Annotated in this window: 51 protein-coding genes, 1 tRNA gene and 1 pseudogene (1 of these 53 running past the window's edge); 27 read left to right on the top strand and 26 right to left on the bottom strand. The window is 43.9% G+C overall.

The window, feature by feature from the left end; all coding sequences use genetic code 11:
* On the bottom strand, positions 1–965 hold the 5' portion of the coding sequence (locus ACYVI9_RS08540) for a mandelate racemase/muconate lactonizing enzyme family protein (RefSeq protein ID WP_460763340.1). 115 nt of this gene lie to the left of the window's left edge; only the first 965 of its 1,080 coding nucleotides appear in the window; it begins with the start codon at positions 963–965; its stop codon lies off the left edge, out of view.
* A gap of 237 nt (positions 966–1,202) precedes the next feature.
* Here ACYVI9_RS08540 and ACYVI9_RS08535 point away from each other — a divergent pair, with 237 nt between their 5' ends.
* The 5 genes from ACYVI9_RS08535 (at position 1,203) to ACYVI9_RS08515 (ending at position 12,771) form a co-directional block, all read left to right on the top strand.
* A complete protein-coding gene (locus tag ACYVI9_RS08535; RefSeq protein WP_460763337.1) occupies positions 1,203–1,640 on the top strand; it encodes an SET domain-containing protein in 438 nt (145 codons plus the stop codon).
* Positions 1,641–1,733: 93 nt separating this feature from the next.
* A complete protein-coding gene (gene obgE / locus ACYVI9_RS08530) occupies positions 1,734–2,750 on the top strand; it encodes a GTPase ObgE (protein WP_460763335.1) in 1,017 nt (338 codons plus the stop codon).
* Between the two features lie 192 nt (positions 2,751–2,942).
* Entirely contained in the window at positions 2,943–5,639 is a 2,697-nt protein-coding gene (locus ACYVI9_RS08525; protein ID WP_460763332.1) for a family 78 glycoside hydrolase catalytic domain, read from the top strand.
* A gap of 150 nt (positions 5,640–5,789) precedes the next feature.
* Positions 5,790–11,552: an alpha-2-macroglobulin family protein gene (locus tag ACYVI9_RS08520; protein ID WP_460763329.1), complete on the top strand. Its 5,763-nt coding sequence runs from the start codon at positions 5,790–5,792 to the stop codon at positions 11,550–11,552.
* A gap of 43 nt (positions 11,553–11,595) precedes the next feature.
* Entirely contained in the window at positions 11,596–12,771 is a 1,176-nt protein-coding gene (locus tag ACYVI9_RS08515; protein WP_460763328.1) for an aldose epimerase family protein, read from the top strand.
* A 79-nt stretch (positions 12,772–12,850) separates the two neighbouring features.
* Here ACYVI9_RS08515 and ACYVI9_RS08510 read toward each other — a convergent pair whose 3' ends face one another.
* Entirely contained in the window at positions 12,851–13,117 is a 267-nt protein-coding gene (locus ACYVI9_RS08510) for a hypothetical protein (protein WP_460763325.1), read from the bottom strand.
* A gap of 535 nt (positions 13,118–13,652) precedes the next feature.
* Here ACYVI9_RS08510 and rhuM point away from each other — a divergent pair.
* The 4 genes from rhuM (at position 13,653) to ACYVI9_RS08490 (ending at position 16,476) form a co-directional block, all read left to right on the top strand.
* The gene (gene rhuM / locus ACYVI9_RS08505; protein WP_460763323.1) at positions 13,653–14,645 is read left to right on the top strand and encodes a RhuM family protein; all 993 of its coding nucleotides are present in this window, start codon (positions 13,653–13,655) and stop codon (positions 14,643–14,645) included.
* A 324-nt stretch (positions 14,646–14,969) separates the two neighbouring features.
* Positions 14,970–15,533: an AlbA family DNA-binding domain-containing protein gene (locus ACYVI9_RS08500; RefSeq protein WP_460764920.1), complete on the top strand. Its 564-nt coding sequence runs from the start codon at positions 14,970–14,972 to the stop codon at positions 15,531–15,533.
* Positions 15,472–16,170 carry an ATP-binding protein gene (locus ACYVI9_RS08495; protein ID WP_460763319.1) on the top strand — a complete coding sequence of 233 codons (699 nt, stop codon included), beginning with the start codon at positions 15,472–15,474 and terminating at the stop codon, positions 16,168–16,170. The genes ACYVI9_RS08500 and ACYVI9_RS08495 overlap by 62 nt, the downstream gene beginning before the upstream one ends.
* Positions 16,171–16,254: 84 nt before the next feature.
* The gene (locus ACYVI9_RS08490; RefSeq protein WP_460763316.1) at positions 16,255–16,476 is read left to right on the top strand and encodes a Fic family protein; all 222 of its coding nucleotides are present in this window, start codon (positions 16,255–16,257) and stop codon (positions 16,474–16,476) included.
* Between the two features lie 210 nt (positions 16,477–16,686).
* On the opposite strand, the gene ACYVI9_RS08485 is transcribed toward ACYVI9_RS08490, so the two are convergent.
* On the bottom strand, positions 16,687–18,012 hold the full coding sequence (locus ACYVI9_RS08485) for a Gfo/Idh/MocA family protein (RefSeq protein WP_460763314.1): 1,326 nt from the start codon (positions 18,010–18,012) through the stop codon (positions 16,687–16,689).
* Between the two features lie 191 nt (positions 18,013–18,203).
* The gene (locus ACYVI9_RS08480) at positions 18,204–18,776 is read right to left on the bottom strand and encodes a plasmid pRiA4b ORF-3 family protein (protein ID WP_460763311.1); all 573 of its coding nucleotides are present in this window, start codon (positions 18,774–18,776) and stop codon (positions 18,204–18,206) included.
* Between the two features lie 438 nt (positions 18,777–19,214).
* Between ACYVI9_RS08480 and ACYVI9_RS08475 the strand changes: the two genes are divergently transcribed.
* Complete coding sequence (locus tag ACYVI9_RS08475) at positions 19,215–21,635, top strand: TonB-dependent siderophore receptor (RefSeq protein ID WP_460763309.1); 2,421 nt, start codon at positions 19,215–19,217, stop codon at positions 21,633–21,635.
* Positions 21,636–21,703: 68 nt separating this feature from the next.
* Positions 21,704–22,849, top strand: coding sequence for a PepSY-associated TM helix domain-containing protein (locus ACYVI9_RS08470; RefSeq protein ID WP_460763306.1), 1,146 nt, complete (start codon positions 21,704–21,706; stop codon positions 22,847–22,849).
* Between the two features lie 512 nt (positions 22,850–23,361).
* Here ACYVI9_RS08470 and ACYVI9_RS08465 read toward each other — a convergent pair.
* The gene (locus tag ACYVI9_RS08465; RefSeq protein WP_460763304.1) at positions 23,362–25,557 is read right to left on the bottom strand and encodes a PspC domain-containing protein; all 2,196 of its coding nucleotides are present in this window, start codon (positions 25,555–25,557) and stop codon (positions 23,362–23,364) included.
* Between the two features lie 26 nt (positions 25,558–25,583).
* Positions 25,584–25,964 carry a PadR family transcriptional regulator gene (locus ACYVI9_RS08460; RefSeq protein WP_460763302.1) on the bottom strand — a complete coding sequence of 127 codons (381 nt, stop codon included), beginning with the start codon at positions 25,962–25,964 and terminating at the stop codon, positions 25,584–25,586.
* Positions 25,965–26,105: 141 nt separating this feature from the next.
* Between ACYVI9_RS08460 and ACYVI9_RS08455 the strand changes: the two genes are divergently transcribed.
* The 3 genes from ACYVI9_RS08455 to ACYVI9_RS08445 all read left to right on the top strand — a co-directional run bounded on the left by ACYVI9_RS08455 (position 26,106) and on the right by ACYVI9_RS08445 (position 28,361).
* A complete protein-coding gene (locus ACYVI9_RS08455; RefSeq protein ID WP_460763299.1) occupies positions 26,106–27,095 on the top strand; it encodes a 2-hydroxyacid dehydrogenase in 990 nt (329 codons plus the stop codon).
* Positions 27,095–27,574, top strand: coding sequence for an SRPBCC family protein (locus ACYVI9_RS08450; protein ID WP_460763297.1), 480 nt, complete (start codon positions 27,095–27,097; stop codon positions 27,572–27,574). The genes ACYVI9_RS08455 and ACYVI9_RS08450 overlap by 1 nt, the downstream gene beginning before the upstream one ends.
* A 118-nt stretch (positions 27,575–27,692) precedes the next feature.
* Complete coding sequence (locus ACYVI9_RS08445) at positions 27,693–28,361, top strand: YceH family protein (RefSeq protein ID WP_460763294.1); 669 nt, start codon at positions 27,693–27,695, stop codon at positions 28,359–28,361.
* Between the two features lie 575 nt (positions 28,362–28,936).
* Here ACYVI9_RS08445 and ACYVI9_RS08440 read toward each other — a convergent pair.
* From ACYVI9_RS08440 to ACYVI9_RS08430, 3 genes are read right to left on the bottom strand one after another with little or no spacing between them, the layout of a single operon-like run.
* Positions 28,937–30,160 (bottom strand): glycoside hydrolase family 10 protein, encoded by a 1,224-nt coding sequence (locus ACYVI9_RS08440; protein ID WP_460763292.1) that lies wholly within the window; start codon positions 30,158–30,160, stop codon positions 28,937–28,939.
* Between the two features lie 34 nt (positions 30,161–30,194).
* A complete protein-coding gene (locus ACYVI9_RS08435) occupies positions 30,195–30,647 on the bottom strand; it encodes a MarR family winged helix-turn-helix transcriptional regulator (protein WP_460763289.1) in 453 nt (150 codons plus the stop codon).
* Positions 30,648–30,657: 10 nt separating this feature from the next.
* Entirely contained in the window at positions 30,658–31,110 is a 453-nt protein-coding gene (locus ACYVI9_RS08430; RefSeq protein ID WP_460763286.1) for a MarR family winged helix-turn-helix transcriptional regulator, read from the bottom strand.
* Positions 31,111–31,316: 206 nt separating this feature from the next.
* On the opposite strand from ACYVI9_RS08430, the pseudogene ACYVI9_RS08425 reads away from it, so the two are divergent.
* A pseudogene (locus ACYVI9_RS08425) lies at positions 31,317–32,114 on the top strand (aldo/keto reductase); the annotation flags it as partial.
* Positions 32,115–32,302: 188 nt separating this feature from the next.
* A tRNA-Asn gene (locus ACYVI9_RS08420) sits at positions 32,303–32,376 on the top strand.
* A 138-nt stretch (positions 32,377–32,514) separates the two neighbouring features.
* On the opposite strand, the gene ACYVI9_RS08415 is transcribed toward ACYVI9_RS08420, so the two are convergent.
* From ACYVI9_RS08415 to ACYVI9_RS08405, 3 genes are all read right to left on the bottom strand, one after another.
* On the bottom strand, positions 32,515–33,117 hold the full coding sequence (locus tag ACYVI9_RS08415; protein WP_460763283.1) for a hypothetical protein: 603 nt from the start codon (positions 33,115–33,117) through the stop codon (positions 32,515–32,517).
* 79 nt (positions 33,118–33,196) lie between these two features.
* The gene (locus ACYVI9_RS08410; protein WP_460763280.1) at positions 33,197–33,709 is read right to left on the bottom strand and encodes a hypothetical protein; all 513 of its coding nucleotides are present in this window, start codon (positions 33,707–33,709) and stop codon (positions 33,197–33,199) included.
* Between the two features lies 1 nt (position 33,710).
* Entirely contained in the window at positions 33,711–34,004 is a 294-nt protein-coding gene (locus ACYVI9_RS08405; RefSeq protein WP_460763278.1) for a hypothetical protein, read from the bottom strand.
* A 379-nt stretch (positions 34,005–34,383) separates the two neighbouring features.
* Between ACYVI9_RS08405 and ACYVI9_RS08400 the strand changes: the two genes are divergently transcribed.
* The 9 genes from ACYVI9_RS08400 to istB all read left to right on the top strand — a co-directional run bounded on the left by ACYVI9_RS08400 (position 34,384) and on the right by istB (position 42,126).
* Entirely contained in the window at positions 34,384–35,031 is a 648-nt protein-coding gene (locus ACYVI9_RS08400) for a hypothetical protein (protein ID WP_460763275.1), read from the top strand.
* 88 nt (positions 35,032–35,119) lie between these two features.
* On the top strand, positions 35,120–35,479 hold the full coding sequence (locus tag ACYVI9_RS08395) for a helix-turn-helix domain-containing protein (protein ID WP_460763272.1): 360 nt from the start codon (positions 35,120–35,122) through the stop codon (positions 35,477–35,479).
* Between the two features lie 31 nt (positions 35,480–35,510).
* Positions 35,511–36,728: a primase-helicase family protein gene (locus ACYVI9_RS08390; RefSeq protein WP_460763270.1), complete on the top strand. Its 1,218-nt coding sequence runs from the start codon at positions 35,511–35,513 to the stop codon at positions 36,726–36,728.
* Positions 36,729–36,892: 164 nt separating this feature from the next.
* Complete coding sequence (locus ACYVI9_RS08385; protein WP_460763267.1) at positions 36,893–37,825, top strand: toprim domain-containing protein; 933 nt, start codon at positions 36,893–36,895, stop codon at positions 37,823–37,825.
* A gap of 128 nt (positions 37,826–37,953) precedes the next feature.
* A complete protein-coding gene (locus ACYVI9_RS08380) occupies positions 37,954–38,328 on the top strand; it encodes a plasmid mobilization protein (protein WP_460763265.1) in 375 nt (124 codons plus the stop codon).
* Positions 38,325–39,134, top strand: a complete 810-nt coding sequence (locus tag ACYVI9_RS08375; RefSeq protein WP_460763262.1) for a relaxase/mobilization nuclease domain-containing protein — start codon at positions 38,325–38,327, stop codon at positions 39,132–39,134. The genes ACYVI9_RS08380 and ACYVI9_RS08375 overlap by 4 nt, the downstream gene beginning before the upstream one ends.
* Positions 39,131–39,352, top strand: coding sequence for a hypothetical protein (locus ACYVI9_RS08370; protein WP_460763259.1), 222 nt, complete (start codon positions 39,131–39,133; stop codon positions 39,350–39,352). Before ACYVI9_RS08375 ends, ACYVI9_RS08370 begins: the two co-directional genes overlap by 4 nt.
* 355 nt (positions 39,353–39,707) lie before the next feature.
* Positions 39,708–41,279, top strand: coding sequence for an IS21 family transposase (istA, locus tag ACYVI9_RS08365; RefSeq protein WP_460763257.1), 1,572 nt, complete (start codon positions 39,708–39,710; stop codon positions 41,277–41,279).
* Positions 41,280–41,400: 121 nt separating this feature from the next.
* Positions 41,401–42,126 carry an IS21-like element helper ATPase IstB gene (gene istB, locus ACYVI9_RS08360; RefSeq protein ID WP_460763254.1) on the top strand — a complete coding sequence of 242 codons (726 nt, stop codon included), beginning with the start codon at positions 41,401–41,403 and terminating at the stop codon, positions 42,124–42,126.
* Between the two features lie 385 nt (positions 42,127–42,511).
* Here istB and ACYVI9_RS08355 read toward each other — a convergent pair whose 3' ends face one another.
* From ACYVI9_RS08355 to ACYVI9_RS08325, 7 genes are all read right to left on the bottom strand, one after another.
* Positions 42,512–43,492 carry an HNH endonuclease signature motif containing protein gene (locus tag ACYVI9_RS08355; protein ID WP_460763251.1) on the bottom strand — a complete coding sequence of 327 codons (981 nt, stop codon included), beginning with the start codon at positions 43,490–43,492 and terminating at the stop codon, positions 42,512–42,514.
* A 5-nt stretch (positions 43,493–43,497) separates the two neighbouring features.
* Positions 43,498–43,992 carry a helix-turn-helix domain-containing protein gene (locus tag ACYVI9_RS08350; protein ID WP_460763249.1) on the bottom strand — a complete coding sequence of 165 codons (495 nt, stop codon included), beginning with the start codon at positions 43,990–43,992 and terminating at the stop codon, positions 43,498–43,500.
* 335 nt (positions 43,993–44,327) lie between these two features.
* A complete protein-coding gene (locus ACYVI9_RS08345) occupies positions 44,328–45,068 on the bottom strand; it encodes a hypothetical protein (RefSeq protein WP_460763246.1) in 741 nt (246 codons plus the stop codon).
* Between the two features lie 255 nt (positions 45,069–45,323).
* The gene (locus ACYVI9_RS08340; RefSeq protein ID WP_460763244.1) at positions 45,324–46,898 is read right to left on the bottom strand and encodes an SEC-C domain-containing protein; all 1,575 of its coding nucleotides are present in this window, start codon (positions 46,896–46,898) and stop codon (positions 45,324–45,326) included.
* 249 nt (positions 46,899–47,147) lie between these two features.
* The gene (locus ACYVI9_RS08335; protein ID WP_460763242.1) at positions 47,148–47,747 is read right to left on the bottom strand and encodes a hypothetical protein; all 600 of its coding nucleotides are present in this window, start codon (positions 47,745–47,747) and stop codon (positions 47,148–47,150) included.
* 13 nt (positions 47,748–47,760) lie between these two features.
* Positions 47,761–48,633: a HEPN domain-containing protein gene (locus ACYVI9_RS08330; protein ID WP_460763239.1), complete on the bottom strand. Its 873-nt coding sequence runs from the start codon at positions 48,631–48,633 to the stop codon at positions 47,761–47,763.
* Positions 48,630–49,088, bottom strand: coding sequence for a hypothetical protein (locus ACYVI9_RS08325; protein WP_460763237.1), 459 nt, complete (start codon positions 49,086–49,088; stop codon positions 48,630–48,632). The genes ACYVI9_RS08330 and ACYVI9_RS08325 overlap by 4 nt, the downstream gene beginning before the upstream one ends.
* 138 nt (positions 49,089–49,226) lie before the next feature.
* On the opposite strand from ACYVI9_RS08325, the gene ACYVI9_RS08320 reads away from it, so the two are divergent.
* Entirely contained in the window at positions 49,227–49,649 is a 423-nt protein-coding gene (locus ACYVI9_RS08320; protein ID WP_460763234.1) for a helix-turn-helix domain-containing protein, read from the top strand.
* A gap of 36 nt (positions 49,650–49,685) precedes the next feature.
* Positions 49,686–50,903, top strand: coding sequence for a Shedu immune nuclease family protein (locus ACYVI9_RS08315; protein ID WP_460763232.1), 1,218 nt, complete (start codon positions 49,686–49,688; stop codon positions 50,901–50,903).
* 116 nt (positions 50,904–51,019) lie between these two features.
* Here the strand turns inward: ACYVI9_RS08315 and ACYVI9_RS08310 are convergent, their stop codons facing one another.
* The 7 genes from ACYVI9_RS08310 to ACYVI9_RS08280 form a co-directional block, all read right to left on the bottom strand.
* Complete coding sequence (locus ACYVI9_RS08310) at positions 51,020–53,539, bottom strand: COR domain-containing protein (RefSeq protein ID WP_460763230.1); 2,520 nt, start codon at positions 53,537–53,539, stop codon at positions 51,020–51,022.
* Positions 53,540–53,758: 219 nt separating this feature from the next.
* A complete protein-coding gene (locus ACYVI9_RS08305) occupies positions 53,759–53,974 on the bottom strand; it encodes a hypothetical protein (protein WP_460763228.1) in 216 nt (71 codons plus the stop codon).
* A gap of 3 nt (positions 53,975–53,977) precedes the next feature.
* Positions 53,978–54,622 (bottom strand): hypothetical protein, encoded by a 645-nt coding sequence (locus tag ACYVI9_RS08300; RefSeq protein WP_460763225.1) that lies wholly within the window; start codon positions 54,620–54,622, stop codon positions 53,978–53,980.
* A gap of 60 nt (positions 54,623–54,682) precedes the next feature.
* A complete protein-coding gene (locus ACYVI9_RS08295) occupies positions 54,683–55,363 on the bottom strand; it encodes a hypothetical protein (protein ID WP_460763222.1) in 681 nt (226 codons plus the stop codon).
* Between the two features lie 358 nt (positions 55,364–55,721).
* Positions 55,722–56,234, bottom strand: a complete 513-nt coding sequence (locus ACYVI9_RS08290; protein WP_460763219.1) for a hypothetical protein — start codon at positions 56,232–56,234, stop codon at positions 55,722–55,724.
* Positions 56,231–56,728 carry a helix-turn-helix domain-containing protein gene (locus ACYVI9_RS08285; protein ID WP_460763217.1) on the bottom strand — a complete coding sequence of 166 codons (498 nt, stop codon included), beginning with the start codon at positions 56,726–56,728 and terminating at the stop codon, positions 56,231–56,233. Before ACYVI9_RS08285 ends, ACYVI9_RS08290 begins: the two co-directional genes overlap by 4 nt.
* 11 nt (positions 56,729–56,739) lie before the next feature.
* A complete protein-coding gene (locus ACYVI9_RS08280) occupies positions 56,740–57,228 on the bottom strand; it encodes a hypothetical protein (protein ID WP_460763214.1) in 489 nt (162 codons plus the stop codon).
* Positions 57,229–57,671: the final 443 nt, after the last annotated feature.

Raw genomic sequence — 57,671 nt, 5'->3', positions numbered from 1 at the left:
TCGAAATCAAAATACTTTACGGCAGTGCTGCAATGGGCCAGGTGGGTAAAAGCCGTCATTCCCAAACGGGATTCCAGAAAGGCGCCCAGCTGCACCGGAAGCTGATGCGCTTCTGCCAGCCGCAGCATCTTCAGGGCTTTGTGGAGGCCTCCGCATTTACCCAGTTTAATATTGATTTTATCACAGGCCTTCAGCAGGATCAGCCGTTCGAGATCATGCAGATCACAACAGCTTTCGTCCGACATAATGGGTATCGGCGAGGCGGCCCTAATGGCGGGCAGGTTCATAAAATCCCAGCGGGCAATCGGCTCTTCGGCATGTTCTATATGAAAGGGCGCCAGCGCCTGTAGGGTATCAATCGCCTCCTGGGGCTGCCAACCCTGATTGGCGTCGATACGCAGGGGAAGGGCACTACCGATCGCCTCCCGGATGGCCCGAATTCTTTCCACATCGGCAGGGCCATGCTTACCCAGTTTCACCTTGATTACCGTAAAACCCGCTGCCTTAATTTCTGCTGCCTGTATAGCCATGGCTTCCGGCGTAGAAAGACTTACGGTATAATCGGTGTAAACAGGTTTTTCGATCCGGCCACCCAAAAACTGATACAATGGTTGTTCCCGGTATTGCGCCGCCAGATCATGGAGTGCCATATCAAAAGCACTTTTTATGCTGTTGTTACCATAGATAACCGCGTCCATCAATTCAATCAGTGTTTCAATTTCCAGCGCGTTTTTTCCGGTTAATATGCCGGCGAAAACTTTGCCCACGGCGAGACCGGTTTCCGTACTTTCTCCGTTGATTGTCATAAAAGGACTGCATTCACCCCAACCGGTGAGTCCTTCATGGGTGTGGATTCTGACAATGACCGACTGCGCTTCGTGCAGCGCGCCCAATGAAATAACAAAGGGATGCCGGAGCGGAATTTGCAGCTTGAATAAATCCACCGAACGAATAATGGCTTTCATATTTCTTACTTTTATTGCTGAAAAAAATCGGGCCGCCCTGATGCAGCATCCAGGTAGGCCGTTGCCGATTCAACCGTCAAAATAACGAAGAAAAAGAGTATAACCGCATAAGATCCGTAACGATCACATGTAAACAGTGGCCCGCCCCCGGACAAGAACAAATCAAATTTGAAAATCTCTCAACATCGGTTCGTACAATCCTTAATTGCAATATCTTCGCAGCGCAAAAAACCGAAGATGATTTTACCCGATAGTTTTTTAAAAGTAAAAACCTCCACCCTGCCCAAGGCCGGTAAGGGATTGTTTGTCACGAAAGATGTCCCCAAAGGCAGCCTGATTACCGAATACCTGGGACATCGAACCAACTGGGCGGCAGTGGAAGACGATGTGGACAACGGGTATATATATCATATTGACGATGATCATGTGATCGACGCCTCCGAAGATTTGAACAGTTTCGGCCGGTATGCCAATGACGCTGCGGGCTTCAGCCGGGTACCCGGACTGCGTAATAATGCTATATATGAAGAACAGGGAACCCGCGTTTTTATCAAAGCAACCCGACGCATTGCTGCGGGCAGTGAAGTCTTCGTGGCCTACGGGCGAGGCTATTGGAAACAGGCCCGTCAGAACTATAAAATAGACCAGAAAGCCGGGAAGCATCTGAGCCGCTAAGCAGCCCTGCCTGCGTCAGTTCTTCCACTTCAACCTGTAGGAGCTGCATCCGTTTTGCAACACGTATCTTTGCGGCGGAACAATTTTATTATTTTGGAGAAGAGCAATTTTGTCGATCAGATCCGTATTTTCTGCCGCAGCGGTCATGGGGGCGCTGGTATCAAGCATTTTTTAAGGGATAAGTTTACCGCCAAGGGCGGACCAGATGGCGGCGATGGTGGCCGGGGCGGTCATATTATTCTGAAAGGTAATCGGAACGTCTGGACATTACTGCATTTACGCTACCACAAGAATGTACTCGCCGAGAACGGCGAGAATGGCGGCCATAATAATTGTACGGGCCGGAGCGGCAAAGATATCATACTGGATGTACCCCTGGGTACGATTGCGCTGGACGAGGCTACCGGGGCCAAGGAAGCCGAAATTCTGGAAGATGGCCAGGAAGTTGTCTGGATGCCCGGTGGCCGGGGCGGACTGGGCAATGCCAATTTTGCCACGGCAACCAATCAGGCTCCTGAATATGCCCAACCCGGAATACCCGGCCTTGAAGGCCTTAAAATACTTGAACTGAAGGTTCTGGCTGATGTAGGGCTGGTCGGTTTTCCCAATGCCGGCAAGTCCACCCTGCTTTCCGTCATCACCGCAGCCAAGCCCAAAATTGCCTCCTATGCTTTTACAACGATTACACCCAATCTGGGTATCGTAGCCTACAGGGATGGCCGAAGCTTTTGTATGGCGGATCTGCCGGGCATTATCGAAGGTGCCGCAGAAGGCCGGGGCCTGGGTCATCGCTTTCTCCGCCATATCGAAAGAAATCCCGTATTGCTGTTTTTAATTCCCGCCGACAGTGCGGATCATAAAAAGGAATTTGAAATCCTGCGCCATGAACTGGAGCAATACAATCCGGAGTTGATGCATAAGCAAATGCTGATTGCCGTCAGTAAATCCGATATGCTGGACGCTGAGCTGAAGGCCGCCATCAGTCAGGAATTACCCGATGACCTGCCGCATCTTTTTATCTCCTCGGTCGCCCAGCAGGGCCTGACCGAGCTCAAGGACCGTCTCTGGCAGGCCCTTCAGGAACAACCGGAAAAAAAGGAAGGCGCTTAGCGGCCCACCGGCGAAATCTGCGGATCCTCCCCGGAGGAGTCCGCTGTACCATAGCATGCTTTCCTGATTGCGGGACAGTGCAGGATAGTTAAATAACTGATCCGCTTATCTTTAAATCGAAATTTGCCAGCTTGATTGCCTTGCCGCCCCCTGGTTGTTGCGAAATTCATTCACCTATTAACTCTAATTCTAATGAAAGGAAAGATCGGCCTTTTCTCATTGTTGCTATTAAGTGCGGGCCTTAACGCCCAGGTACGTGTACATCATCTGTTGACCGAACAAAAACAGGAGCCGCTGGGCCTCGAAACGCCGCAGCCCAGATTCAGCTGGCAGCTGGAGGGTAAAGGACGGGGCATTCGCCAGACGGCTTATGAAATAAAACTAAGCGAAGACGGAAAAGCGCATTGGACTTCGGGAAAAACCGCTTCAGATGCATCGGTACATGTCCGTTATCAGGGGACACCGCTGGAGGCGAATCATAAGTACCGTTGGAAAGTCCGGGTATGGGATCAGAACGGTAAAGCTTCAGCCTGGAGCGCGGATGCGACTTTCCAGATGGGATTGCTCAACATTGCTGACTGGCAGGCCCGGTGGATCGTCTCCGATATTCAGGAAGACAGCGCCCACCGCCCGGCACCCCTGTTCCGGAAAACATTTCAGGTCTCAAAAAAAATTGTTTCTGCGACAGCCTATATTACTGCCCATGGTTTATATGAAGCCTATCTGAACGGACAACGGATCGGCGACAGCTGGTTAACCCCCGGCTGGACTTCTTATAATAAAAGACTTCAGTATCAGGCCTATGATGTTACCAGCCTGCTCAATTCGGGCGATAATGTAGTGGGTGCGATGGTTGGCAATGGCTGGTACCGGAGTGTGCTCGGCTGGAAAAATAATCGGGATATTTACGGAAAGAAACTGGGGCTGCTGCTGCAGATCAATATCCGTTACAGCGATGGCTCTTCGGCCGTTGTCGCCACTGACGAAAGTTGGAAATCGACTGAAAGTGAAGTGGTCTATTCCGAGATATACAATGGTGAAACTATCGACGCCCGTTTAAGAAAGGAAGGCTGGAAAAAGACCGGCTATTCTGATGCCGGCTGGGCTGGAGTGAAAACCGTGAACGAATCATTGGAGCTGCTGACAGCCACCGTGAACGAACCGGTAAAAAAACATGAAACTTTTAAACCGGTCAAATTGATTACCACACCCCTGGGAGAACAGGTCCTGGATTTTGGACAGAACCTGGTGGGCTGGGTACAGGTAAAAATCAAGGGAAAAGCCGGCGACCAGATCCGGATTTCACATGCGGAAGTACTCGACAAAAAAGGCAATTTTTATACCGAGAACCTCCGGGCTGCCAAGGCGCAGGCTACGTATATCCTCAAGGGCGGCAGCGAAGAAACTTTTCATCCCTTTTTTACCTGGATGGGGTTCAGGTACATCAAAGTGGAAGGATATCCGGGCAAGCTGGATCCCGATAATTTCGAAGCCGTTGCCATTTATTCTGATATGGAACCTACCGGCAGCTTTACGACTTCCAATGAATTGATTAACCAGCTGCAGCATAATATTGTCTGGGGCCAGAAAGGCAATTTTCTGGATGTGCCCACAGATTGTCCTCAAAGGGACGAGCGTCTGGGCTGGACCGGCGATGCACAGGCTTTTTGCAGAACGGCATCATTCAATATGAATGTGAATAATTTCTTTGCCAAATGGCTGCAGGATCTCGAGGCGGATCAGATCGACGGACTGGTGCCCAGTGTCATTCCCAATGTCCTGGGCAAGAGCGGCAACAGTGCCGGCTGGGCAGATGCCGCCACCATTGTGCCCTGGAATATGTATCTCGCTTATGGAGATAAGCAGATACTGGAAGACCAGTACAACAGCATGAAAGCCTACCTGGAAAGCGTGCGACGCACAACAAGGGATGATTTATGGAATACAACCTGGCATTATGGCGACTGGCTGTTTTACCGTCCGGCAGATGATAATGACGGCAGAAGCGCCGTGACAGATAAACACCTGATCGCCCAGTGTTTTTACGCACATTCCACCGAACTGCTCATCAAGACCGCCCGGTTACTGGGCAAAACGGCCGATGTACAGGAATATACCGCTTTGCTGGAACGGATCAAAGCCGCTTTTAATAAGGAGTATGTTACCGGCAGCGGCCGGCTGGTATCGGGCACCCAGACCGCCTATGTGCTGGCCCTGCATTTTGATATGCTGCCGGAAGCCGCCAGAAAACAGGCGGCAGCAAGGCTGGTGGAAAATATCGAAAGCTACGGCAACCACCTGACCACCGGTTTTCTGGGTACGCCTTATCTCTGTCATGTGTTAACCCGTTTTGGATACACCGATATCGCCTATAAATTATTATTACAGGAAACCTATCCTTCCTGGTTGTATCCGGTCAAAATGGGCGCTACAACGATCTGGGAACGTTGGGATGGTATGAAACCCGACAGTACCTTTCAAAATAAGGGTATGAACTCTTTCAACCATTATGCTTATGGTGCCATCGGAGACTGGATGTACCGCAAGATGGTAGGCATCGACACCTATGAAGACGGGGTTGGCTACAAACATATCCGGATTCAACCTCATATCGGCGGTGGATTTAAAAACGCTTCGGCAGCACTGAAAACCTATTACGGGACCGTCAGCAATAGCTGGTTGATCGATAACAATGTTTTACAGATGGAAGTGGAGATCCCCGCCAATACACGGGCGACAATTTATATTCCCGCTGCTGAAGCCAGCAGGATTAAGGAAAATGGCAAGGCGCTCAAAGACGTAGGCGATCTGAAAGTCCAGGGAACTGAGGGCGGCTATGTTCTGGTGGAGGCCGGTTCCGGCAATTATCGTTTCGAAGTGCAGCAGTAATTTTTTTTCTTTCTTAACAGGTCCGCTGCCGGCTATAAAATACCGGTTGCGGACCTGTTCCTTTCCATAGGTAACGACTTCCCGCCAGGGAATCCTTGCCAGCGCCCTGGGGTCCTTATGCAATTTTCTAATTGCAAGCATCCTGTTGTTATGAGAAAAATCGGACGCTTGCTTTTTTACCTGCTATTGCTGTCAGCTAACCTTACGGAAGGCCTTGGCCAACGGCCTTTATCTGAAAGCCCCGACCGGGAAGGGATGGTTCGGGTCTACCAGCTTACGGATCATCAAACGGAACAGTTCATGAAATATCCGGATCGGATCAAAGATGATTTTTTTCAGCATCTGGTAGCGCAGTACTCCGAAAACAACAGACCCATCCTGCCTTTTGGTAATTATCTGCGGGTATGGGTAGTAAAAAACAAAGTGAATTATATTCTAGAAGCCTGTAATAATGTAAACCTGAACTTTGTCAATAATCAAAGGGATTTTCAGTTTTTAGTGACCGATCTGGAAGGGAAACGACTGCCGAATCTAAGAATCATGAATGCCTCGGGAAAGCGGGTAAGCTTTGATGAATTGGCTCAACTTTACCGGTCCGCTTATCCCCGAAAAGACAGCTATCTTAAAGTCGTTTACCAGGGCGTCAGCAACTACTTTACCTATGAAGTGGAAGACAGGGCGTACCGCCGCCGCGAGAAACGGTATGGACGGAGAAGCTCCGGCGGATTTCCCTTACGTCAAATTCGCTCAGCCTTTCGGCCCCTGATTCCGGGTCCTTCCGATCGTAGTTTTATGGTTTTCAGCAAGCCGCAGTACAAACCGGGTGATACGGTGAAGTTTAAAGCCTGGCTCCTGCATAAGGATGGTCGCAGGATCCGTTCCCGTCGGGCTTCACTGGTGGTCCGGACGGGCAGTGGACATAAAACACTGCGTACACTTACTGCTTACCGGCCCGGTTTTTATGAAGGGCAGTTTGTAATTACCGACAGCCTGGGACTTCGGCTGGATGCTGATTACCATCTGTTACTGGTGGATTCCGGTTACCGGAGGGGTCGTCCGATGGTGTCAGGCCGGTTTCGTTTTGAGGCTTATACCCTGGAGGGGCTCCGGCTTAGTTTGCACACGGATAAGATCCGGCACGGTCCGGGAGATACCGTCAGGGTCTTTATGAAAGCGACAGATGAGAACGACCTGACCCTGACCGATGGCCGCGTAGCGATCCTGATTCGAAGTCTGGGCGTTTCGAAATTTTATGCAGATTCCGTTTTTGTAAAAGACAGTCTCTGGTTCCGGGAGCAACCACTGGATCCGGAAGGTACGACTCAACTGTGCTTACCTGACAGCATTTTCCCGGCAGTCCGGATGGATTACCGACTTCAGGTCCGGCTGCTGAGTTCCAGCAATGAAACCATTAGTGAAGAAAGGACGCTTACTTATGATGCAGCACAAGGGCCGGGTCTGCTGGAGGCCCGGTTTATTAAAGACAGTCTGTTATTGCACTACCGGCAGGGAGATCGTGAAAGGCGGATGAATGTACAGGTCGTTCGCGAATTTGGAGAAACCGATCGATCAGACACGGTAACGGTGCAATTACCCGCCCGTCTGGTTGCAGACTATAGCACGCCCTATTATAAAGTTTTGTTTGAGGACGGTTCCGACACAACGGTCTGTCTCTATGATTTTGAACCCGAATTACGTCAGGCGGCCCGGCAGGAAGCCGCGCAATTACATTTGATGGTGCAGAATACGCATAAAATACCGTTCTGGTATACGATATTCTCTGCTAATAAAGTGCTTGCCCGGGGTTACACAACCACGCTGGACACTTTAATACGCCATCGGGAAGGCCGCGTGGCTTATTTCAGGATCAATTATTTCTGGGATGAAGAAGAGCGGACCGCAGAAATCACCAGTTCTTATAGTGACAGAAGACTGGAATTGCAGCTGTTGGCCCCCGACCAGATTTACCCGGGCCAGGCCTTAAAGATGAAACTGCGGGTAAAGGACAGCAGGGGGCGACCGGTTCCGGGTGTTGATATTACTGCCTATGCCCAGACGGATAAACTGAAGGCTTCGCCCGTTCCCGTACCCTTGTTTGGCAGGATGGTCCATCGTACCAAATCCCGGCCTTTTCATTTCGAATCCGAAACCCTTTACGAAAACAGTCAGCAACGCCTCGACTGGCAACGATGGGGTCGGCAGCTGGGCCTGGATACCATCGAATATTATAGGTTCACGCATCCCGAGTCATTGTATACAATTACTGAAACTGCTACAGACAGCCTCACCCAATTCGCGGTTTTTGTGATGAAAGAAGGAGATTTTGAACCCGTGAACCTGCTTTACCTGGACGAATTGCCAGTGTTTTATTATGCGGCCAGTCAGTTACAGCGCTATGTATTTCCGGTAACCCCCGGCAAACACAGCCTGCGCATCAGAACCCCGGACCATGAAATCACCCTTTCGGACCTGGAATTCCGACCGCATGTAAAAACCATCCTCAGTATTGCAGCGGATACCAGCAACCGGCGGGCCAAAGTGGTCCGCCAAAAGGCCGTCCTGCGCCCGGAAGAATCGCAGAGACTGGCCAGGTATATGATTCAAATCAGGGATAATTTCGGACAGCGTCCGGCATTTATAAAAGATGATACTACACGCCTATGGCTCAATCCGTCTGTTGTAAGTTTGCGACAGGGCCGTGATTTACTGATCGGACCCCTGCGATCAACGGGACTTCAGTTTCGAACTGTGGGGATACAGACAAATTTTGTCAAAGAGCCGGGTTATCGTTACCTTTTTACACCCGGTCTTCTGAAACAACAATCAGTGCGCCGCAATTATGTTTTTGATACAGTATTGAGTCGCTCTTCACCTTATGCAGAAAGGTATAAAGACCAGCTATTGAAAGACTTCGACTATGACAGTATCTTTAATGAATTTTTAAATATCAGGAGCAGGACCACAAATTTATTTTGGCCCTATACTGTCTCGAAACAGTCATTCGGCCAGCTTCGGTTTGCAATTGATACCGCTTTTACCCGCCGGTTGCCTTATATAAAGAATATTATCATCAGTGACCAGGACGCGCCCCATCGACTGCTGATATTAAAAGGCAATGAAACAGCGCCGCAGTCGCTTCCGGCAGGTCGGTACACCCTGCTTTTTTTGTTAAGGGATAACCGTTATTTCCGGGCTAGAAATATTGAGGTATTCAATCATGGGCTCAACTATTACCATTGGCGGGATTTTGAAATTTATCCGCCGGATAGCTTTAGCCGGCAGTTGGATGCAGGCATCAAGACAGGCAGGATTTCGGAAAACAATCAGCCACCGCCACCCCGGGAACTCGTCCGCCAGTTTAACCAGGCAAATCTGGATACAACGGCTTTCCATACTGAGCTTCGGGGTCGGCTTATCGATGCTGAAAATGGAGCGCCTGTAGCCGGCGGCACGGTCAGTATCGAGGGCACAAACGGAGCTGCTGTAACGGATTCATCTGGCTATTTCCGTTTACGGGCCCCGGCAAGAGGACGTCTGGTTTTTTCAGCCATAGGTTATCAGGGAAAAATCGTTCCGGTTGAAGGCTTTTCTGAGATTATTGAACTAGACAGGCTTACAAACGGATTGCTGGAAGAGGTAGTGGTTACGGGCCTGGGTATAAGTCGCAGGGCCAGTTTAACCGCTGCTTCCGTCCAGATATCTGATCAAAACTTTGCGGGGATGTTGCAGGGAAAAGTAGCGGGTCTGATCATTCGGGGCGCCTCGGTTCGGCAGGCTCCTGAAAAGCCGCTGATTATGGTAGACGGCATTCCCTTTGACGGAGATGTAGACCAACTGGATATGGATGCGATAACAGAGACAAGGATATTCGGAGCAGCGGATGCCACCGCTATTTATGGCGCTGCTGGTGCCAACGGTGTGATTATTATCAAAACCAAAAATGGCAACTCGAAACGCGGCGAAAGCGGCGCTTTGGAAGCCGGCGCAGCTACACTGCGTTCCCGGTTTTCAGATGAAGGCTTCTGGATGCCGGCCCTGACCACCGATGAAAACGGCGAGGTTTCCTTTACGGCAAGATTTCCGGACGATATTACCAGCTGGCGCACCCGTGTCATTGCCGTCAGCAACCGTAAAAAGACGGGCATGCTGCAAACCCATATCCGGTCATTCAGGACACTGAGTGCACAACTGGCCACACCGCAATTTGCGATCGAAGGTGATCGGATTTCGGTCATCGGAAAGCTGATGAATTATACACCCTTCCCGGAAATGCTTCGCCGGCGCCTCAGTTGCAACCAGGAACTGCTTCTTCTGGACAGTTTACCAATCAGCCACAGTCATATTGATACCAGCTTTATACAGGTAAAGGGTACGGACAGTTTGCAGCTGGAATACAGCCTGGAGCAGGACAATGGCTATTTTGATGGGGAACGCAGACAGGTGCCGGTCTATGCGGCCGGTGTGCAGGAGACCCGGGGAAGGTTTATGTATATGGGCGCAGACACTGATTCCGTATTCAGCTATCGGTTTGATTCCAGCCTGGGTCCGGGTACCCTTCGGGCAGCGGCCTCGGTCTTTCCGGTCTTGTTGGACGAAATCCTGCGGCTGCGGGACTATGCGTATGACTGTAACGAACAACTGGCCTCAAAACTAAAAGCCCTGTTACTGGAAGAAAAGTTGCGGGCTTTCTTAAAAGAACCCTTTCACGAACGTCGGCGGATTCCGGCATTGATCAAAAAACTGGAAACCCGTAAGTCGATCAACGGACTCTGGGGCTGGTGGCAGGGGGCGTCTTCGGATCCCTGGATCAGTCTGCACGTGATAGAAGCGCTGTTAAAGGCGGAAGCTGCCGGATACCCTGGTTTTCTGGACCGCCGGATATTGGAAGTTTATCTGCGGGAACAAACGATAGAAAAAGGGGTTGACGCGGACGAGCGAATGATCCGGTTGCGTGCACTACTGGAAGGTCCGGGTTTCTTAAAGGACTGGGTCCGGATGAAAGAAGCCTCCCTGCCGGACCAACCGGAACCTGCTACACTATTTCAATGGCTGCAGTTGCAGGAGCTCCGTCAGTTGGCAGGCTTGCCGGTGAACACAGACACGATCCTTACATTAAAAAAGCAGACGGCTTTTGGTGCAAATTACTGGGGACAGGAAAGTTATCGGTTTTGGGATAACAGTATACAAAACACATTGCTGGTGTATCGGATTTTACAAAAAGCCGGGGGCCAGGAGCGTGTTTTGTCCGGGATCCGTCGCTATTTTCTGGAACAACGCCGGGAGGGACAATGGCGCAATACCTATGAATCATCGTTGATACTGGAAACCATTTTACCGGATATGATACGAAATGGCAACAAACCCCGGCCGGCTGAATTACTGGTCAATGGTACCCCTGTTACGCAGTTCCCGCTTGTACAAACCTGGCCGGCCGGAGACACCATTACCATAACGCGAAGCGGAGATATGCCTGTCTATCTTACAGCCTATCAGCAGTTCCATAATCCCGCACCACAGGAAAGCAGCAAAAGTTTTGCCCTGAAAACTAATTTTGTGCGGAACGGCGGCATTGTCCGGGAATTAGCGGTCGGAAAACCTGTTACGCTTCAGGTAACGCTGGAAGTGAAAGCAGATGCCGACTATGTAATGATAGAAGTGCCGATTCCGGCAGGTTGCACTTATGCCAATAAATCGCAGACCGTTGCATCCGTAGAAACGCATCGGGAATACTTTTATCATAAAACTGCTATTTTCTGCCGATCGCTCCGTCAGGGCAGTTACAAATTCGATATACAGCTGTTTACGCGGTATCAGGGCGATTATCAGCTCAATCCAGCCAAAGCGGAGCTGATGTATTTTCCTGTGTTTTCCGGTCGTACGGGCCTTCGCCGGATTAGTATAGGTGCAGAATAACTGTCAACGCCTTCTTGTGAAGCGGAAGACGTATCTTACGGCAATGAGTACAGCTAATTTCATACGCCACTACAGGCATTGTCATCCCCGTTCCTGGTGGATCCTGTTGTTTTGTCTTATCGGCGGGCAGGCTGTCCGGGCCCAGCCAAAAACGGTGACTGCCAGCGAATTTGAGAAAAACTGGCAGGGAAAACAGATTAGCCTGAAAACGCTCAGGAACCGTCAGGGGATGTCCGTTGCCGTCACCAATTACGGCGCCCGGCTGGTGCAGGTCCTGGTGGCCGATAAGCAGGGTCGGCCGGTAGACATCGTCATTGGTTTCCCAACCATTGATGATTATATCCGGGCCAACGGCCGCAATTACGGAGCGATTGTTGGCCGTTACGCCAACCGGATGGCGGGGGCCAGTTTTAGATTAAATGGCCGGCGCTATCAGTTACCTAAAAATAATAATGGCAACAATATACACGGGGGTCCGGATGGATTTAATGACCGGGTCTGGGACTGGGGTATTCAGACCGACACGAGCCTGCAGCTCAGCTATCTTTCCCGGGACGGAGAAAATGGATTTCCGGGCAATCTTAAAGTAGTATTGACCTACTGTCTAAACGAAGCCAATGAGTTGCGGCTGGATTTTCAGGCAACTACGGATCGTCCAACGGTACTCAACCTGACCAATCACAGTTATTTCAATCTGGAAGGTGGCGGATCGATACAGGACTATTGGTTCTCAGTAAATGCAGATGCCTTTACGCCGGTAGATCAATGGATGATCCCTACCGGGAAAATTCAACCGGTGGCGAATCGTCCCTTTGACCTGAGAAGACCGGTGCGGATCGCTTCGGTCTGGGACCAGCCAGATCCGCAGCTCAAGTTGGCCCAGGGCTTCGATCATAATTTTGTATTGAAGAAGCGAAAGGGCGTAAAAGGGCCACAACCAGCAGCCACTGCCTATAGCCCGGCTTCAGGTATTCTGATGGAAGTGGCCACTACAGAGCCGGGATTGCAGTTTTTTACCGCCAATACGCTAAAAGGCAACGACACTGCCCGAAACGGCCATGCGATCGGCGCCAGAGAAGCCTTTTGTCTGGAGACCCAGCATTTTCCGGACAGCCCGAACCAGCCAGGTTTCCCTTCAACAGAACTGAAACCCGGGGAAAAATATCATTCAGTCACGATTTACCGCATCCGTGCCGCAGAACTATCCGATGCCCATTAAACAGGTCAATCTACTATAGGACAGACGGGCGATAACCATTGGCGGAAGTCGCCATCAGGTACCCGCGGGTCATAGGCTTCTATGTAAACGCTACGGAATCGGGCTCCCGCTTGATTTCTTCACTGCGAAAATCAGTTGGACCATTCGGAAATCCAGCCTGATAAGGCCCGCTGTCTGAATCGGTCAGTTCAGCCCACTGTTCGCGCAAATGCTCCGCGGGAAGTTCCTGGCGGCCTTGCCCGTAATCGAATATTTTTAGACGAAGTATTGTACAGGTGGACAGTAATTGTGCACCTCTGCCATCATTTATAAACATATTGTATACCGAAAGCAGCTTTATTTTCATTTTTTAAATATTTTAAGCTCAATAATAAATGATAAGCAAGAAAATAACAGAATTAATGTATAATAAATGATGATTTAAGTTGTTAATAGAAATAATATTTGATTATTAGATACTATTAATAAAATATTTACTTAAATAAATCTATTTTTGTATAGAATATAATAATAAATCATAAGATAATTGAAGTGAGTTAAAAATATATTTAGGTATATTGTTTTGCTTTAATGAAAAGATTTCAAGATAACGGGTATTCGGATGATTTTACGACAGCATCAGCTTGAACCGCATTGAATTGGGATACTCCCGACGCTTGTCGTAACAGGATGTTTTATTTCTTTTCAACCATGCTTGAAAATAAGAACCAGCTCAGGTCTTGACTTCTAACCTTCTGGATCATAACGATTTAAAACGCTTCTTTTTTCCAGAAGGTTAAGACCTGGAAGCAAGAAATTGAATTAATAAAATAGCTGATCAAATTTGGATAGCGCCAGGACTTTAAAACATAATTATTTACTCAAATATTTTAAATTCAACTATGAAAACAGGAGAAATAGTCATTTATCAGGCCCGGGATGGACAAACAGCTATTGATGTTAAGTTTGAAAATCAAACATTGTGGCTTTCTCAGCGCATGATGTCGGATTTGTTTGAAAAAGACTCTGACACAATTGGATTACATATTAAAAATATTTTTATCGACGGTGAACTTCTTGAAGAAGGAACTACCGAGTTTTTCTCGGTAGTTCAAAAAGAAGGGAAACGTAACGTTACAAGAAAGGTTAAATTCTATAATCTTGATGTAATTCTATCCGTTGGTTATCGCGTCAATTCAAAAAAAGGTACCCAATTCCGTATCTGGGCCAGTACCGTGCTAAAAGACTATATGGTCAAAGGCTATGCGGTTAACGAAAAGCGACTGAAAGAACAAAGCCAGCAGTTGGAGCAATTAAAACAAACGGTTAAACTCTTGGGCAATGTGCTCGAAAATCAACCGCTGAGTTCAGATCAGGCGAGTGGTTTACTTAAGGTAATTACTGATTATACTTATGCGCTGGATGTGTTGGATCAGTACGATCACCAGGTTTTGGAAATCAGGGAAACAACCAAAGACGAGTTCTTCCGGATTAGTTATAAAGAAGCTATGACTGCTATTAATGGTCTGCGGGATAAATTTGGCGGCAGCTCTTTATTTGGCAACGAAAAGGACGAGTCCTTCCAGGGATCGCTGGCTGCCATATATCAGACATTTGGAGGAGAAGACCTGTACCGGAGTGTGGAGGAAAAGGCCGCTCACTTGTTATACTTTGTTATTAAGAACCATTCTTTTAGCGATGGCAACAAAAGAATAGCCGCGTTTTTGTTTGTTTGGTTCCTGGAAAAAAACAAATTGCTTTATAAGGAAGACGGCTCCCGCCGGATTGCCGACAATGCCTTGGTAGCCCTTACCTTAATGATCGCAGAAAGTAAACCATCAGACATGGAAATGATGGTGAAGGTTGTGGTTAATTTAATTAATCTACGAAACTGAAGCAATTGTCCAACAGGCTGTTGGCGTAATTGGGCAACAGGTTGTTGCCCAATCGGTGACGATCACAAAGCATTTTACAGTCTCTTTTTATAATTTCTGTCAATGTTTCATTCAGCTTTTGATTGTTGATAATTTTAGCATCCGAGCGCTAATTTTTTGCGCAATGTTTCAGTGACAGATCTTAAGTTATTAGACCGCAAATTATTAATGTATGTAGTGTATTATTACAAATATCTGCCTCCATATGCGTTTTTCAAAGGTGAAAAGTCCTATCAAAATCAATAATGTCACAGCTTTTGTAATGATTTTTCGTTCAATTGCTTAATTGCCAATTATTCTGTAGTCTTATTTACCGATAACAAACGTATCGAGTTTAAAGAGTCTTGGAATGATTTGGATATTCTACATACGATCTGTGCTTTTGCAAATGACTTTAGTAACCTTGGGGGCGGTTATGTGATAATTGGAATTGCAGAAAAGGAGGGTAAACCTCTATTGCCGCCAAAAGGATTGCTGCCCGAACAGGCCGATAAGATGCAAAAGGAGTTACTCAACCTTTGTAAACAGAGATTAAAACCTGATTATACCCCAATCGTTGAGCCGGTAACATTTCAGAATAAACTCATATTGATTATCTGGTGTCCTGGTGGACAGGAGCGACCTTATGAAGCACCGGAAAGTTTTAGAAAAGATGTTCCGGTCGCAAAGTACTATTATATCCGGAAGTTCAGTAATACTGTAAAACCTAAGAAAACGGAAAAAGAAGAATTGCTTCGTTTTGCTGCAGTTCCCTACGATGACAGGGTAAATTATAAATACGGCATCAATGATTTATCACAGGGCTTGGTTCGCTCTTTTTTTACAGGAAATAAAAAGCAAGTTGTTTGAGGAATTTGACAAGCTAACATTTGAAGATGTTTGCCGGCAAATGAATTTAGTAGAAGGACCTCTGGAATATATAAAACCCAAGAATTTTGCTTTGATGTTTTTCAATGCAAACCCCGAGCAGATCTTTCCCATGGCGCAGATTGAAATTGTTACGTTTCAAAACGATGAAGCCGATAAAAATTTTACTGAAACAATTTTCGAAGGTCCTATACACCAACAGCTACAGGATGTCCTTCGTTTTATCAAGTCCCAGGTGATAAAAGAAAAAGTTCAAAAGGTAAGCTACCAGGCCGAAGCGATTCGCAATTATAATTTCCCATACGAGGCTTTGGAGGAAGTATTGGCCAATGCCGTTTATCATCGTAATTATGAAATTACTGAACCAATTGAGGTAAGGATTCATCCGAACATTATACAGGTGATAAGTTTTCCCGGGCCGGATAGCTATATCAAAATGCAGGACATGAAAGCCGGAAAGATAGTTGCTCGTCGGTATCGAAACAGACAGATTGGAAATATCCTCAAAGAATTAAAGTTAACAGAGGGAAAATGTACTGGTATTCCTACTATTCTCAAATCCATGAACAAAAACGGTTCACCTGCACCAAACTTTGAAACAGACGATGAACGAAGTTGACTTACAGTTACAATTCCCGTTCATCCTTCATTTAGAAAAATAGACTTTTCATCCCTGAGACTCGCACCAACCGCTAAACAAATCTTGAGAGTATCCAGGAATGCAATTTTATCAACCACCGCCATTGCCAGGGAGATTCAAACAAAAGCTACAAGTGGAGCTTTAAGACGGGCCATCTCATCCCTTTTGCAACTTGGTTTGTTGTCCTATACGATTCCTGAAAAACCAAACAGTCGTATGCAGAAGTATGCGATAACTCCTATGGGCGAAGAATTTCTTGAATTTGAGGAAGAAGCTCCTTTCTAATCTGTCCTTCAGGCAAGGGTTAAAACAGTGGCTTAGGAGATAAGTAACTGATACTAAATAAACTATGCTAGGAACTATTCATAAAACAGGCAGGAGTGCAGGCAAGAGTCGGCTCTCATTCTTTTTCGATCTAACAAGAGAAACAGGCAAGAGTGGGGTAAGCGCATTTTTTCCACGGGGGCGTCGGCAAACCAACAATTTTGTTCGCATTTACAAGACGGGCAGTTGATAGCCATTATGGTAAGGCGCCATCAGGTATTCTCGGTTCAGGACCTCCTCTGTAAACTTCCCGGCGGACTGATCCCAGCTGAGTTTCTGACCGCTGCGAAAGGCAATATTGCCCATTTGACAGACCGTGGCGATATGGGCTCCTGTCTGAATCGGACAGTTCAGATTGCTTTGTTTACGAGAGCGCACTGCAGCGATAAAATTCTCGGTATGTTTATCCAGCCCGTTATCCGTAGGCGATTTTCGGGGGACAGCTACTTTCCGCTCGCTTCTTTTTTCTTCGATCACTTCCCAGCCACCGCGGTCCAGTTCCAAAGTACCATTATTGCCAATAAACGCAATACTATGGTCGCGGCCGAAATTGCCGTTGTCGATACCCATTGCATGGTCCCAGATAATATTAAAATTGTCGAACTCATAAAGCGCCGTCAGCGTATCAGGCGTCTCCTGATAGAGCTCGGGATAAGCAAATTTACCCCCCAGTGCAGATACCGTTTTGGGCACGGGCGCCTTCATACCAAAAATGGCATAGTCCATCAGGTGCACCCCCCAGTCGGTCATGAGCCCTCCGGCATAATCCCAGAACCAACGGAAATTAAAATGGAATCGACTGGAATTGAAAGGTCGGGATTTTGCCGGACCCAGCCACATCTTGTAATCAACGCCTGCTGGTGGCGCACTGTCTGGTACTACGGGAGCGGGCTTCATCCACCCCTGATAGCAGCATACTTTTACGGTCCGGATATTGCCCAATTGGCCACTGTGTACAAAATCTATGGCTTCCCGAAAATGTTGCTGACTGCGTTGCCATTGACCCGCCTGTACGATACGGTTATATTTTTCCTGTGCAGCGACCATTGCCCGGCACTCAATAATGGAATTACCTACAGGCTTTTCCACATACACATCTTTGCCAGCCCGTACGGCATCGATCATAATTAGTGCATGCCAGTGATCCGGAGTCCCGATAATAGCCACATCAATGTCCTTATTGTCCAGAAGTCCCCGATAATCCGTATAGGTCTTGATGGTCTTCGTATCAATATTTTTCTTTTTGAGCTCCGCCATTCTTTCATCCAGCACGCGGTTATCGACATCACAAAGCGCGCCCAATTGCACGCCGGGTATTTTTAGCATAGAAAGGGTATCCGCCCAGCCCATACCCTTGATGCCAATGGCGCCGATCCGGATGGTTTCTGCGGCACTACCCTTAATACGGGAAAAGTTTTTTGTATTGAAGGAGGAAATTGTCAGGCCTCCCAAACCCAGAATAGAAGAATGGGCGATAAATTTTCTGCGACTGTTCATATGGCATTCAAATTTTTTAGCGTAAATATTTGTTGAGGGTGATTGTTTTTAATTCCGGCTAAATAGATATTTGTCCCCGCGGCAGTAAATTTAAAATTAATAAAGCAAAGTCTAGCGAAGATTTATCTGCCTTTAGAACGACTGCCAGGACTGGCAAAGCATCTTACTAACAACACAAACAAATCCCGGAACTAAGGCGCATCCGTTAACAGCATATAAATTCTTGTATTGGCATCTCGAACACTGCAAAATTCAGGACGCCATTTTTCACCCACAGCCAAATTCAGCCATTCGCGATAACTTTTCTTTTCCGGATGTCTTGGTGTCTTGAACGCATCCAGCATATTTTCATATCCACTGATGCCTCCCACATCTTCCGGCGGACATGCGCCACTTCCGGCCAAACAAACAGGACAGTATGCGGGGTCTTTAGGGATCCTGTCAATAAGGGTTATTTGGTGATGCCAGTAATCTCCGTAATCATAAATATAGGAGTACCCGGCACCTGTTTGGGGAAAAATCTTTTTCATTGATGTTTTTCTCGCATCCAATACTTCATCCATGTCGTAAGGAGAGGGTATCGCATAACAGGTCGTATCAGCATAATAGTTTTCCGTAAATTGGAATAAATGGGAGTTTCTCCAGCCCATGACTGCCTGAATTACCAGATGTAGCTGATAAAGAGTATAGTTTCCTGGTACAGCAAATTCACGCCAGACCAAAGGATCGCTTTTTGTGAGTTCTATTCGGAACCGGTAAATCATTTTTGAATGGAAAGATAAGGCGTTTAATTTTATAAAATTATACCTGCCCGGGAAGGCAATTCCGCCCTTCGCAGCAACCTGTCCCGAACAAAAAAGCGGCCTGGATCGATTTGGGTTTTTTGACTGCTGCTGGGATAAGCCGTCTTAATCAGACAAATTGACGGCGGGAACAGGCAGCTTTTGGCGATCTGATAAATGTCTCCTGTTTTGCCTGTTATTCTCAGTAACAAACTATAATATAGTTGACGGTCAGCATTTTGTATAAAAACACGCAGACCAAAACGATGAGAGCTCAAAAACTACCTCCCGGAAGACTGGGGGTGGTCTACCTGTGCCTGTTTGCCCAATCAGTGGTGAACCATTAATTTATTCCGCATTTCGTAAACAGTAAGCCCTGTTGCAAATCTAATTTTGCGCACTGAAATCAAAAGAAAATTAATGAGAAGAAATATAATATATAGCCTGGGTGTCCTCTTTTTATCCTGTATAACCTATGTAGCTGCAGCGCAAATGGCTGCGGGCAGAATTTCGGGAACTGTTATTACAGAGGATCATAAACCCGCCGGTGGGGTCACGGTAAATCTCGTTGAAACCGGTGAGAGCACCGTGGCTAGTGAGACCGGTAAATTTAGTTTTGGCGGCCTGGAGCCGGGTTACTATACCCTCCGTGTTTCCCTGGTGGGCTATGCGGATGTTAGCAAGTCGGTAGAGGTGAAAACCGGCCGGCCGGCCCGGATTACCCTGCAGCTGGATATTAATGCCTTAAATCTGGAAGAAGTAGTAGTTACGGGATTTCAGAACAGTACCCAGCGGGCTTCTTCCAGCCTGCGGATGCAGACGCCACTAATAGAAGCACCACAAAACATACAGGTGGTTGATAAGGCCGTTCTGGCGGACCAGCAGGTGATCAGCATGAGTGACGGCGTACTCAGAAATGTCAGCGGTGCGACCCGCCTGGAGCACTGGGGGGACTTGTATACCAATGTAATTGCGCGGGGATCCCAGATTCAGGCATTCAGAAACGGATTTAATGTAGTAGCTTCCTACTGGGGGCCACTGACCGAGGACATGAGTATGGTGGAACGTGTTGAATTTGTCAAAGGCCCTGCAGGATTTATGCTGGCCAATGGCGACCCCAGCGGATTATACAATGTCGTTACCAAAAAGCCATCCGGAACGACCAAGGGGGAACTGAGTATGACACTGGGCAGTTTTGATCTCTACCGGGGCAGCCTGGATCTGGACGGCGCGCTGAGCAAGGACAGAAAACTCTTGTACCGACTGAATGTGGCGGCACAGAACAAGGGTTCCCACAGAGACTATGAATACAACAATCGCTATGTGATCGCCCCGGTTGTCTCTTACCAGCTGGACGACAAATCCAAAATCACCCTGGAATACAACGGCCAGTTTGCCCGTATGACAGAAGTGGGTTCCTATTATGTTTTCTCCAGGGAGGGTTATGCGACTTTTCCCCGTAATTTCACTTATACCAATCCGGGATTGCCGCCTACCAAAATTAATGACCATAGCGGTTACCTGCTCTTCGAGCACCATTTCAATGACAACTGGAAACTCGCCGCTCAGGGCTCTTATTTTCAGTACCACCAGGAAGGAATGAGTTCCTGGCCGTCTTATCTGGCACCACAGGGAGATTCCCTGATCAGAAATATCGGTATCTGGGACGCCAAAAGCACCATGGCCCTGGGTCAGGTCTTTCTGAATGGTGATTTCCACACGGGTAGCCTGCGGCACCGGGTATTGGCGGGTATTGATATGGGCAATAAAAACTATTATGCAGACTGGGGACAAAGTCATGATCTGGATACCCTGGGTGCGATGTTTGATCCCCGACATCCCACTTATGGTGTTCCGGTGAACGGATTTCCGGTATTTGACCGGACCCAATCCATTGAGGAGCGCTCTATCCCCGCCTGGGGCGTTCAAAAGCAACGCTATTCCAGCATTTACATTCAGGATGAAATCGCTTTTTTACAGGACCGCCTGCGGTTGACACTGGCCGGTCGTTTTACCGATGTCAGTCAGGTATACGGGGTGGATGTGGCTTACGATAAAGCCAAACATGTGACCCCCCGTGTGGGATTGAGTTATTCCATTAGCGACAACTTTTCGGCCTATGCCTTATACGATCAGGCTTTCGTTCCTCAGACGGGCAGACTGCGCAGCGGCGATCCGATTAAGCCCATTACCGGCAGTAACCTGGAGCTGGGGCTGAAAAAGAACTGGTTCAACGATATGTGGTCGACGACCCTTTCCGTTTACCGAATTTTGAAACAAAATGAGCTGACGGGCGATCCCAGCAGCTCACCAGCCGAAAACTACAGCATGGTGCTGGGAGAAAAAACGGCCCGCGGTGTAGAATTTGATGCCCGTGGTACCATACTACCCGGCTTCAAGGCCGTTGCCAACTATGCCTTTACCGAGAGCCTGGTTACCAAAGTTGCCGAAGGAGCGACCGGTTATACAGTAGGTGCCATTATATCGGGTTATGCAAAACACACGACCAATGCCTGGCTGTCTTATGAGCTACAAAGAGGCGCCCTTCAGGGGCTGGGTATTTCCGGCGGATTTACTTCACTGATTGACCGCCATACAGGCTGGTCTACACAGGGAAAGCAACTGCCGGATTATTTTAAACTGGATGGGGGGCTGTCCTATGCCAAAAATAAGTACCGGGTAACGCTCAATGTGTTCAATATACTGGACAGTTATTTGTATACCGGGTCCTATTATGATATGCCGACCATCCCGGGGGACTGGAATTCCGGAGCCGAAGCTTATTATTATCAAAGTGAACCGCCCCGCAATCTGCGTCTTTCGGTAAGCTACCGGTTCTAAACCAACCGGCGGTCTGCTGGCCGGGGATCTGTATACCTTTGAGCAGCAGGTTGGGGTTTTTGAAAACTATGACAGTAAAAAAAGCAATAGGAAAAATACATTTATGGCTGGGACTGGCCTCTGGCATCATCGTGTTCTGGCTGGGCATCACAGGTTGTATACTGGCTTTTGAACAGGAGATTTCCCGGGCAACCCAACCCTTTCGGTTCGTCCAACCGGAGCAAAAGTCCTATCTGGCGCCTACGGTATTGAAAGATTCTATAGATCCCTACCTAAAAGGAAAAGAGACGATTTCACTGGAATACCTCGCACCGGACCAGGCGGCATTGGCTTATTATTATGATGACTCTGTCTATTACCAGATCTTTGTCAACCCCTATACCGGCCGGGTCCAGAAAGTCAAGGACATGAACCGGGACTTTTTCCGGATCATGCTGATGGGTCATTATGAACTCTGGTTGGGAGAACCCGGGCGTAAGATTATTTCCTCGGCTACCCTGATTTTTCTTATTCTGATGATTTCGGGGTTGATTCTCTGGTGGCCCAGGAACAAGGCAGCGGCCCGGCAGCGCTTTCGTTTCAAATGGAAACCCACCACCCGATGGAAAAGAAAAAACTACGACCTGCATAATGTGCTGGGCTTTTATATGATGTGGATCGCTGTTTTTCTGGCCATTACGGGATTGGTGATGGGATTTGAATGGTTTTCCAATACAGTATATTTTGTGAGCTCCGCAGGGAAAACGATGCCTCCGCATGAGCACCCGGTCTCTGACAGCACCCTGGCCAATCCTTCTGTTAAATATCCAATGGTTGACAAGGTCTGGTCGGAACTGATGCAGCAGAAAAAGCCGGATAATAAAGTAGGTATTGTTTTTCCACATGGCCCCTCGGAAGCGCTGGAAGGCTTTGTAAACCACCATCTGGGCAGTTATTATAATGCGGATTTTTATCATTATGACCAGTACACCGGCCAGGAATTACCGGCTACCGGAGTATATGCCGGAACTTTCAGTGACGCTTCGGTTGCCGATAAGATCATGCGAATGAACTACGATATTCATGTGGGCGCCATATGGGGCCTTCCTGGCAAGCTCCTCGCTTTTTTTGCCAGCCTTATCGCTGCCAGTCTGCCGCTGACCGGCTTCTATATTTGGTATGGACGGCGAAAGAAGAAGAAAATCGCAGCAGCCGGATCCCGATCCGGGTCCTGAAGCGATATCCTCGATATTTGCACAACCTATCAGCCCGATTGATTCCACAGGCAAAGTATTGGGGAAAATCATTTGAGGGTTCCTGATCAAAACCGACTGCTGTCATGCTGCGGCTTCCTGGGTAAAAGCTGTCCGAGGCTCCTCCTCGTTTTACTGCCCGCTCCGGGGATATTTTGCCGCGCGTCAGGCCCCATGTAGTTTTTTCAGGCGAGACCTCCCCAAGAGGGAAAAACGAAGACAAGTGTCGGCAGTTCAAAAGAAGGCCTAATGTTGGTATCGGGCTGACCGCCGCCGGAGCGGCCCCGCTTTCGACGGGCAGCATCCTGCCCTGAAATAGATTTGGAGGACTCCGGTAATCATCAATAAAAAGCCACCGGAACTTCCAAAATGAAATAATGCGGCATTACCGTATCTCTTCAAACTACTTCATCGGATAAAAAGGTCGTTTGACATTTATAAACCAGGGACGGCGGTTCGGAGCCAAAACTACCTGAACACGCCGGCTCCTACTGTTATTGGTTTTGTAATTTCTGTTGCAGGGCTTCTATTTCCTGTTGTTTTTTCCGCAGCTCTTCCATCAGCTTTTCTTTCTGGGGGTCCGGAGCAGCCGGCTGACTTTGATCGTAGCGGTAAGTACTGTCGAGGTTCGCGGAACTACCGATGTTTGCAGCGGCAGAACTGTCGCGGAACAGGCTGTCTGCCCTTCCGGCTTTTCGTCCCGCGCTATCCCCCTGCCAGCGGTAATTATTGTCGGTAACACCAGCCTTTCCTCCCCTTATTTCTTCTTCCCGATCGCTTTTCAGGTCGCCATCCGGTTGCATGGTATAGTCAGTATTAGCGCGGTAACGGCTGAGCTTGATAAAATCATATTTATCACTGATGGCAGAACCCCGAAGGTGATCAAAGTTAAAATTGGCATCCACCAGCCTGTCGTATACAGTAGCATCCACATTGATTTTTTTGCCCACGGGCACTTTTACCAGCACCAGCAGATTCTGAAAGCGGTATTTGCTGTTCCTGTCCAGAACAAAACCATTGGGCAGATCCACGATGCTGTCGGTACTAATCGGCCTATAGTGGATTTTTTCATTCCTTGCCAGGGCGTCTGCTACCGATTTACCCATAGACTGTTTGATAATGCTGATATGGTAGAGGCTGTCTTCACTTTTCTGGAAACCCAGTTTTATGGTGGCCAGTTTCAAGGAGTCCTCGGCCAGATAGAATCCGGTAAAGTAACGGTCCCGGTCATTATTGATCCATCCGAAATTGCCCTGATAACGGAGCCCCGGTTCGCTTACCCTGAAGATCATCCGGTCTCCGGAAGGTTGCTGCACCATGACCGGTGTTTCGGAAAATTCATATCTCTTGAAATCCGCGGTAATGCTCGCCAGGAAAAACATCAGACAGATCCAGCCAATGGCCCAGAGGCCGCCAAAAGTCCAGTTCAGGTAATTGCCCGGCGTGGAAACATTTAAAATCTTACGTGCCAGCCAGACAACCAGTCCAACAATGGGAGCGCCGAAAAACAGTATCAGGGTGCCCCAGCCCAGCATCTGCTGGGTTTCGCTGGTCCAGAGAAAATTATTGACAGGCGCCCAGGCAAATCCGCTGAACAGAATCGTCAGAAAAACCGCGAGCAGTGAGATAGCGATGATGCCACCCACGATGATGAAAAATATCTTAAAGATCATGGCGATGACATATCCCAGTCCCCTGCCTCCTCTGGAGGCCGCCGCGCCAAACTGCCGGGAAAATTCCTGATGCCGGGCGGCATGGAATTCTGCTGATTTGCGACCAATATTGGTGGCCGATTCCCTGACTTCCTGACTCCAGCTTTGCAGCCGGCTGCCCAGATCGCCCATGCTACTCTGCACATTTTCTTTAATCGTATTGATATCCACCGGCTGTCCCCGCATTTCCATTTTCTGGTAAGGCGTAATGGCTTCGGGCAATAATACCCAGAGGACAATATAAATAAAGATGAAGGTTCCGGTAAGTCCGTTAAACAGGAGGTTGGGGAATATGGTAAAATCGTTATTCCATCCAAACAGGTTGACACCTTTCAGGATATTCAGTAATAAAGGAATCGCCAGAATCCACCGGATAATATTGGGGTTCATGTTAAAATAGGCCCCCATGCCGCCGGCAACGCCGCCAAACCATTTATTATCCGGGTCCCGGTACATTTTTCTGCCCTGGTAGACTTCCATATTCCTGGCGGGCAGGAATATCCAGAGCCCGATATATATAAAAATACCCGAACCGAAGCCCCCAAATGAAACGATGGCAAATAATACCCTTACCACCGTAGGATCCATATTCAACCAATTGGCAAGACCACTACAGACGCCCCCCAGTATTTTATTGCTTTCATCCCGGTACAGTCTTCTTTTATGGGGAATCGTAAAGGGTGCGCTGCCGGTCTGCTGCTCTTGTTGACTACCTTCAGATTCAAACTGTTCGGGCCGTCCAAGCGTCGCGATAATTTCTTCCACGTCGGCTTCCGTCACGTGACCCGCGTTTTTTCGGGTCTTCTCATGCATCAGGTCCGCCAGCCGGGCTTCTATATCTGCTACAATTTCATCACGGCCCTCTTCGGCATTAAAATACTGGCGCAGGCTTTCCAGATAGGACTGAACTTTTTCATAAGCGTTATCTTCAATGGAAATGCTGCGACCGGCTAACGTGATATTGATTATTTTTTTCATCCCCGTAATTTTAATATGCTAAATTTTTATGGTTGGTCTGTGGTGATTCCGATCATTTCTCCCGAGGCGGGTTTCTGGTTCTGCTGATCTATCAGGTTGTCAACGGCACCCGCAATCTCATTCCAGGTATAGTGGAGTTCCTGATAGAACTGCCGCCCTCTTGCGGTCAGTGAAAAATATTTACGCGGGGGGCCACCGGAACTTTCTTCCCAGCGGTAAGTGAGCATGTCTGCATTTTTGAGCCGGGTCAATAGTGGATATAAAGTGCCTTCCAGGACCCGGAGCCCGGCGGTTTTCATTTCTTCCGCTATTTCGCTGGGATAAGATTCTCCCCTTCTGATGATGGAAAGAATACAGAATTCCAGAATTCCCTTGCGCATCTGACTTTGTGTATTCTCTATATTCATGGTACTGTGATGATTCTTTGGCAAATATATAGTGATAGGGGGCTAGTGGGCAATACATAGTACCTTAGATGGCATTGGTTTGTCGGTAAAATACATAAAATTGCCGGTAAACGGAATAGGACTTAATTTCACTGAAAAACAATGAAGGTCTTTATTACCCGGGAGATACCCGAAATCGCCTATTCGAAAATGCGGGAAGCAGGACTGGAAATAACCGTGCATTCCGGCGAACCACTTGGCCAGGAAGCGTTAATTACCGCCTGTCAACAAACAGACGCCTTGCTGAGTGCAGGCTTTAACCGGCTGGACGCCTATTTTTTTAAGCAGTGTCCGGGACTTAAAGTGATCGCTCTTTTTTCAGTAGGCTATGACAGCGTGGACCTGGCTGCGGCTACCGCGGCCGGCGTGCCGGTGGGCAATACACCGGAGGTGTTAAGTGGGGCAACCGCCGACACCGCCTTTCTGCTGATGCTGGCCACTTCCCGAAAAGCATTTTATAATTATCGGAAAATTCTGGACGGAAAATGGCAGAATTTCGAACCTATTGCCGATTTGGGGCAGGAATTAAATAATAAGACATTGGGTATTTACGGACTGGGAAAGATCGGTCTGGAAATGGCCCGCAAGTGTAAAGGGGCTTTCAACATGGAGATTGTCTACCATAACCGTCACAGGAATCCTGAGGCAGAAGCCGATCTGGGCGCCCGCTACCTGAGTTTTGAGCAGTTGCTCGGTCAGAGCGATGTACTTTCTGTACATGCCAACCTTACCGAGGAAAACCGGGGTGTTTTTAACAGGGACGCCTTCCGAAAAATGAAGCCCAATGCCATTTTTGTCAATACCGGTCGCGGCGGCCTGCACCAGGAAACAGACCTTAAGGAAGCCCTGGAACAGGGCATCATCTGGGGCGCGGGTCTGGATGTTACCAATCCGGAACCCATGGATCCCGCCAATCCCCTGCTTTTGATGCCCAATGTCTCGGTGCTGCCGCATATCGGTTCTGCGACCCGTGAGTCCCGCAACGGTATGGCCCGGCTGGCAGCAGACAATATCATCGCAGGCTTAAAAGGCGAAAAACTTCCCACTATTTTAAATTCAGAAGTTTATCAAAAACCATCTGCTAATAAGTAATGCAACTCTCTACTCGTTATATATACCAGGCAAATCCGGAACAACTCTGGCCGCTGCTCTTTGGTTCCCAGATGGACGAGCGGCATCCCTGCAGGATGCTGTGCGGCCTGCCCAAACCGGTGGAATGCCGGCTGGAGGACGGGCAGGGCGGTGTTGGCCGGCACAGGGAATGTATTTCGGATAAAGGCATTATTAAACAGGAAATTTTACAATGGGAGCCGGCGCGTTTGCTGGAATTTAAGATGGTCGACACCAATATCTATTTTAAACCCTGTGTAACAGAAATTATTGAACGCTTTGAACTCCAGGCAAAAGGAGACGGGCAGACCGTCTTTACCCGCAGGACGCGTTTTCGGCTGCGGTTTCCGGCTTCGCTTTTTGCGGTGTTGCCCATGTATATCGGCCTGAAATCCATACATTATTATGTTTGCCGCAACTGGGAAAGCCTGTTGAAAAGACAGGAAACGATCACCGATTAGCTTTTTTAAACCCGATCTTTTATTTTTACTTTTTGTCAATCCCCCGACAGCCGGTTGAATACCAAATCCGGTCAGGCTTTACCCCGAACAGGGGATCGGGATCTAAAAATCGATATAGATGGAAACAGCAGCGACCCTACCGCAGGAATTACCGGTATTGGACAGTGAAGAAATCAGGGTACTGGGTGCATTAATGGAAAAGTCCAGGACGACACCAGAGTATTATCCGATGACCCTGAACGGTCTTACAGCCGCCTGCAACCAAAAATCCTCCCGCAATCCGGTGGTTCAATACGATGAACAGACGGTTGCCCTGGTCCTGGACCGTCTGAAACGCAAGAACCTGGCGGCAACGGTCACCGGAGGCAGCAGCCGGGTGGTAAAGTACCGCCATACGATCGCGATGCATTACCAGTTTACGCCAGATGTACTGGCCGTACTTTGCCTGCTTTTTTTGCGGGGACCGCTGACACCGGGAGAGATCAACAGCAATGCGGCCCGCCTGTATGAGTTCGAGGATCTCGCGGAAGTACATGCATTGTTGGAGCGGCTGTCCGAAGGGACACCTGCGTATGTAAAACAGCTGGAGCGGCAACCTGGTCAGAAAGAAGCCCGCTACAGGCATCTTTTCGGAGATGAATCGGTGATAGAAGCCTATGCCACAGAGATATCCTCCGGAGCCGCCGCCACAAATCCCGACCTGGAACAAAGGCTGATAGCGGTCGAAGCAGAACTGGAGACTTTAAAACAGCAGGTTGCTCAATTGCTAAAAGAATGGAACGGATAAAATGTCTCGTTGCCGCCTTTCCAGCAGAATGATCATCATAAAGCCCGCGAAGACCGCGGTTCCTGTTCTTCCGTCGAAGACAGTACCAAAGCGTCCACCTGAAAATGACAGTTCCGGAAAGAGAGGCGCTTTTTAATCCCCCACGCTTTTTACTCCCTGCAGATCTTTGACGGCCTCGCGCTGAATTAAGGCAGTAACCGGAAAACAGGTTGAAAACTGGCTTTCCAGCCACTGCGCCAGCCTTTTGGGCCGGCCCGCACCTGGGTTTTCCGTCATCTGTCCAGATACAAAACCCAGGTTACCATCAATTCGCCAATCGGATTTGAGCGGCAACCGGCGCGGGGTCTTCATCTAATCGGCAAATACGGGCAGTGCTGTCTTTGACCGGAATATTTCCTCCCTGTCACAGGTCAGGATTTCACCCGGGGCAGCCAGTGCCCGGAAATCATTGGCCACCGTGTTGAATTTAAAAGTGAAAGGCAAAGACAAAGCCAGGGTCCACATAGCGTTCTTTGAATCAAAAACGCAGCTATCCCGCCGCACCAGCGTTCATCCGGAAAGCGGCGCTGCCCCGGCTATTTCCAGGCGGGTCGCCCGGGCAACCAGGGCATTTTGGGAATGGCTGCCGGCTGCCGGTAATAATTATTTCTTAAAGAGTCGTTCCAGCCGTTGGGGTTTGTTTTGAATATTTTACTACTGTAAAATACGCTTCCCTGCACACCCGGCGTCGCCCTGGCAATCTTAATCTGATTGGGAAGTTCCGAGGGGTTTTTCCAGGCCGCCGTCGTCCGGGATTCACCGGCCCGGTAAATGCCATGACCGATATAAACATGGCGGCCAAAACTATGCCGGGCCCACCAGTCGGTCAGCTTCTCATAGGCCACCAGCCGGTCATTGATTTCCCGGTACAACTGTGGTGTTACATAATCCACCCAGCCTTTACGCAGCCATAGCAGGATATCCGCATACAGGTTGTCATAATTGGTCAGGCCCGCTTTGGAATCGCTACCCAGGTTGTCATCGCTGCGGTTGCGCCAGACACTGAAAGGACTAACCCCGAATTTTACATAGGGTTTTACCTGTTTAATGGCGAGATTGATATTTTTAATTATGGAGTCCACATTACTACGCCGCCAGTCGGCTTTGCTGAGTGTGGTTCCCGAGCGTTGGTAGGCATAGTCATCGGGGAATACTTTTCCCGCAATGGGATAAGGATAGAAATAGTCATCCATATGTATGGCGTCTATATCGTAACGCCGCACAATATCGCGGATGACATCGATAACAAAGCGCTGGACTTTTACGTTGGATGGATTAAAATACCGGGTGGTGCCGTAAACCAGGTACCAGTCCGGGTTCTTTTTGATATTGTTATCAGCGGCAATCGAAGAGCGTCCCACTGAGAACTCTGCGCGGTAAGGGTTCAGCCAGGCATGAAATTCCATGCCTCTTTTATGGGCCTCCTCAATCATAAATGCCAGGGGATCGTAAAACGGCACCGGTGCCCGGCCCTGCACACCCGTCAGCCACTGGCTCCAGGGTTCATAGGGAGAGGGGTAAAAAGCGTCACCGCTGGGCCTGACCTGGACGATCACGGCATTCATGCCATTGGCTTTATGCATATCCAGTTGTCGGATAAAGTCCGCTTTTTGTGCTTCCGTGCCGGCATTCTGAGGCGGCCAGTCAATATTCATTACCGTAGCAATCCATACACCCCGGAACTCCGGTCGCTGGCTATGGAGGAAATTGACTGAGAGAACGAGGCTCATCAGCAACACTGAAAGTTTCATCTTTCGCATAGTCACAAAAATAGCCATCCGGATTTAAAAACGCCTATTCTGCATAGGCTTTATCCAGGAGACGACTGATCGTTTCCGCTTCTTTTTTGGTGATATGGCCCCAGAACCTGGCCATGCTCTCATCCAGGCCATCCAGTTTTTCAAGAATACGCAGCCCTTTAGCGCTGATGCGTACATCCACCAGCCGATTGTCGTATCGGTTCTTCTTTTTGAGCACCAGCTTTTTGTCTATGAGTCGATCCACGAGTCTGCTGGTATCACTTTTCTTATCAAACATGCGCTCCTGTATCTGATTGGTGGAAAGCGCTTCCGGAAAATTGCCTCTGAGAATACGTAAAAGGTTGTATTGTTGAATGGTAAGATCCTCCTGCGATAAATAGTTTTGCAGGTAATCCCGCAAACGATTATTACTGATGGTTAATATAAAGCTGAGTTTTGAATAAGCATTTTTAAACTTGTGTTCCTTGATAGTTTCTGGGATGATCATTTAATTAATATTATTTCGAATGTATTTTATCCAATAGTTTATTGAGTTTGCCGGCTTCCGATTTGGTAAGTTTTCGAAAAAAATCGACAAAAGAAGTATCCAGTTGGTCCAGTTTCTTTAATAACCTTAATCCTTTTTCAGTAATCCTTACCTCCACCAATCGCTGATCCTTGGGGTTGATATTCTTCGTTGCCCATTTTTTAAGAACGATGCGATCGACGATCCGGCTCGTGTCACTCATTTTATCCAATAACCGTTCCCTAATTTCCTGAGTCGACAGGGGCCGGGGATGGCTGCCTCTTAATATGCGCAGTATATTGAATTGCTGCATGCTGATATCTTCAGATTTCAGACGGGATTTAATGAAAGACTCCAGTTCCTTAGTGCTAAAGATCATATTCAACGCAAGTTGCTGATACACATTGGCAAACCTACCTTGTTTTATTTCTTCACCGATCGTCATGTTTCACAGGTTTATATCAAAATTTTCGCGTAAGAAGCGGTTCTTATATTAATTTTATTATAAATATAAATAAATTATGTTTTGATTAATCGCCCGACCATTTTTTAACATTTGTATTTTTTACATGATCTTTATGGGCGGGTAGCCAAGCCCAATTTTTCAGTCATGGCTCCGGCATTTTTCGTTGAACCAGAAAAAGTTTTATTATGAATTATCATTTACTGGGCAAGACCCCTTTAAAAATATCAGCAATCGGTTTTGGCGCCATGTCCTTACTCAAAGCGCCGGCTTCGCAGCATGCCGGGTTAATTGGTGCGGCGATTGATCAGGGCATCAATTATTTCGATACGGCTGATATGTACGATAAAGGCGAGAACGAGAAAACCCTGGGCCGTCTGCTACAACCGCATCGAAAGGATTTGGTGCTGGCTACCAAAGTCGGCAACCAGTGGAGGGAAGACGGTTCTGGCTGGGACTGGAATCCCGGCAAAGCCTATATTATACAATCAGTAGAAGGAAGTCTCCAGAGGTTGCAGACGGACTATATTGATGTATACCAGCTGCACGGGGGCACCATCGATGACCCGATAGACGAGACCATTGAGGCTTTTGAATTGCTGGTTCAACAAGGCAAAATAAGGTATTATGGCATTTCCAGTATACGCCCCAATGTGATCCGGGCATATATTAAACGTTCCTCGATACAGTCTGTCATGATGCAGTACAGCCTGTTGGACCGCCGTCCCGAGGAAGAAATGCTGCAACTGCTGCAGGACCATAGCATTAGCGTTTTGACCCGGGGTGTATTGGCACAGGGGCTGCTGGTGGATAAGCCCGCGAAAGACTATCTGGGCTTTTCTGCCAAACAGGTAGGCGATCTGCAGCGATATTTGGAGGATAGAGCAGTAAATGGCCTTTCCCGGATTGCTCTTGCGGAGCAGTATGTGCTCCAAACGCCTGCAGTGAGCAGCCTGGTGATCGGATTCCGGACCCGGGAGCAATTGATCAACGCTGTCAGTGGGCTGGAGCAGGCCGTCCCGACCCCGGTTCTAAATGAACTTTCAGCAGCGTTGCCGGTACGCAATTATACCCAGCATCGATAAGAAAATTTTAGGTCCGGATCAATAAAAAATGCAAAAATCCCTTATTTTTGCCAGCCCAAAGAACAGACCTCCTGTTTTTGGGGTCATATTCCTCCTTAGCTCAGTTGGTTAGAGCATCTGACTGTTAATCAGAGGGTCGCTGGTTCAAGTCCAGCAGGGGGAGCTGAAAATCAAGCAGTTACACATTAAAATGTAGCTGCTTTTTTCATTTGAGACATGGTTTGAGACATGCCGGTTTTTGTGGAAAAGTTTTTGAGTTTTATGAAGCCCAAAACGAGTCTTTAAGTACCAATTTGATCCGTTATGGTTTGTACGGTGTTTCCTTAATATTTCCTTGGTAGTAGCCTGTTATAATTGAAAACTGTTTATCTGTTAAAAGCATTGTATGCAAGTCATTGCCTCCATATAATAAATAAAACTGCTCATCGCTATTTTTAGCCTTCAATATTTCGTTTACTTTTTTAAAGAAATTTCTTGGCGCTGTATCCCAAAATAAGTTGTTGTTTAGATCCTTTTGAGTATACAGTTGTATTGTGTCGCCATTAATTAAAACATCAAATGAATTTTCCTTGTCGTTTAGTTTTTGAGCAGACAGCGAAATGCCTCTTTTCGCTAAAATTCTATTAAGTGTTGGGAGAAAAAAGTCAAAGCTAAATTCGGCCAGCTCCTCGGCATCAATGTCAGCGATCTTAAAATTGTCATCGTTGTAAATGTCAAATGAATCATCGAGGTTCGCTTTTAAACTATCAATCCTTGAACTGTCCGCGTATTTTAAGAAACCATTGTCAATAAGTTCTGTTGCATAATTGCTTTTTCCTGATTTCTGCACATTGTTGTTATTGGTTCCTTTATTCTGATTGCAACTGATCATAAATATTAAATAAAAGACCGCTAATTGTTTCATGGTGTCTGTTTCGCTTGATTAATAACAGCTTTTGGATTGAGTGTGCTTTTTAATCCGAAAGCAGCCCTCTACCAAACCGCTATTGTGCAGCCGTTTTTTTTGTCTCGTCAATTTTATCCATATATTTCTGAAAAGTTTCGTAAATTATTTTGTCAATATTGCTTCTGTCCGCTCCATCCCAATACCATTGATTTTCAGATTCATTTAAGTCGTCTTTTGCAAAATAAAGCAAGTAAAAACTCATGTACTCACTATCCATGTCCAATCCAATACAGATGTCTTTAATTTCCCCCAAAGTTGTCAAATAACTGGTCGGCTGATTTATTGTTTTGGAAATAATGTAATAAACATAATTTCTTATCGTTTGTAATCTATCGTTAATTTGAAGATTTAGGTCAGCTAAAACCTTGTCTGTAAGTTCTTGAAGTTCAAATTGATTATAGGGTTTTGTTATCCCGGCAAGAATATAAAGGTTCCCTGATTCATACCCTGCTTCCATCATTTCTAAGGCCCATTCGGCCCAATCTTCATCAATGTCACTGTTGAAGGCTTTTTTCATCAATATTCTATATGTTGAAATGACTGCTGGCATACTAATCATAAGTTACGTTACCAATAATAATAAAATTCTGCTCATTTGTCTTCTCATTTAGTAAACTACCGTTCACGGTAATTGAATAATATTGTTGCAAGGATTTAAAAGAATCCTTTTCAAATCGCGGTGTCAACAGTAAAATGTCACTTGAAAATGATTTGCCGTTGATTTGCTGAGTAAGTTTTATTTTTAAGTTGGTGCCATTTCGTTCGGATAATATTTCTCCGAACAAATTCCCATAAGTCCACTCGAATGGCTCCGCAACTACAATTCTGACTATCGGTTTTCTCATTGTTTTAGTGCCGTTTAAAATACTACATGCCTCTTAAATATACACAGCTTTCCCGATTTTAACCATTCTTGTCGTAATTTTAAGCTGCTCAATAAAGCCGAAAATGAAAATCCCTCAATCCATAATAAACCGCCTCAATAAAAGATATGTTACGGCTATTGATGTGCATGGGAAGATTCCGAATGATTTTATTTGGATAATGAAGGATGTAAGGGTTTTTCTCGACAAAGCTATCCGCAAAGGCAACGCTATTAGTTTTAACGATACCGATTACCACATTTCAGAAAATCATTTTTGGGATATCGAGTTTTTTGAAGATTACTGCCATTTCATTTTCTTTTGTTTTAAACCTGGCTTTACTCAAAAACTAATCCGTGCTTTGGAAAGATCAAGTAGCACCGATCTCAACTATTTTCTTCAAACACTCTCACAATACCCGGCAGCTTATCCAAACGTTATCAACCATCCCTCCGACCCCTACCTGCATTTTATCGGCAAGAAGCTATCCAGCATGAACCGGAAAAATATGCTCGCCGAGGTGATCCGGCTGGATAGAGAAGACCGGCAAAAGCTGTTAAGCGTATTACAGCAACAATCGATCGCACTCCAGGAGCCTGCTTTACCCAATCAACCAGCCGAAATTCCGTCTGCACCTTTCACTAATATGTTAAGACCCATAAATGGCTCTATAAATACTACCAAGCAATTTATCCAACAGCAGCTTACCAATGCCGGCATTTCCTTTGAACTGTTTATATCCAAACCAGTAACGCAAACACGCACGGGCAAAAACCCCGATGGATTTGCAGGGGCTATTGCCAGTATGATTAGCACTTTTAAAGACCTGGGCTATTTTAAGGACGGTTTCACATTTCCGGAGATACTCGATGCTTATTTGAAGGAGACTGGCAACTCCATTGGTAAACTCAATAATTTTAAAAGAAACTACCTGACCGATAATTATTATCTGCGCTATAAAGCATCTCTCGAAGACCTTTCCCTCAAAAAATACCGGGAAAACACCTGATATTCCTGATTTTCCGCCACACTGACTTGATATGCCTGCGGGCTGACTATAGTTTGCACTCATTGTTCACAATTAAAAACAATTAGTGATGAGCGTAAATAATCCTTTTGAACAAATTAATGAACGGCTGGATCAAATTCAAAAATCTTTGATTGCCTGGTTTTCTAAACAGGAAAACCGGGAAAAACAGCCGGATCGTACCTACAGTGCAGATTTTCTCACTCTCCCGGAGGTGGCTATTATCCTGAAAAAGCCTATTGGCACCGTCCGTGCCTATATACATTCGCGCGGTCTTCCGGCAAAAAGGCTGGGTAAGCCCTACCTGGTCCGTAAGGACGACTTTACCGAATGGCTCAGCGAATGGCAAGCTGCCGAAACGCAAACAGCTTTACCGGCGGATGGCTATTCCCATATGCTGGAGCACCGTAAAAAATACAGCAAATCTTAACCCTTCTTTTCCCATCAATATTTTGCAAAAAATGGAATACCTACGCATTGGCACCATTTACTACAAGATCGTTCAAAAGCCTCTGGCCAGCGGCGACCGGATAGAAATACTACTTCCCTGGTCGGTGGAGTGCATTAAACAGGATCATGGTAAAGATTTTCTTTCAGGCATTTCCCGCTATGACGGCTTTTGCCTGGTGCCTGCTCATTTAAGCTACCGGCGGAAGATTGAAAACTTTTACAACCGATATAGCCCGTTCCCGCATGAGCCGCAACCCGGCTTCCCCAAACAAACCCTGGTGTTTTTAAACCATGTTTTTGGCGAGCAATTGGAATTGGGTCTGGATTATTTTAAGATACTGCTGTTGCACCCAACACAGATCCTGCCTATTCTGTGCCTGGTTAGCAAAGAGCGAAATACCGGCAAAACCACTTTTCTCAACCTCTGTAAGGCCATTTTTGGCGACAACATGACCATTAACAGTAACGAGGACTTCCGCAGCAATTTTAATGCGGAGTGGGCTAGTAAATTGATTATCGGCGTAGATGAAACCTTCCTGGATAAAAAGGAGGATTCAGAGCGCATCAAAAACCTAAGCACCTCCAGATATTATAAGGTAGAAGCTAAAGGGCAAGACCGGCAGGAAATCGAATTTTTCGGAAAGTTTATTTTATGCAGTAATAACGAAGACAATTTTATCCAGATTGATGGTTCTGAAATCAGGTATTGGATTCGCAGGCTGCCCTCACTCGCCATCGACAACCGGAACCTGTTAAGCGATCTAAAAACTGAAATCCCGGTTTTTATTCATTACCTGATCGAGCGGCCGTTTACAACACAGCCCGCATCAAGAATGTGGTTCCTCCCGGAGCAAATTGCCACCGCTGCACTGAAACATATCAAACGATTTAATCGAAACCGGCTGGAAAGCGAAATGGCCCAGTTGCTTTTACAAATAATGGACATGAAAGAGCCGCATGATGAAATCCGTTTTTGTATATCGGACATGCAGGACTGGTTGCAGAAAAAAGGCATTCACAGTCGCGATACGGCTGCCATCCGGAGAATACTGCAACAGGAATGGAAACTACAGCCCTCGAATAATTCCAATAGCTATTTGCAATATCGCCTTGCTACCGATGGTACCGTTTACGAGTTTATGCAAAAAGGAAGGTTTTATAGCATTCAAAAAAGTGAAGTGCTGAAGCTCAATAATATTGATGATTTTGATGAAAACAATACAAGCTAATCAGTATCAATATTTTGCCGTCATCAAACCTGTCACCAGCGGCTCATCAAAAAAATGCGATTGATGAAAACCGAAATTTCCTGATGACCAAATGATGAAGCCGCAAACCATTCATCATAAAACGAGTACAACAATTTTCATCAAATCATCAAAAAAACAAAGTCATGACTCCTCAAAAAATCAATTGTGACCAGGCGAAGAAATTGGATGTTGTTACCTACCTGGAGCTGCTGGGTTGCAAACCTGCCAAAGTCCAGGGGAATGATTACTGGTATTATTCTCCGTTTCATAAAGAGCGCACACCGTCCTTTAAAGTAAACCGAAAGCTAAATGTATGGTACGATCATAGTTTAGGGAAAGGTGGTAACCTGGTCGATTTCGGCATTCACTATCACCAGTGCGCAGTTGCCGATTTCCTGGAAAAATTGAACCAACACCACAACCATTTTTCTTTTCATCAGCAGCATCAACCGCCCGTTAAAGCCGTTTTGGCCCAAGATGAAAAAGCCGAATCGAAAATGCAGGTGCTGGCAATTAAAGACCTGCAAAGCCCCGGACTGAAAGATTATTTTCAGAAAAGGGCCATATCAATTTTAAACGCCGAAAAATATTGCAAAGAGGTTCTTGTCAGAAACGGGCAGCAAAAATTTTCAATGATCGGGTTTAGGAATATTTCCGGAGGTTTTGAACTCCGAGACATCGGCGATTTTAAAAGCACCATTGCTCCAAAAGATGTTAGCTTTTTTCAACACGATAAACCCGCTTTAGCAGTCGTGGAAGGGTTCTTTGACCTTCTTTCTTTGCTTGAAAAACAGAAAGAACTTTTGCCTGAACTGACAAATTTTCTGGTGCTTAATTCCCTGTCTTTTTTTGAAAAGTCCATGCCTTTAATGCACGAACACGAGCGGGTTTATTTGTTACTGGATAATGACGCAGCAGGAAAAGCCCGCACAGCATCAGCGTTGCAACAGTCGCAGAAATTCATTGATCTCTCCCACAAATATTCCAGGCAGAAAGACATCAACGAATGGCTGGTGAAAGAAAAAACCCACGCACAGGAACAAACCCCTCATAGGGGCCTTGGGCTTCGGCGATGAGGAGCCAGCTATGTTCTCGTAGGCTCGTAACCTCACCTACTTCGAACATGCTGGCCCTTTCATGCCGCTTTGGGGCGGCATTCATGGGGGCGCGAAGCGCGGTTATCAACTATTAAAATTAATGTAACATGAATACACCTAATGAAAAAAACAAAGGCGGAAGGCCAAAGAAATCAGTTAAGCGAAGCCACAGGCTGCGGGTAGCCTGCTCCGCATTGGAGCGAAGAATAATCGAGATAAAAGCAAAACAGGCACAGCTTACCATCTCTGAATTTTTACGTGAAGCATCGCTGAATAGCCAAATTGTCGCCCGGCAAAAAACATTGCCAAAGGAAGTTTTAGACTTTACCGGCAACCTTAATCACCTTGCAGCTAACATCAATTCGCTGGCATATAAAAATAATTCCGCACAAACTTTTAATGCTTTTGAACGGGCAGAATTAAAACAACTGGCGGTGCAGGTGAAAGAGCTGGCCCAGGCTATTAAAAACAGTTTACAATGATTGGAAAGGCAATTACAGGAAAAGGATTTGCCGGGTGCATCCGGTACTGCCTGGAAGACAAGAAAATGAAGGTAGATAAAGACCAGACCCTGATGCAAAACCGGGCTGAAGTTTTGCTATTTAATAAATGTTTTGGCAACAAAAAGGAACTGGTACAGCAATTTAATGAAGTGCGAAAATTAAATCCTAAACAATCCAAACCGGTATTTCATTTTACCCTGAGTATGGCACCTGGAGAACAGTTAACAAGGCCGCAATTGATCCAGATTGCCAGGGATTGCGCGGAGGATTTTGGCTTTGCCGATAACCAGTTCTTAGCCGTGGAGCATAAAGACACCCAGCATCAGCACATTCATATTGTAGCTAACCGGATTGGATACACTGGCAAAACCAATGTATCGGATGGCAATAGTTATAAACGCATGGCGGAGTTCTGCCGGAAGATGGAACAAAAATTCCAACTACAGCGGGTGTTAAGCCCCCGGCGTTTTTTATCAAAAGACCAGCAATTGTTGCCGAGAAATGATCAGCGAAAGGATCAAATTAAAACCCGGTTGCGGGAGATTTTACAGTCATCAAAAACAATGGAAACTTTCCAGCAAAAAGTAAAACAACAAGGCTTTGAAATTATTAAAGGCCGTGGTATTTCCTTTATAGATAGCAAGGGGGTAAAAGTAAAGGGCAGCGACGTGGGGCTTTCCCTGCAAACAATCGAAAAACAAATCGAAAAAAATAACCGGGCGCAGGAACAGAAGGAAACAGAATTTATCAGGTTAAAACAACGACAAAATACATTAACACGATGAAAGAAGAAATTATACAATCTGTATTGGAAGAATCATTGGAAGGGCAAAAAGAAACCCCGGTTAGTATTGGTCTGCTGACGGCGGCGGTTGAAAAGCAGTCGGATAAAATAACCGAAATAGAAGACAAAGTTGCCAAATTAAAAATTGAGGTTCCTGCACCTGATCTCCGGTCAGTTGAAGAATTGCTTGCTGCCCACAATCGAAAAATACATGTATAATCCGAGGCATGGTAACCCCCCATTCCGATTTCATGGTAACCCCTCATTCCGAAGCATGGTAACCCCACCTTTATTTACCATCCGACGGTCTTTTTTTGGAAAATTCTGAAGCAAGATCAACGGATGTATAAAGTTTTTTAATTACCGGCTACTGACATTCCGACACATGGTAACCCCTCTGTGTAGCTTTACCGTTCTGCGGTTACCAAATGAATGATTTCGGGTTAGTTTTCGCTTGAACTGATTGCTGTATTTCCCAGATATTCCGACCCATGGTAACCCCTCTGTACCGAGGCCATAAAACAGGGTTTTTTGTGTTCATTTACCCCCTTTTTAATGCTAAAAATAAAAGGGGATGGCACAGAAACCAATAAATATGAACCAGGTAAAACAAGTACATCAGTTATGGACTGATGGGATTAAGATTAAAGAGATTGTTCGCCGCACAGGAATAAGCCGTAAAACGGTTAAAAAATATCTCCGGCAGCTCGGAATGTTAACTTCGCAAGCTACCGCCCCTCAAGGCCTTGAGATCACTGATAAAGAGCTTGCTGATATCGTTTATAACAACGACGTTGCTCCCATCGCAGATAAGCGGCTTCAGGCGTTAATGGCTCATTTTGAAAAGTCAGCTTCAGATCTTACCAAAACAGGCGTTACCAGGAAGAGGCTGTGGGCGGAGTACATTGAAGAGCATGAACACGGATACAAATACAGTCAGTATTGTAACATACTGAGTAAATACCTCAAGGACACTGATCCCACCTTTCACTGGGAATACCGACCAGCAGAGTTTATCCAGGCGGATTTTGCAGGTGATAAGCTTTCTTACGTGGATAAAGAAAGCGGCGAGGTCATATCAGCTGAGGTTTTTATTGCTATTCTCCCCTTTAGTGGTCTGATTTTCTGTATGGCTGTAGCCACCCAGCGGATCGCGGATTTTGCTATCTGTATTAACCATATGCTGAAGTACTTCGGAGGCGTGCCTCTTACCATATTGGTGGATAATCTTAAAACCGCCGTTAAAAAGGCTGATCCATTCGAGCCGGATTTTACCCGATTGTGTCATCAGTTATCAGAACATTATAATACAACCTTTAGTGCCACAAGACCTAGATCGCCTCGAGATAAAGGAATGGTCGAAAACGCAGTTAAGATTGTGTACCGGCAAATTTATGCCCCTATGCGCCATCAGACCTACTATTCTCTGGAATCTCTAAATCATCATATTGCCCATCATCTGGATCTATTAAATCACAAGCCGTATAAAAACAGCCAGGACAGCCGCCTAAGCATCTTTGAAAGCCGGGAGAAAACCTTACTCAAATCGCTGCCCGAGACACCTTTTCTGCTCATGTTGGGTAAAACGGTGATGGTGCAACGCAACTACGCAATCCAGCTTTCTGATAACAAACATTATTACACTGTTCCCTATCAGTACGTAGGCAAAAAAGTGCAGGTTTACTATAATGCCCGGGTGGTAGAGGTCTATTACAATCATGAAAGGATCTCTTTTCATGTCAGACAGAGCAGTGAGCCTCAGTTTAACCGGATAGCGGAGCATATGCCACCCAATCACAAGGTGATGGTGGATCGGCAGGGATGGACGGTAGAGTCACTGGTTAATCAGGCTTCAAAAGTGGGTATATATACTGCTCAGATAGCCACTCGTATTCTTCATAGTAGCATATACCCTGAACAAAATTTTAAAGCCTGTAACGCCATGATCTTACTAAAAAACACCTATAGCGGCTACCGGCTGGAGGCGGCTTGTAAGCATGCCTCGGTAGTCAAACGCCCCACGCTTAAACTGATCCGTAATATTCTAAAAACCGGTCAGGATAAGCAAGCACTCCTTTTTGATGAGGCATCAGAAAAGCCCTCAAAGAATCACGAGAATATACGTGGGAAGCTATATTACCGTTAAGGTCGCCCCGCCCCTGTATGGGGGCGGTGGTTACTATAAATGATCGATTAAAATCAATCATTTATAGTAACCCTTACTCCTCTCATAACATCTTTCTATACATTAACAAAATCAGAGAAAAATGAACACACAACACACACTGGAGCAAATGCAGGAGTTAAAATTAAAAGGCATGGCTGAGTGCTATCAAACGCAACTGACTATGCCCGTCGACCAGCAACTCGAAGGCCATGAGATGATCGCGCACCTGCTGGCAGCAGAAAAGCTACAAAGAGGCAATGACCGAATGCAGTACTTACTTAAAAGCGCCAGACTTCGTTTTGATGCTACGCCAGAAAGCATTATTTGTAAACCCGAACGGAATCTGACTAAAACCACCTGGAGCATGCTACTGGAGGGTAGATACCTGCAGGATGGCTCGACAGTACTCATCACTGGGCCCACTGGTACAGGAAAATCCTGGCTAGCTTGTGCCTTAGGCTATCAGGCCTGTATGATGGGAGTACGGACAAAATATTATAGTATGCACCGGCTGATAGAATCCATCCTAATGGCAAAAACGGAGGGATCCTATGTGAAACTACTAAACCATATAGAGAAAATACCGCTCATCATTCTAGACGATTTTGGTCTTCAAAATCTAAACAAACAAACCAAGCTGGCACTCCTTCAAATCATGGAAGATCGGTACGCCAAAAAATCAATCATTATCACGGCTCAACTTCCCGTTTCTGAATGGCATGAATACCTGAGTGAACCCGCCATCGGAGATGCACTTTGTGACAGACTGACAGCAAAAAGCCAAAGAATAGAACTCAAAGGACCGTCCATGAGACGTGGCAAATAAATAAAAATCCAAACCAGATTAGTATCTTTAGTAACACATTAAGCTCTTTGTTTTTTTGGTCTCCTTACAGAGGGGTTACCATGCAGCGGAATAAGGGGGTATCATCAACGGAATATACAATACAGGCCATTATTGCGGCCCAGCCGAAGGAGGTGAAGCAAATAAACCGGACAGTACTTTTCCCCATAGAAAGCCATAAGCTTGAATTTTACAAAGCTGTATTTGGGCAGTTCTTTAAGTGGGGCACAATCCTGATTATTGTGCTGGTAATTATTTTCAAAATAGAGCACTACCAAAAATAATATCCTTTTTTTAAAATTGTGTTGGGGAGAATAGGAAAACGAATGGATTTAAAACGGCATTTTGTTTATCCTTTTTTTTACTTTCAACAATAATCGTCAAATGTGTCGCCTCCTGCCCATTCAAGTCCTTGCACAAGAGTAAACAGTTTCTCTGCACCGTCTTTTTTGAAAAAATTTCCGAGATTATTGTGAATAAAAACGTCATTTTGATAAGCTACTTCTGCCAACGAGTAAGGCTTTATTGCGTTGTCATCGCTGCTCCTGCACATAATCCATAAAACATTTTCGTCTTTGGAAATTGTGAAATCTTCGATGAATGATTTTGAATATTGATTTTGCGAAAATACTTTTTCTACTTTTAGGTTTGCTCCATAAGATAAAATTGGATTGCCGCCAATGTCTTGTGGGCAGCAAGGAAATTCAGTCGGCGTTTTCCAATTTTTTTGTTTTGCATTTTGAGTTAAGGAATTTGTAAACTCCGGAAGTTCCTCAATTTGCATTTTTGGTAAACTATGATTATATATCCATTCTCCTAATGTTCCGCCTTGTAATGATTTGTCACCTTCTGCCCAAGTCAATAGTCTTTCTTTACTTACTTGTGCTTCTTCTTCTGAAACAGCACACATCCATTCATAATTTGGTTCTTGAAATTTGCCACGAAATTTTGAAGGGTTGGCAAGAAATGCTTCAACACTTCCGCAAACAAGTTCAATACGTCTTGCAGTGATTGGGTTAAGCAAAATATTTTCCAATCTTGTTACCCACCTAAGATTTACTGGTCTGTTATTTTGTTTGTTCGTGTCATTATGGTCAACAACGTGTTCTTTCGTTGGCGGTTCTCCGCGAAATGCAGTTGCAACTATTCTGTGAATACGAACCGATGCGATTTCTAAATAACCTGTCTTGGTATTTAGGTTGCCAAAAGTCCATTTATTGTCTGTCGGTCGAGTTCGGTTATTGTTAGGTGCGTGTCGTAATACAGCACCATTATCCCGAACAGAGTAATGCTCATTTTTATAATGGCATTCTTGAATGCCATTATAAGTTTCGAGTAAATTTTCCATGACGGTTACATTTGATTGGGTACAATATCAATATGGTGTCCTAAAACAAATGCAATTCTTGAAAGAATATCAAGTCCAACGGAATATTTGCCTTGTTCAATTCTGCTGAGATTTGCAGCGTCTATATTTGCTAAATTTGCTAAATCTTTTGCTTCTATCCCTTTTTCTTCCCGAATTTGGCGAATTTTTTTTCCTATTCGAGTTCTTTCCCCTTGTCTGTCCCCGGAACTCACTCCCATAAATGACACACCATTTAGCATTAAGTCACGCCAAATATTGTTGGCCATTATTTCCTTGTCATCAGAGAAATTTTTGTCAAAAACAGTCTCTACCAAATGTAATTGATACTGACGAGTTTCTTGATTGGTGAAAATCCCAATACGAGCCAATATCGAAAAGACTTCTCCATCTGGTGCAATAACCTCGACCATTTTGTCATCAATGATTGTTGCTTTTGACTTAAATTTTGTCGCCAAAGGTTTTTTAAGTTCTTTATTCATAACATTTAATGCCGTATTTAAAGTGTTGCCGCCACTTTTAAAGTTATGAAGCAAAGATAAAAATAAATTTCTTAATTGGCAAATTTGCCAATTGTATAGAAATTGCTATTCGTTCTTCTTCTTTTCCCATTGAACCTGTCGTGCTCTTTATGGCTGGGTTGTCTTATGTTGACCGCTAACGAACAGGGCTTGCTGCAGGTGTGGCAGTAGTATTCCGTCTGCCCGGAGCCGCTGCTGATTGATGTTTTAAAAGTACAAGTTAAGAACTAAAGCCCAATAGCATTCCGTCAAGCCCGGACTAAAGCTGCATAGCGAACTACTGCTTTTCTTTCTCGTCAAACATAAGGTTTCTCCATATCAAAATTGATATGAATTCCGTTTGAAATGTTATCAAAATTCATTGAAATAATTTTCCAACCTTGCGTTTCAAGGTCTTGAATTTTGTCTTTAATTTTTCTGTCAAATTCTGGATAAGCCATACATTTTTGTATCCACTTCCATGTATAATCGTCATTTCTATAATCGTCGAATATTTGTTTTAGTTCATCCTTTAACTCAAAATCATCTGTCTCCAATCTTAAATGCTCCGTCTTTTTTATTTGCGGTTTTAATGAGTTATTGTTAATTAGGTCAAGCTTTTGCTCAATAGTCGGGAATTGGTTTACGACAGCATGTTCTATTTTACTAACCTCTGATTTAAAGTTGTCAATTTTTTGGTTTATGTCGCCCAAAGCCTGATTAACAATACTGTCCTTTATTTCATTACCTGTAAGAGTTTGAGAGTTTCCTTTGTCATCTTCTTTTTTGGTTTTACTTAATTTACTTGCTCCTGAACCAACCAAAACTCCAATAATTATTTTTAAGGTGTCGGCAGTCCAAGGCTGTTCTTTGAAAAGATGAGTTATAAGTATGATGATGAAAAGAAAAGACGCAACAAATATTAAAGCATTGTCTGTTTTAAAGTTGCTATCAAAAAATTTGTCTCCAAACTTTGTTATGACAATAAGGATAATTGTCATGATTGAAATTAATAAAAGAATAGCAGGTATGTAGTCAATTAGCTTTTGCATATCCATATGAAGAGTGTTTAAAATTGTCCATCGTTAGAAGGGGCTGATATAGTAGCAGCCAACGAGCAGGTATTGCCGATGGTGGGGAAATAGAATTTCGTCCGCCGGAACTGCAGCCTTGCTTTTTGATAAAGATAAAAATTAAGAACCAAAGCTGGGCTTTATTCGTCGAGCCCCGAACGACAGCACAGCAGAATTGCCGCTGCTGATTGCTCCAATGTCCAGCCCCACTATTGGCAATACCAATGTTAGCCGCATATGCTATACGAGTTCAAATCCTCTTATAACTAACTGGCTGGGAGGTCCTCCGTCATCAGGTATGGGTATAATTAAATCTTTTCCATTCTCAGGATGCACTAAACCCCATAAAATGCTAATCCGATTATATCCATTCTTTAAAAAGTGCTCGACCTGTCGAGGATTGCATAGAAGAGGTTCTAAATTAAGAACTTCTTCTGTCTCAATTTCGACAAAGGAAAGGGTTAACTTATTCCCTTTAAGAGAACCAACTAGTCTTAATGATTCATTCTTATAACTACGAATAAGTCCAATATGACCTTTTGAATCTATATTGTTTTTTACATAGGCAAATACAATTGCTGGCAATTCTTTACCATTAGTGGGAAAAAAGCGGACATGGTCAGCTTTAGAATATGAAGCCTTAATCTCACTTTTTATGTGTTCTTTTAAAGCTATTGAATTAAACTCGTGTTCTGGAATGCAGCAATCAATTACTTTTTTTCCACTACCACAGAAGCATGGGTCTGTCTTACTCAAGTAAGATTGTTTTATAACAAACTCTGCGTCTTCTCCTGATTCAAGAATAATGTTCTCACCATCTAAAGCCTTTTCAAACTCTTTCATTTTTTGTTTCATCGTTTCCTTTTCTCTTTCTGAAATCTCTCTGTTCCAATTACTCTTTTCAGGATAATTGAAAAATTCTTTCCAAAGTTGAAAGGTTATTGAAGAGTCAATAATTGGCGGAACATTTTTAAATTTTCTTCTTTCTTCAATTTCAAGAGTGTTGAGAAAAGCAACAATATTTTTTAAATCTTCTTTTAATTCTGGTCCTATGATAAATTTTTGGTAGTTCCGAAGTAAAAGAGGAATAAGATTTTTATGAACCTTATCGTTAGAAGTAAAAATATTTCCGAATGGCAAGTAATAGAGATATTCTAAATCTACTCTGTTTGTAGGTCGTGTTCCTATTAAGCCACTTGTCAAGCCGAAAAGAAATAATGTGTCAACTTTTAAGCAATGAAAAGCGAAAGGGGCAAAATGTTTTATCAAGGGTTTGCCCTCTTGATTCCATCTTCCGAATATTTGTACGCTGCTCAAAGCGTCAATGTCGTAGTTCTGAAGAAGAGAAATCAAAAGCAATTCTTGAATCGCTGGAGAAGTGATATGTTCATCTACAAATTCATTCAACTTTTGGAAGTCTACAAACTTTACTGCTGCATCTGGGTTTAAAGATTTTTTTAACCTTTCAAGTAAATCTTCTTGAGTTGTCGTCATTCGCCAAAGTGCAGACAGCTCATGGTCTGCTTCGGTAAAATTGCCGTCTTTCCATTTATAGATGGATTTTTCTTCTTCTGTTTCTTCAACTAAATATCCTCGCATTCCACTTTCAGATGCAACAGCTTTTTTAATTCCTACATGTGGTCTGCCGTCAAAAGAAATTGGGTTGCCTAAAAGGTCGCCTTTAATTAAAACCTTGTAATGCAAGTTTACGACTGTCTCCATTGGAAACAGTTTTTTTGCAAAGTCCTTCACTCTATCCTCGGGTGGTGCTTTTCCTTCTTGTGCTTCTTTTTTTAAGTCGCCTAAAATTTCCATTGTTAGCACGGGAGTAATGATGTGCTTGTAATAACAACTCAACCTATACAACTCGTCATAACTCAATGATTGAAATGTGGATTTGTCTATTATTATTGATATGTCCATTGTTTGTTCTTACGTCGGGTTGAAGTTAATGCTGTCGCCAAGCATTGCGGCTAACTCTTGAATATACGAAATTTTTATTCGCAAATTATACGTAAATAAGCTTCATTGACGAAAGAAAGTTGGGCATTATCTGAAAAAGGTCTATCCCCTCACCAAAGCCGATTTCACCCCATTTTCATGCCTGCACATTCTATACGCTAATTTTACCAATACCGATAATGCTTCATAAAGCATTATCCAATTCTCCTTATATATCTCCTTATCTCTCTTATAGGTAATCACAGCGTCCAGCATATCCAACAATTCAATTCGAACGTAAGACCGGCGGAAGACCTTACAAAATTGGGTAATGACCTGTCCCGGATCTTTCTTTTCATCAGCAGTCAATAAAACCGGGATGTTCATTTTAGCAATCATTTGCCGCGCCTTTTTGGGCAATCCTTTTTGCTGTTTATATTTCCTATCAGCATTTTCCCGTTCATTCAATATATGACAGGCTTCAATAATCCGGAGCAGGTGCCGGGTAAAATCAATCAAATCTTCCCGAGCGTCCTCTTCACTATACGCACTATTGTCATTACATAAAGCACACTGCTGCCAGCATTGGAGTTCCTCTTTCATCTCATCCAGGTGATAATGATAAAATACTTCCCAGAGGATACGCAACGGCCGTTTTCCGGCCTGGCTCAAAAAATGCCAGGGCTTGTAAAAACGCTTTCTGTTGGTGGTGCTCGTTTCCATAAAATGGGCGTTTTTATTGGGAAGTATTTTGTAATTCAGGCTGCAACGGAGCATTGATAAAGCATTTTCCGGCATCGCATAACACTTCATGGATGCGCCGGATCTTTCCGGTAAGGGTTAATAACTCATTGTCGGTAATTTTATAATCTTCTTTATAACGGGTGTCTATATAGGCTTTTTGCAACAGGTTAAACAGGCGCTTGTCCTGCTCTGTTTGCCGGGGAAAAATTCCTGGCAGTTGATGCGCCACAAGGCCGCCATAGCGCAGCAGCCGGTCAATACTATGGGTATTGGCATGGTAACCGGTTCCCGTTTTCAGCAGCGCCCGTAACGCCTGTTCTGCGGACTGATGCAACATAAAGGCCGCCATCTTGTATTGTTTGCGCACGCGGTATAATTCTGCTCCTGCCAAGAATTCTTTGGCTTTGGATAGCCCTTCTTCCCATTGCCTGGTAGCCTCTTTATTTCTGGCTGCTATTTTAGTTTCCGGGTAATGCTCCCGGCAAATATTTCCGGCATCATACAGCACCGGCGCGTGCTGCCATACGAACCGGGCAAAAGAGAGACCGGCCTGCAGCCAATCCACAAAAATGGGGGTTGCCAATACAAGTGTGGTAACTGGCATGAGGTAGCTACAATGGTTTTCTATCTTATCCTGCCATTCGTGCAACTCCTTATTGGCAAGGTTGGGCAGCAATATTAGAAGTGTACAGTCTGATATATGTTGACAAAACGGGGCCGATTCATTAAAGATGCTTTCATATTTTTTACGGTGCAGTGTAGCGCCCAACAGAAAAATCATATCCGGGTTAGCCGTTTTTACAATTACGTCCGTAAGCTGCTGCTGGTGAACGGCAAATACTTCCCCAATTGTAAAGGACTTCATACTGTGTCTTTTTTTATTGGTGTATGCCGGGGTTTGCGGAACCATTTTTTAAACCACCAGGTTTGGTGCTTATCCCTCCATTTAGCATATCGGTCTACCAGTTTACCGTTGTTTTCGCGTGGAAACAGCATACCAACGGCATCCATTTCTTTAAAAATCTGGCGGATGTTGACTTCCGTATAATGCTCCTGCCCGTAGCCGTGTGCAATAAAGTAATTGATGAGGTGCTCTTTGGCAGCATCCCGCCCCTCCCGGTTCCAACTGGAACAGGAAAGGTTATCCATAAAATCGGTTACCATTTCTTTAGGCGGTATGTCCATCAAGCGGCAGAGCAGCAGAAATTGATACGGCAGAATAAAATTAAAATTGGCGTGACGCTCGTAGGCGCCGGTTTGCCATTTTAGTTCCGGTTTGGGTTTGCGTTGGGGGTGTTTGGGTATGGTTTTCTTCTTCATTAGCTTGCTTTTAGATACCCCAATTTCCACCCACTGCGGCCGCTATCCTAACTGAAAAGGCGATAATTTATTGCAGAAATGAGGTATTTTAGCGAAACGGTTTATTTACCTTTGAAAAAAGCAGAAAAATAAAATCTTATGGAGAAAACAATACATCAGGGCAGGAATGTGAAGCGTTTCAGGGAAATGATGGGTATAAAGCAGGAGGCGTTGGCCGCTGATTTGGGTGATGATTGGAACCAGCGTAAAATATCGCTGCTGGAACAAAAGGAAGAAATCGAAGAACCTTTGCTAAAACAGATCGCAGATGTACTAAAAGTGCCTGTTGAGGCGATAAAGAATTTTGACGAGGAAGCCGCGATCTTCAACATTCAACATAACTATGAAGGTTCCACATTAAATCATAGCTCCAATTACCAATATAACTACCAGCCAACTTTCAATCCATTAGAAAAATGGGCTGAAGAAATTGCTGAAAACCGAAGACTATACGAGCGCTTATTGCAGGCGGAGAAGGAGAAAATGGAGCTGCTGCAAAAACTGCTGGAGAAGATGAAATAATGTTATTTCTCTTTCAAATATTTACATTATTTCACCGTGATTAACTTCTTAGAACGCGATAATAAACTTCTATTTTTCTATCAACCTGAAGACAAGGAATATAATTGGATTAGCGAACGTCTAAAAGTAGATGGAAGTGTGCATGTAAAACGAACGTTTTTCTTTACGAAAAAGGACGTCATTGAAGAAGATATTGATGAGGAATTTGTAGAAGATGCTCTTTCGGATATTGAACCAGAAGGAATATATCTCTGGTTTGGTGATTTAGAAAATGATTATTACAAAGTAAAGCGCGGCATTCTTACAAGTGCTTTTGATATTTACCTGCATAAAGACATAGAACTCAAGCTGGGCTATTTTGTGGCAGATGCAAATGCTTCAATTTTTAATGCGATTAGTAAGATATCTAAGTTGGATTTTTATTTAGGAGGTCCCCATCAAACTGCTGTTCCAATTGAAGATTTTGAAAAACTGACCAAATATTTCCCTACATCTTACGAACGAAAAAGGTATGTCGAAGCCCGCATAGCAACTGTATTGAGAAATTATCTGGACAACGTAAAAGATGCCGAACAAGTCTACGAGCGGTATATGAATAAAAAGTTGTCCAAGGAAGGCTCAGACTTGTCTAAAATATTTAAAGATAACGAGCTATACAAATATCAGACAATCTATAGGAAGCTAGAAGGCATGCTTATGGAAGAAACTCAGTACAACGAACGGCAATGGCAACGGGAAATATTGCAGATCATTCTACTGATTTATCCTAAATACATTTACGTCTTCAAAGAAGTCAAAATAAAAGCCGGCATTGCCGGGGATGTTAGAGAGCGATTTCTTGATCTTCTGTTAGTGGACTGCAATGGCAACGTGGATATTATCGAAATAAAACGACCGTTTGAAAAAGCTATAATGACTAATGACCATTATAGAAACAATTTTATTCCATTAAGAGAACTGTCGGGTGCTGTTATGCAAGTTGAAAAATACGTATATTACCTCAACCGATGGAGCGAGGCCGGTGAAGAATATTTGAATAATACTTATAAAAATGAATTACCAGAAGGGTTCGATATTAAAATAACCAATCCCGGAGGTATCATTATTATGGGCCGCGAGAATAACCTCACATCTGAACAAAAGCGGGATTTTGAAGTAGTCAAGCGCAAATACAAAAACGTCGTCGACATTATTACCTATGACAATTTATTGGATAGACTCAAATTCACTATCGATCAGATAAAAAAATTATAAGATACCATTTCAATAAATAAAGTTCGGAATGGGAAAAAATGCTTGAAAGCCGTTTTAAGTATTTCTATTTTGTAAGAGATTGTTCGCGACTTCTTTGGGATCTAAATACTTTTATTTTATACGTTAAAAAGTTTTATCATCCTCCTTTTAAACCATTCAGTTTCAGACAACTCTTTTGGTCGCAGCCCATATTTGCTAATGTAATTTTTGTCATAATAATCTTTTAGACTAAACGCTTTGAAAAATTGTTCTATATCATTAGATTCCAAATACTCTATAATATTATCCTCGATGTCCTTTTTTCTAAATTTTCCACTCTCAATTTTAAGTTCTTGGTAGGAGTCTCGAGATCTTTTAAAATTTGATATAATAGAATTCTTATGCTTATTTTTTTGAGCCATTATTTCTTCTGTATAATCAAGTTTTGAAAACCCGTCCAATTTTAAGGCTTCAATATTTTCTGGATGATATAGGTAATTTTCAAAACAGTAATATTCTAAAATATAATAATTAGGATATTGTCTTTGTAAAAGTTTAATTTCTTCATCTAACAGAAAGTCACGGTCTCTTAATCCATAAAAGTGTGGCCTAACCTGGACATGTATGAACACAGATGCACTATCTTTTCCTGGGTAAAACAATAAATTTTTAAGTTTCAAATTGGTTAAGATAATGGCGTTTTTATTTTCACAAATAATAGTTTTATCAGTGCTCATTTCACCTTTTATAACTTCATTTGTTAGCTTTTCAACTTCAACTTCTTCTAAACTGACTGGACAAACAATAGTTGAAATACCCTTTTGTGTATATCGTTGTAGTAAAGTGTAGGAATGAAAATTTGGCCTTTCTGAAGTTTTGCAAATACTGCAAGAACAGGGAACCATTTCTTCAAAAGAGAGCTGATTAAAATCTTTGTGAATTTCACTGATAACTCTTCGAATTGAGAATAAATATTCACGTGAGTGAGAGCCGGTCAACTCTATAGAGATTTTATTCTCAAAGTATTTCTCCCTTACAATGGCCTTTGTTCCGTCATATTTAAGTATTACGCCATATCTCCAAAACATCTCCTGATCGATATCCTGATTCATTTTCACTATCAATCGCGTTAGTATTCCTTTGGGCATAAACTTATAATGAACTTCGAACTTCAAATTATCAGGTGAAAATATCCAGTTATGTTCAATTTCATCTACTGGTAATAATCTTGGTACTAAGAAATCTCCGTTTGCTAATTCGAAGCATAAATCAAATTTTCTATTTTTCATAAGAGAGAGCAACTCCCTTTGTTTGAACGTATAATCATCTTTATTCCATATCCGTTGTATATCAGCTGTTGTAAATCTGCCCTTTTGATTTATTACTACTTTGTCATCTAAGACATCATAAACGCCCTTGGTAATCCACTCATGATTTAGAAAAACGGTCTCTTTCAAATCGATATCATTTTGAAAATGCATTATTACTCCTAAATCATGAAAGTGTTCACTTAGGAATAAAGCACTTTCGATATTCCTAAAATTTCTCTTGCAAATATCAAAATACTCCTGAAGTGTTATGTAATTCTTTCCCGTGAGTTTAAGTTCTTCAAGCTCTGTTCGAATTTCGACCCATGATTTTGGAAGAGGTTTGCCAAGGTGTTCAAGGTTTACGGCAATATCTATCAACTTAGACTTGAAGCTTTCAAAGGTATCTTTGTATTCGTGTACAAGACTAATTTTTGCGAAATCTTTTAAATTTCTGAAATTCTCTTGATACTCTTTTACTGGCAGCTCTTTCGAGGGTTGATCACACTTATTTAGTACCATTAAAATGGGACTATTATCTCCTAAAAGTTTTATAATATTCAGCCAATAGTAAAAATCATCATGCCGATCCTCTTTCCTAGATTCAGTGACTAGTAGGTAAACAGATCTTTTCGTTAAAAAAAACTGATGGGTTGAATGATAAATTTCTTGGCCGCCAAAATCCCAAATATTAATTTTCAAATCACGTTGAATTTTATTGTTTGATTTTTGCACAGTTTCTTTTGAGATGACCCAGCTATCGATATTTATACCCTCAGTACTTTCTTCTTTGTCTAATTGATAATTTGCGTTTACTAAGGCATTGGCAATACAGGTCTTTCCAACTCTCCCCTCTCCAACTATGATCAACTTCGCCTCGTATAAATAATCTTTTTCGTCCAATTCCTTAAAAAAATTTCTGATAGATTCGATTCCTCTAGCTACTATTTCCGGAGGTAGCATTTCAAATGGATTATTTTCTAATGATAATTTTTTTAGGCTCGGCAGAGACACTAGTTTAGCAGGAATGTCAGTAAGCCTGTTGTTGTCAAGAATTAAATATTCCAAATTTCTAAGTTCGGTTATTTTTTCGCTCACATAATTTACTGTATTTCTATTAAGATCAAGTTTGGCCAATTTTTTTAATTTGGTGATTTGATCCGGAATAGTAGTGATTCTATTACGCATGGGCGGAGTACAAAAATCGTCATTCCCTAAATTTAGACTCACAAGATTAGGACAATCAAAAATTTCTTCCGGAATTTCTGTTAGCCCTGCGTTTCTAAGTTCTAATAAGCCGTGGTCATGTTTTCTAGCGTATTCTATTTTAGCTTTAATTTTAGGAGTCATAACAAGCAATTCTATAAATAATAATAAAAGGGTAGTCGTTTTAAGAGCAAGGTTTAATTACAACAATTTTCATTCCGTTGGCGCTTTTCATCAAAAAATATCCAAATAATCGCCGATTGATGGTGCAAGAAATTTTAGCTCTTACACGTAAGTTTTGGGGAGACATTTTTTCATGAAAACCAGAATAGGACTGCAAGCGCTATTTGAAAGTATTGTTGATTACCAATGATTATTTCGTGTGCGACTGCCTATTATAGCTCGGGGTTCAGCGCACTTTTTTATTGATGTAATAGCGAAAGTTTCTTTTTTTTGTTCTAAGGTTTCTTTGATTACAGTTGAACAATAAACTTCAGTTTCGGTTATGCTTTCAACAATCCATACAACAGATGAATTTGATTTGTGAAAGACCTGGTCGCCAATTTGAAAATTATCCATATCTTAATTTTTATATTTACGCATAAATAAATTTACCCCTTCTATCGCATTCTGAATTCTTTCGCGATCGTCAACTTCTTCAAAATTTCCGTGCGTAGCCTCATTACGAATGCCCGCCCAGGATGTTATATCTTTTAAATCCTGCTTTGATATAACTTTCGCATCGTACAATTTCTTTGCAACAGGATCTATTGTAGGCTTGATATCTGACATGTTAATGTTTTTTTCTTCAGCCAGGTTTTTAAGAAATTCCTCAAGGGACGCTCCCATCAAAATTCCTGCGGCAGCAGGATGGAATTTCTTGTTAGAAGCCAGCTCAATTGCCTGCAACAAAAAATCACTTATTATATCTACTTTAGTAGTATATTTTTCTGTTTTATGAATGTCAAGATTAAGGACTAAGTAATCTTTAATAGATCTTAATACTTGTATGGCCAGTATTCCCTTATCAGTTTCGTTCGAACTGCGTAATATATTTTGATCATTTAGCACACGATAAAATTCTGTCTCTGCCCCAATATAGTTTTTAACGAATTGAAGGGTTATTATATAAAATGAATGGTAAAGAGAAGTAGTTCGCTTAGAAGTATCTGCCGGTAAAGTTTCCTCAAGTTCTTCAATCTTATGTATTAATTCTTTTGCTTCCATTATATGCTTCTATTGGTTGAAATTTCTGTTAGTACTTTTCCGTTAATGCCAGCTATTGGGCTACATTATTTTTCTTATGTTATTTAGGGTGGGAATTAATAAAGACGAGACTTCGCCTGTGGTAATTTGCTCGTAGCTCAGCTCTTCGCCACTAATTACATCCACTACTATACAAAATTTAGCATCGACCTCATGCTTTTTCTTATAATTCTTGTTAAGGTAGCGGTACAATATCTCGGTAAACATACTTAGTTCTACTCTGCTATAGCCTCCTTTTTGAGCAACATACCATATACCACCTATTTTATCTACATTGTCTTCCTTAAATTCAAAAGCCATCCATTGAGCGGCTTTAATTTCAAAACCGTTAAGAACCGTAATATAATTATGTGTTTGATTTTTGATTACAGTTGATCCACCAGCAGGTTTCCATTTTGAAAAATCAACATTTTCATAGCTACGCATTATATTAATGTTACGCTGAAATTGGTCTCTCACATGATCAACTCTTGTACTTTCAGCTTTTTCTTCCAGTTTGATTATCTTTTCATCATAAGCATCTTTGTCACCAAATCTAAAATACGCTTTTAGTGCAGAAATGCTCGACACCCAATAGTCGCCGCCGCTGTCATCTATTTTTTCTGCTTTTTCTTCGCCTTTTAGATTGGCAACAAAATTCTTTTTTCTCGCATCCGTCATTCGATTGAATTCAATAACATCCTTAAGTTTTAATTTTTTCATCCTTACTGTTTTACTAATTACTAATACAAGCCCTATCAATCAGGCACGGATTTGGGGATATACTTAATAGCATATCTCCAATGACATTGTAATTCAATAAATAAGATGAGAAAAAATTAAGCGGCGGGTTGACATAAATCGGTTCAACGACCCGATTTGGTACTTTGATACGGTTTCCCGTAAATTCGCAATAATTACAAACTAATTTTGGAAAAGGGTGGTGTCTCTCGACACCAGGTTCCCCAACCTTTCTTTTCCAATTTCGTAAGGCTCCCGAAAGGGAGCTTTCTCTTTATTTAAAGAACTAAGCGTTTATATCAAAAATGTTTCCATCAATTCAAACTTTAACATACGGTTTTTAACTTGTTTTGTCAGTCTTTTCTTCTTTAACTTCATTTTCCTCTGCCCCCTTTTGCTCTTCTTTCATATTCTCCATACCCATAAGCCGTAACGGAGGTATAATTGGTAATATCACAGTATTTAATGGCGTTCCCTGCGTGCGTGTAAAAATTATTCCCCGTATTGTTGAATATAAAATACCAACCAAAACACTACCCATATCTGCACGTAACAATTTTTCTTCAGCGGAAGTAAATTCAGCTAAATTATCTACCTTAAAAACCATCTCGTGTGTGTAGGAGCCCTTTGCTGGTAGTTGCTCTTGCTTTTTATTTAATGCCTGAATTTCCACTTTTAGCTTGAAAGCGACAACCAGCCTCTCAATATCCACAGCATTCTCCAGTTCAAAAGCAAATGCGTGAGTTACTACATCGTTGCTATCTATAGCATCATCACAATCAATATTTCCCTGTAATGTTCTTACATTAAGAATATGGATTTGATCAGCGTCTACTCTTACTTCTTCATTCATGATGCTACTGCCTCCTCAGAAATAGTTTCTGAAAGTATTTCCCGATGCTTTGTATTCTTCAATGTCACCTTCATCCTTGTCTGCTCATTGTATTCCATCTTTACCACATTTTTACACAGTGATGAGCCAGGGTTTGTAGAAATTATATATTTAGTATAATAGGTAACAACACCATTGTTTTTTCCGGAACTTTTGTTGAATAACTTGGGCACACAAGCAATTGTTTCTCCCAATGCCGCTTCCAGCTTGGAGATGGAGCGCAAAGTAAGGTTGTGCATTCCGCTTAGTATTTTACTAAGCTCCGCTTCAGTTTTTCCCATCTTTGCTGCAAGGTCTTTCTGCCTCATTTCTTTTGCCTCCATTACCGCGTGTATATAATTCACTATTTCCAAAGATTTCTCCACAAATATTTTGCTATCTACAGGCATTGTATCTATGGACTGTTGAAACTCCGGAATCGCTATTTCTTCTATCTTCTTTTTATTCTTTATCATGGTTTGGGCATTTAAATGGTTAATACAAAATCATCTTCTACTAAAATTTCCTTGCGCTCATTATCAACTTCTAAAATACCATCCTGAATTGCCTGGTCAATTTTCCGGGAAAGCTTTCTTGCAAAATCAAAGTGCCGATAACATTTTTTACAATCTTGTACTTTTAGTGCCGTTTTTCTATCGCCATTGAGCAAAATAACAACAGCGGGGCTTAACCTTATGCAGTATAAACGCAGCCCAAAGTCATCCAGCGCATCCGTACTAATAAATTCATGATACGGAGGTGGTAACCTTTCTGCGGCATCTTCCTTTTTAAAATGTTGCGGCAATGCGCCATACCACTGACCGATCTGTTCAATATACTTGTTAATTTCCGATAGTTCATTTCGACCCGGCTCTGTTGTGCCCATCCGGTGCAAAAAATCAATAAACTCCGGTTTTAACGGTTCTTCATCAATAACTTTCCGAACGGTGTAATACTGAACCCGTGAAAAGCGCATTGTCCCTATTTTTACAAGAGCTATTTCCAACTTAACTTATAAGTTAAGACAAATTTACAATGGTATTTTATGCTTTCCAAATTTGTCCGGGTTAAAAATTAAAAGATATAGCACTGCGTGACATTTATTGCTGATTATCAACGCGGTGTGTTTAAAATGTTGTTTATTGCATTTGCTAACAATCGCTAATATTTTCAATACTCGATAATTTCTAATTTGAGAATCTATTTGTTAGCAACCATATTATTGAGCTTTGGTAGTGGGTTTCATAACAGCCAATTCATAAGTAGTTGCTAAGGCAATTTACAGTTTTCTTGTATGCTGTCGACGAACCCCTACAATGTTATTTGACGGGATTCTCGTAGTTCTGCGGTAACAGCTTATGCAGTTCGGTCATTTTGGTTTGATTGATATTCTCAAATAAATGAGTGAGCCATTTTTCC

This window comes from Niabella terrae (assembly GCF_054783135.1).
The sequence above is the reverse complement of the archived record's forward strand: the minus strand, read 5'-3'. Positions and strand labels throughout refer to the sequence as shown.

Coding starts and splice junctions, on each gene's coding strand:
- ACYVI9_RS08535 (WP_460763337.1), top strand. CDS start 1,203: ATGATTTTACCCGATAGTTTTTTAAAAGTAAAAACCTCCACCCTGCCC.
- ACYVI9_RS08515 (WP_460763328.1), top strand. CDS start 11,596: ATGAGTACAGCTAATTTCATACGCCACTACAGGCATTGTCATCCCCGT.
- ACYVI9_RS08450 (WP_460763297.1), top strand. CDS start 27,095: ATGCAACTCTCTACTCGTTATATATACCAGGCAAATCCGGAACAACTC.
- ACYVI9_RS08430 (WP_460763286.1), bottom strand. CDS start 31,110: ATGACGATCGGTGAAGAAATAAAACAAGGTAGGTTTGCCAATGTGTAT.
- ACYVI9_RS08445 (WP_460763294.1), top strand. CDS start 27,693: ATGGAAACAGCAGCGACCCTACCGCAGGAATTACCGGTATTGGACAGT.
- ACYVI9_RS08485 (WP_460763314.1), bottom strand. CDS start 18,012: ATGAACAGTCGCAGAAAATTTATCGCCCATTCTTCTATTCTGGGTTTG.
- ACYVI9_RS08455 (WP_460763299.1), top strand. CDS start 26,106: ATGAAGGTCTTTATTACCCGGGAGATACCCGAAATCGCCTATTCGAAA.
- ACYVI9_RS08285 (WP_460763217.1), bottom strand. CDS start 56,728: ATGATAAAGAATAAAAAGAAGATAGAAGAAATAGCGATTCCGGAGTTT.
- ACYVI9_RS08475 (WP_460763309.1), top strand. CDS start 19,215: ATGAGAAGAAATATAATATATAGCCTGGGTGTCCTCTTTTTATCCTGT.
- ACYVI9_RS08320 (WP_460763234.1), top strand. CDS start 49,227: ATGGAGAAAACAATACATCAGGGCAGGAATGTGAAGCGTTTCAGGGAA.
- ACYVI9_RS08345 (WP_460763246.1), bottom strand. CDS start 45,068: ATGGATATGCAAAAGCTAATTGACTACATACCTGCTATTCTTTTATTA.
- ACYVI9_RS08435 (WP_460763289.1), bottom strand. CDS start 30,647: ATGATCATCCCAGAAACTATCAAGGAACACAAGTTTAAAAATGCTTAT.
- ACYVI9_RS08470 (WP_460763306.1), top strand. CDS start 21,704: ATGACAGTAAAAAAAGCAATAGGAAAAATACATTTATGGCTGGGACTG.
- ACYVI9_RS08465 (WP_460763304.1), bottom strand. CDS start 25,557: ATGAAAAAAATAATCAATATCACGTTAGCCGGTCGCAGCATTTCCATT.
- istB (WP_460763254.1), top strand. CDS start 41,401: ATGAACACACAACACACACTGGAGCAAATGCAGGAGTTAAAATTAAAA.
- istA (WP_460763257.1), top strand. CDS start 39,708: ATGGCACAGAAACCAATAAATATGAACCAGGTAAAACAAGTACATCAG.
- ACYVI9_RS08295 (WP_460763222.1), bottom strand. CDS start 55,363: ATGAAAAAATTAAAACTTAAGGATGTTATTGAATTCAATCGAATGACG.
- ACYVI9_RS08375 (WP_460763262.1), top strand. CDS start 38,325: ATGATTGGAAAGGCAATTACAGGAAAAGGATTTGCCGGGTGCATCCGG.
- ACYVI9_RS08405 (WP_460763278.1), bottom strand. CDS start 34,004: ATGAGAAAACCGATAGTCAGAATTGTAGTTGCGGAGCCATTCGAGTGG.
- ACYVI9_RS08290 (WP_460763219.1), bottom strand. CDS start 56,234: ATGAATGAAGAAGTAAGAGTAGACGCTGATCAAATCCATATTCTTAAT.
- ACYVI9_RS08415 (WP_460763283.1), bottom strand. CDS start 33,117: ATGAAACAATTAGCGGTCTTTTATTTAATATTTATGATCAGTTGCAAT.
- ACYVI9_RS08480 (WP_460763311.1), bottom strand. CDS start 18,776: ATGATTTACCGGTTCCGAATAGAACTCACAAAAAGCGATCCTTTGGTC.
- ACYVI9_RS08390 (WP_460763270.1), top strand. CDS start 35,511: ATGGAATACCTACGCATTGGCACCATTTACTACAAGATCGTTCAAAAG.
- ACYVI9_RS08525 (WP_460763332.1), top strand. CDS start 2,943: ATGAAAGGAAAGATCGGCCTTTTCTCATTGTTGCTATTAAGTGCGGGC.
- ACYVI9_RS08355 (WP_460763251.1), bottom strand. CDS start 43,492: ATGGAAAATTTACTCGAAACTTATAATGGCATTCAAGAATGCCATTAT.
- ACYVI9_RS08325 (WP_460763237.1), bottom strand. CDS start 49,088: ATGAAGAAGAAAACCATACCCAAACACCCCCAACGCAAACCCAAACCG.
- ACYVI9_RS08460 (WP_460763302.1), bottom strand. CDS start 25,964: ATGAATATAGAGAATACACAAAGTCAGATGCGCAAGGGAATTCTGGAA.
- ACYVI9_RS08440 (WP_460763292.1), bottom strand. CDS start 30,160: ATGCGAAAGATGAAACTTTCAGTGTTGCTGATGAGCCTCGTTCTCTCA.
- ACYVI9_RS08280 (WP_460763214.1), bottom strand. CDS start 57,228: ATGCGCTTTTCACGGGTTCAGTATTACACCGTTCGGAAAGTTATTGAT.
- ACYVI9_RS08520 (WP_460763329.1), top strand. CDS start 5,790: ATGAGAAAAATCGGACGCTTGCTTTTTTACCTGCTATTGCTGTCAGCT.
- rhuM (WP_460763323.1), top strand. CDS start 13,653: ATGAAAACAGGAGAAATAGTCATTTATCAGGCCCGGGATGGACAAACA.
- ACYVI9_RS08410 (WP_460763280.1), bottom strand. CDS start 33,709: ATGCCAGCAGTCATTTCAACATATAGAATATTGATGAAAAAAGCCTTC.
- ACYVI9_RS08330 (WP_460763239.1), bottom strand. CDS start 48,633: ATGAAGTCCTTTACAATTGGGGAAGTATTTGCCGTTCACCAGCAGCAG.
- ACYVI9_RS08310 (WP_460763230.1), bottom strand. CDS start 53,539: ATGACTCCTAAAATTAAAGCTAAAATAGAATACGCTAGAAAACATGAC.
- ACYVI9_RS08380 (WP_460763265.1), top strand. CDS start 37,954: ATGAATACACCTAATGAAAAAAACAAAGGCGGAAGGCCAAAGAAATCA.
- ACYVI9_RS08300 (WP_460763225.1), bottom strand. CDS start 54,622: ATGGAAGCAAAAGAATTAATACATAAGATTGAAGAACTTGAGGAAACT.
- ACYVI9_RS08395 (WP_460763272.1), top strand. CDS start 35,120: ATGAGCGTAAATAATCCTTTTGAACAAATTAATGAACGGCTGGATCAA.
- ACYVI9_RS08340 (WP_460763244.1), bottom strand. CDS start 46,898: ATGGAAATTTTAGGCGACTTAAAAAAAGAAGCACAAGAAGGAAAAGCA.
- ACYVI9_RS08305 (WP_460763228.1), bottom strand. CDS start 53,974: ATGGATAATTTTCAAATTGGCGACCAGGTCTTTCACAAATCAAATTCA.
- ACYVI9_RS08350 (WP_460763249.1), bottom strand. CDS start 43,992: ATGAATAAAGAACTTAAAAAACCTTTGGCGACAAAATTTAAGTCAAAA.
- ACYVI9_RS08510 (WP_460763325.1), bottom strand. CDS start 13,117: ATGAAAATAAAGCTGCTTTCGGTATACAATATGTTTATAAATGATGGC.
- ACYVI9_RS08385 (WP_460763267.1), top strand. CDS start 36,893: ATGACTCCTCAAAAAATCAATTGTGACCAGGCGAAGAAATTGGATGTT.
- ACYVI9_RS08335 (WP_460763242.1), bottom strand. CDS start 47,747: ATGGAAACGAGCACCACCAACAGAAAGCGTTTTTACAAGCCCTGGCAT.
- ACYVI9_RS08370 (WP_460763259.1), top strand. CDS start 39,131: ATGAAAGAAGAAATTATACAATCTGTATTGGAAGAATCATTGGAAGGG.
- ACYVI9_RS08495 (WP_460763319.1), top strand. CDS start 15,472: ATGATTTATCACAGGGCTTGGTTCGCTCTTTTTTTACAGGAAATAAAA.